This window comes from Streptococcus oralis, assembly GCF_019929345.1.
Taxonomy (GTDB): domain Bacteria; phylum Bacillota; class Bacilli; order Lactobacillales; family Streptococcaceae; genus Streptococcus.
Genome location: NZ_JAHZPJ010000014.1, coordinates 1 through 57,671, shown reverse-complemented (window position 1 = coordinate 57,671; position 57,671 = coordinate 1). Strand labels below are relative to the sequence as shown.

The following is a 57,671-nucleotide window of genomic DNA, read 5'->3' as shown; positions in this document are numbered from 1 at the left end:
CAGCAGTCGCAGAGAAAGTTGACGAGACTCCAGTCACTGAAAAAGCTACTCCTGTTTCAGAAGAAAATTCAGAACCAGTAAAAACCGACGAAGAAAAGAAAAATGAAGCCATCACTCCTGCAGTAGCCACTCCTAGCACGGAACGAGCAGCTCAGGTAAATGAAAAACTGGCAAAAAGAAAAATGATCTCAATCGACGCTGGACGCAAGTACTTCTCTCCAGACCAACTCAAAGAAATCATCGACAAGGCTAAACACTACGGTTATACTGATCTTCATTTACTAGTTGGAAATGATGGCATGCGTTTCATGCTGGACGACATGACGATCACAGCCAATGGCAAAACCTATGCAAGTGATGATGTCAAACGTGCACTCGAAAACGGAACGGATGCCTACTACAAGGATCCAAACGGCAACCATTTGACAGAAAGTCAGATGACGGACTTGATTAACTATGCTAAAAACAAAGGCATTGGTCTCATCCCAACTGTAAATAGCCCTGGCCATATGGATGCGATTTTGCATGCCATGAAAGAACTAGGTATCCAAAAACCGAACTTCAACTACTTTGGAAAAGAATCTGCTCGTACCGTTGATCTTGACAACAAAGAAGCTGTTGCATTTACCAAAGCTCTGATCGACAAGTATGCTGCTTACTTCGCTGGCAAATCTGACATCTTCAATATCGGACTCGACGAGTACGCCAATGATGCTACAGATGCTAAAGGCTGGAGCGTTCTTCAAGCTGATAAATACTATCCAAATGAAGGCTACCCTGTAGGAGGATATGAGAAATTTATCGCCTACGCCAACGACCTTGCTCGCATCGTCAAGTCTCACGGACTCAAACCAATGGCCTTTAACGATGGTATCTACTATAATGGCGACACTAGCTTTGGAACCTTTGACAAAGATATCATCGTTTCTATGTGGACTGGTGGATGGGGCGGATACGACGTCGCTTCTTCTAAACTTCTAGTTGAAAAAGGCCACCAAATCCTTAATACCAACGATGCTTGGTACTACGTCCTCGGACGAAATGCCGATGGCCAAGGCTGGTACAACCTCGACCAAGGACTCAATGGTATCAAGAACACTCCAATCACTTCTGTACCAAAATCTGATGGGGCTACTATCCCGTTCATCGGGGGTATGGTAGCTGCTTGGGCGGATACCCCATCTGCACGCTATTCACCATCTCGCCTCTTCAAACTCATGCGTAGCTTCGCAAATGCCAATGCTGAATACTTCGCTGCTGACTATGAGCCTGCTGAGCAAGCCCTGAAAGAAGTACCAACAGACCTTAAACGCTATACTACAGAAAGTGTCGCAGCTGTAAAAGAAGCTGAAAAAGCCATTCGCTCACTTGATAGCAACCTCAGCCGAGCCCAACAAGACACCATTGACCAAGCAATCGCGAAACTCCAAGAAGCTGTCAGCAATTTGACCTTCACACCAGAAGCTCAAAAAGAAGAAGACGCGAAACGCGAAGTTGAAAAACTTGCCAAGAACAAGGTAATCTCTATCGATGCTGGACGTAAGTACTTCACGCTCTACCAACTCAAACGCATCGTAGACAAGGCGAGCGAACTCGGCTACTCTGATGTGCATCTTCTCCTAGGAAATGATGGGCTTCGCTTCCTCCTTGATGACATGACCATCACAGCTAACGGAAAAACTTATGCAAGCGATGATGTCAAGAAGGCTATCATCGAAGGAACAAAAGCTTACTACGATGATCCAAACGGAACCACTCTTAGTCAAGCTGAAATCACTGAATTGATCGAGTACGCAAAATCAAAAGGTCTCGGACTCATCCCAGCGATCAACAGCCCTGGCCACATGGATGCCATGCTCGTCGCTATGGAAAAACTTGGAATCAAGAATCCTCAAGCCAACTTTGACAAGGTCTCCAAAACAACCATGGACCTTGAAAACGAAGAGGCCATGAACTTTGTCAAAGCCCTCATCGGCAAGTACATGGACTTCTTTGCAGGCAAGACAAAGATCTTCAACTACGGTACAGACGAATATGCCAATGATGCCACCAACGCGCAAGGCTGGTATTATCTAAAATACTACAATCTCTATGGTAAGTTTGCTGAGTACTCTAACACCCTTGCTGCCATGGCCAAAGAAAGAGGCCTTCAACCAATGGCCTTCAACGATGGTTTCTACTATGAAGACAAGGATGATGTTGAGTTTGACAAGGATGTCATCATCTCTTACTGGTCTAAGGGATGGTGGGGTTACAACCTTGCAACGCCTCAGTACCTAGCAAGCAAAGGCTATAAACTCCTCAATACCAACGGAGACTGGTACTATGTTTTAGGTAATCACAAACCAGACGAAGCCTATCCACTATCAAAAGCACTTGAAAACTCTGGCAAAGTACCATTTAACCAGCTTGCATCTACCAAGTATCCAGAAGTAGACCTTCCAACCGTCGGAAGCATGCTTGCTATCTGGGCAGACAAACCAAGCGCTGAGTACAAGGAAGAAGAAATCTTTGAACTCATGACTGCCTTTGCAGACCACAACAAAGACTACTTCCGCGCTAACTACAATGCCCTCCGTGAGGAACTTGCTCAAATCCCTGCAAACTTGGATGGATACAGCAAGGAAAGCTTGGATGCTCTAAATGCAGCTAAAGAAGCTCTCAACTACAACCTCAACCGTAACAAACAAGCCGAGTTAGACGCTCTCGTAGCCAGGCTCAAAGCAGCCCGCCTAGGCCTCAAACCAGCAGTGACCCACTCAGGAAGCCTCGACGAAAATGAGTCATCTGCCACTGTTGAAACTAAGCCAGAACTCCTCACCAAAACAGAAGCAATTCCTTTTGAAACCATTAAGAAAGAAAATCCTAACCTCCCAGCAGGCCAAGAGAAAATCATCACAGCTGGAGTCGTGGGAGAACGAACATCTTATGTTTCTGTCCTTACTGAAAATGGAAAACAAACAGAAACGGTTCTAGATAGCCAAGTAACCAAAGAACCTGTGACCCAAGTGGTTGAAATCGGCGCCCCTATTACTCACAAAGGAGATGAACACGGTCTTGCCCCAGCTGCAGAAGCAAAACCAAGACTGGACATCCAAGAGGAAGAAATTCCATTTCCTACCGTGACACGTGAAAATCCGCAATTACCACTCGGACAAACGCAAGTAGTTGTTGCTGGAGTAAATGGTCGCCGTACGATTTTCTACTCTGTCAGCACCACTGCTGACGGCAAGGAAGAAAGAAGCCTTGTCAATAGTGCGGTATCGCAGGAAGCGGTCGCGCAAGTTGTCGAAGTCGGAACTGCTGTTGAGAAAACTGAGCAAGCTGAACCAACTACTACCAAAGCAGAAGAAAAACAACTCCCTGCAACAGGAAGTCAAGACTCTACAGGCTTGGTCGCAGCAGGACTCATGGCCACACTAGCAGCCTACGGACTCACTAAGAGAAAAGAAGATTAAACCCCTTCGACAAGAATACAAAAAAGTGAGATTGAATCTCGCTTCAGAACGTAGACAAACGTCCAAGATGACGTTTGTCTTTTTATCTTTTCGAAGATATTTTCTTCATCATCTACTAATCTCTCCAAAAATCTAAATTAGAGAAAAATAAAAAAGGATATTCGCTAGCCACTTCATCAATTTTTTGATATTTAAACACGCCAAAGTAAGCCCAACCTTATCCTCCATTTTGGACTTCCCTTTCTCTCTAGTGTATCTTAATTTATGGTATTCCTTCACAGTCCCAAAGATTCGCTCAATGGTTGCTTTGCGTTTTCTACAGAGCTCTTTCATACCTCTTTGATGCCGAATCGCTTCACAAACTTCAAGGTCATCTTTCTATACATGCCTCGTTATTACTATTTGCTTATTTTGACTTTTTGTACAAATGGATAATAAGGAAACTCCATTTTTACTAAAAATCCTATAGGGAAAAACAACTATCGCGAAGACTTTTTTAGTCAAACAGAACCACCAAATCGTAACCATCATCAATCAGACAATCATACCAAAATTAAGCAAGAAAACTCCTCTGGTTGCCATCGATAAAAGCTTATCTATCTTCACTTCCATCGTCATTTGAAAACTGCAGAAATTCAAATTCATTCAACATGATAGTGATAAATGCTTTTATCGTTCATTCTTTAGATTGCACTTGACAAAGCAAGAGATTCTAAAAACTACTATCTTTCTCTCAGAAATTCATAGGAGATTACAAATTTTACTAACTTTTATCCATTAAACAATTCTAAATATAAGTCCTATTTTTCTAACCTTTTAGAATCTTTTAGAAAATAAATAGATTAGTAATTCTCCAGTGTTATTCTATTCTAATGTGAAACTAAAATCACTAGCAACCTCATTAAAATAAGCACCTTCATCTCTTTGAACTTCAGGAAGGTTTCTGGAACAAAAAAGATTCTAATTTCAAGAATTCCATATCAAAATGTTTTCAAATCTATAAATTAGACAAAAAAGCAAATAAAACAGAATTCTAAGTTTCAGAAAACTAGTTTTATCCGCTTTTTATATTTAAGATTAGACTCTTATCCCAGTATATCGGATACAACTTTTCCTTAGCTCACTTCATTTTAAGATTCTTTGTCTAGATAGCGAATCAAGTTCTTCTCTGTCAAGATATCTGAGTAGGTGAAGGATTCAACATAGACATTGGCTTGTTTGTCTCCCTCAACATCCCCAAATTCAACGATAAATAGAGATGGATAAACCTCAATTAGCTTACCCAATCTATTTTTTTGGCGCTTACGGCCATTCTCCAAAGTCATTTCAACGACTTGTCCCTCATGCGCCTTGATCTCTTCTTTGATTTTTTTCATCTTGGCTACATCTGTAAATGCATCTGACATCTTATGCCTCCCTCTTTGAGATACTTGAAAATTTATTGTATTCTTTTTGGAAAATTAATTCCACCGTTCCGCGAGCTCCACTACGGTTTTTCTCGATGATAACCTCAACCTTGTTATTTGGAATTCCTTCCTCTTCTTCACCCGCACGATCGTAGTAGTCGTCACGGTATAGAAAGGCTACGATATCTGCATCCTGCTCGATAGAACCCGATTCACGAATATCAGACAAGACTGGTCTCTTATCCTGACGCTGTTCCACACCACGAGATAACTGACTGAGAGCAATGACTGGAACCTTTAACTCCTTAGCTAGAATTTTCAACTGACGAGAAATTTCAGAAACTTCTTGTTGGCGGTTTTCACGACCAGTCCCTGTGATAAGCTGTAGGTAGTCGATCAAAATCAAGCCTAGATTGCCTGTTTCTTGAGCCAGTTTGCGTGAGCGCGAACGAATTTCCGTAATCCGAATCCCTGGCGTATCATCGATATAGATACTCGCGTTGGCTAGGTTCCCTTGGGCAATGGTATACTTTTGCCATTCCTCATCAGTCAATTGACCCGTTCGGATAGAATGGGACTCCACCAAGCCTTCGGCCGCCAACATACGATCTACTAGACTTTCCGCACCCATTTCCAGTGAAAAGATAGCTACCGTCTTGTCCAACTTAGTCCCAATGTTCTGAGCAATGTTCAAGGCAAAGGCTGTTTTACCGACCGCAGGACGAGCTGCGATAATAATCAGTTCCTCCTCATGGAGACCTGTCGTCATATGATCCAAATCACGGTAGCCCGTTGCAATACCAGTGATATCCGTTGTTTGTTGTGACCGAACTTCTAGGTTCCCAAAGTTGATATTTAGAATATCACGGATGTTCTTGAAACCACTACGATTGGCATTTTCGCTAACATCAATGAGTCCCTTTTCAGCTTGAGCAATGATTTCATCTACAGGCTTAGAAGCCTCATAGGCTTGGTTGACAGAGTCTGTCAACTTGGAAATCAAGCGACGTAGCATAGCCTTTTCTGCAACGATTTTAGCATAATACTCCGCGTTGGCTGAAGTTGGTACAGAGTTGACAATTTCAACAAGGTAAGACAAGCCACCAATATTTTGGAGATCCCCTTGGTTATCCAAAATCGTCCGAACCGTTGTCGCATCGATCGCTTCTCCACGATCCGACAAATCTACCATCGCTTGGAAAATCAATCGATGAGCATACTTAAAGAAGTCTCGAGAATCAATGTATTCTCGGACAAAAACGAGTTTGCTCTCATCTATAAAAATAGCCCCCAGAACAGATTGTTCGGCCAAAATATCCTGAGGTTGAACTCGCAGTTCCTCTACTTCTGCCATCCGACTTTCCTTCCTTTTACAATCTTGTCAAGAAGTTGTAAACTTAACCTTCTTTTACACGAAGATTGATGACGCTTGTAACATCTTGGTAGATTTTTACTGGTACATCAATCAAACCTACTGCTCGAATTGGTGCTTTTACTTGAATGTGACGCTTATCAATATTGATTCCAAATTGCTTTTGCAATTCTTCTGCAATTTTCTTGTTGGTGATGGATCCAAAGGTACGGCCATCTGGTCCAACTTTTTCAACAAACTCTACGACAGTCTCTTCTGCTTCAAGTTTGGCCTTGATGGCTCTTGCCTCTGCTAACATCTCTGCATGAGCCTTTTCTTCTGATTTTTGTTTTCCACGCAATTCACCGATTGCCTGAGCAGTCGCTTCCTTAGCCAAATTCTTTTTAATCAGGAAGTTTTGGGCATAGCCAGTTGGCACTTCCTTGATTTCGCCTTTTTTCCCTTTTCCTTTGACATCTGCTAAAAAGATTACTTTCATTCTTCTTTCTCCTTTTCCTTTAGTTCATCCAAAATAAGTTGAGTCAATTTTCCTCCAACTTCTGATAGACTCATATCCTTAATCTGCGCAGCAGCTAGGTTAAAGTGACCACCACCGCCCAGTTCTTCCATAATCCGTTGCACATTGATTTTACTACGGCTTCGAGCCGAGATAGAGATGAATCCTTGTGTATTTTTTGCCAGAACGAAACTAGCCTCAATGCCGGACATGGCCAACATAGCATCGGCAGCCTTACTGATAACAACTGTGTCATAAGTGGTTGTGTCCTTAGCTTGGGCGATCAAGATATCTAAACCCAACTTACGACCTTGTAAAATGAGTTCATTTACCTCACGGTACTCTTCAAAATCTGTCGCAGCAATTTCCTGGATAGCAATACTATCACTTCCACGTGTTCGGAGGTAGCTAGCCACATCAAAAGTTCGACTCGTCACTCGAGATGTAAAATTCTTGGTGTCCAGCATCATACCAGCCATCAAAACACTAGCCTGCATACGACTCAAACGATTTTTCTTAGAATTTTGGAACTGAATCAATTCTGTGACTAACTCACTCGCACTACTTGCTCCACTTTCAATATACGTGATGACAGCATTCTCAGGGAAATCTTGATCACGTCTATGATGGTCAATGACAATGGTTTGAGTGAACAAATCATAAAAATCTTTCGACAAGGTCAAAGTCGTCTTGGAATGATCCACCAAAATCAATAAAGAGCGCTTGGTAACCAATCTCATCGCATCAGCCAGAGACAAGAGCTTGGTGACACCCTCTTTTTCCAAAAAGTTGACCGCACGCTCGATATCTGGTGACATTTGATCTGCATCATAAACCGCATAACTATTTTCAGTGATATTGCTCGCAAACAGCTGCATACCGACCGCAGAGCCCAAGGCATCCATATCCAGATTTTTATGACCAACTACAAAGACCTGATCCACACTGCGGATCTTATCTGAAATGGCTGTCATCATGGCTCTCGTACGTGTTCTTGTTCTCTTAACAGAGGCTGCGGAACCACCACCGAAATAAACTGGGTTCTTGGTTTCATCATTTTCCTTGACAACCACTTGGTCCCCACCACGAACCTCAGCTAAGTTCAAATTCCTTAAAGCAACTTTCCCTATCTCATCATGATTGCCATCACCATAAGAAAATCCCATACTTAAGGTTAGGGGTAATTGCCTCTGTTTTGATTCTTCACGAAAGGCATCAATCACAGAGAATTTATCATTCATCAATTCCTCGAGTACTGTGTAATCTGTGAACACATAAAAACGATCCATCCCCACACGGCGAGAAAACATGGCATACTTACTAGCAAATTCTGAAACAAAATTAGCTACAAAACTATTGATATGACTGATATCGGAGTCGGATGTCGCATCCTCCAAATCATCGTAATTATCCACTGAGATGACCCCGATGACTGGACGACTAGTTACCAATTCAACAGTAGCTTCATACTCCCCAGAAACATCAAAGAAATACAAAACACCTGAGGCCTTATCCATATGAACAGCATATCGTGTTTCGCCCAAGGTAGCATACGCACCAGGATTCCCAACAGAAGCCTTGATGATGGTTTGAATTAACTCAACATCAATTTCCCCTTCTTCATTTGTCAAAATTAACTCAGCATAAGGATTAAACCATTCCACTTCGCCACTAGATAAGTCTAATTTCAGGACACCAACTGGCATTTGATCGAGCAGCGTGTTCAAACTATCTTCCGCTTGATGGTTTACGTATTGGATTTGTTCAATTTCGCTCTTTTCATACTGTTTTTTTTGCCAAACGAATAAAAGCAGATAAAGAAGTACAAATAAAAACAAAACACTGATTGTTACAGCAATATTATGCGAAAAAATAATCAGCAATGTTAAGATTCCGAAAGTTGCAATCCCTAGTAGAACCGCAGAAATCGGATTTAAATTATTTTTTTTCATTCTAAACCTCTTGCGCATTATTATATCACAAAAAGCCTTAAAAAGCGACCTTTAAAAAGAGGTAAGACTTTCTTTCATGATTGATTTCTCCTAATCTCAGACACAAAAGTAGGAGGGAATCATCACCCTCCTACCCACGTGTTCAGAACACTAACACCTAACGTTCTACGATAAGGGCTATTCCCATCCCTCCTCCGATACATAGAGTTGCTAACCCAGTTTTAGCATCACGTTTCATCATCTCATGTACCAGCGTTACTAGGATACGGCAACCGGAAGCCCCAATTGGATGACCAAGAGCAATGGCGCCACCACTGACATTGACAATATCTGTGTTGAAACCAAGTGTTTTACCAACCGCACAAGCCTGGGCAGCAAAGGCTTCATTTGACTCGATCAAGTCAAGCTCATCAACTGTCAAATTACCTTTTTCAAGAGCCTTGCGAGTCGCATCAATCGGTCCACATCCCATCATCCTAGGATCCAAACCTACACTTGCATACGAACGAATGCGAGCAATCACTGGGAGTCCTAATTCTTCAGCTTTTTCAGCACTCATGATTAGGACAGCCGCTGCTCCGTCATTGATACCTGAAGCATTTCCTGCCGTAACAGAACCGTCTTTTTTGAAAACAGGACCTAGCTTAGACAAGCTCTCCAAGCTAGTATCTTTTCTAGGGTATTCATCTGTATCAAAGATGATAGAATCGCCTTTGCGTTGAGGAATGACCACTGGAATAATCTCTTCTTTAAAGCGTCCAGATTCTATGGCTGCCACTGCTCGTTTTTGCGATTCCAAAGCAAGAGCATCTTGAGCATCTCGACTAATACCATATTCTTCAGCCACATTCTCAGCTGTGATCCCCATATGGTATTCGTTAAAGGCGTCAGACAAACCATCCTTGAACATGGTATCTATCACTTTCGAATCTCCCATACGTGCACCCCAGCGAAAGTTTGGCAAAACGTATGGCGCCTGACTCATGTTTTCTGCACCACCAGCTACGATAATATCTGCATCGCCACATCGAATCGCTTGAGCAGCCAACTGCACTGCCTTCAAACCAGAACCACAAACCTTATTGATGGTAAAGGCTGGTGTAAATTCGGGGAGTCCTGCGTGAATGCTCATTTGACGAGCTACGTTTTGACCTAAACCTGCGCCTAGGACATTCCCCATAATCACTTCATCTACTTGCTCTGGTTTCACACTCGCCTTCTCCAAAGCACTCTTAATAACCAAAGCTCCCAAATCAACAGCAGAAATATCCTTCAAACTCCCCCCAAATGAGCCTATAGGAGTTCGCACTGCTGAAACAATCACTACATTTTTCATAACTACCTCCATTTATACCTTGTATAATGATGCAATACAAAAGTGGTTTACAATTGTGTAAACCACTTTTACATAGTTGTCAAGATTTTATGATTCCTTAACTTCTAGTAAACCAACTTCACCATCTTCGCGGCGATACAAAACATTTGTTGTTTGATCTTCGACATCAACATAGATAAAGAAATCATGCCCCAACAAATCCATTTGAAGAAGTGCTTCTTCCAAATCCATTGGTTTCAAATCAATTTGTTTTGAACGAACCACTTTTGGTGGCACAACATTTGCATCTTCAACTAAATCATCTGTAAAGAGTTGGCTAGTTGCAACCTTATTTTTATTCTTGCGTTCGATTTTTGTTTTATTTTTACGAATCTGACGTTCGATTTTATCTGTTACGAGGTCGATAGAGCCATACATATCTTGAGAAACATCTTCTGCACGAAGAGTAATTGATCCAAGTGGAATCGTTACTTCAACCTTTGCTGTTTTTTCACGGTAAACTTTCAAGTTGACACGTGCATCCAACTCTTGTTCAGGTTGAAAATATTTTTCGATCTTTTCGAGTTTAGAAACTACATAATTGCGAATTGCTTCTGTTACTTCTAGGTTTTCACCACGGATACTATATTTAATCATATAAGTACCTTCTTTCTAAACATTTTTATTTTTCTAACTATATTATAACGCTTTCATTTTCATTTTGCAAATTTTTCCTCATCTTACAAGGGAAAAAGTTTTGACTTCCAAAACACCTGCTTCTTCCAGAAGCCTTTTCACACGATTAATAGTCGCTCCTGTTGTATAGATGTCATCAATCAGCAAAATCTTCTTAGGAAGTGAGGTCTCATCTTTAATGAAAAATGGGGTCTCAGTAGCTAATCTTTCTGAACGATTCTTAGAAGAACTAGCTTTCTCTTCTCTTTTTCCCAATAAATCATAAAAAGAGAATCCCGCTGCCTCAACCAAACCTTCAACCTGATTAAACCCTCTCTCAAGTAATCTTTCAGGACTTAAGGGAATCACCACAAATTCATAGTCTCTGTACTTTTTCAATTCCTCAGCAAGAACGGAAGCAAAAACTTTTCTAAGCAAAAAATCCCCATCAAACTTATATCGACTAAAGAAGTCTTTCATCGCTTGGTTATAGGTGAAAATCGCCTTATGATCAACTTGGATTCCTTCTTTACACCAAAATTTACAATCTTGACAATAATTTGACACTCCTTTTTTCATGCAACTCGGACAATGCATCTGTTCAATACTTTCAAAACTTAAAGAACAAGTTAAACAAAGAGGTGTTTCTTGATTCTTCAAAAGAAGGAGATGACTAAAAGTCAAATCACTCTTTGTAGTTTGGCCACACAATAAGCAACTCATAAACCTGCCTCCTTGTTCATTTGTTTGATTTCCTTGATTGCCTTTTTGATTGAAGCATTTAATCCATCATGAAAAAAGAACAATTCACCAGTTGGTCTATCCATACTACGCCCGACTCGTCCTCCAATCTGAATCAAGCTAGACTTGGTAAAGAGGCGATGATTGGCCTCCACTACAAAAACATCCACACAAGGGAAGGTAACTCCACGTTCCAAAATTGTCGTACTGATCAGTATTGTTAGTTCTCCATCTCGAAAAGCTTGCACCTGCTCTAATCGGTCTTCTGTCACAGAAGACACAAAACCAATTTTCTCATCTGGAAAATACACCTGCAAGATTTCTTTTAGTTTCTCGCCTTTCTGAATCTCTGATGCAAAAATTAGTAATGGATAGCCAGTCTTTCTCTGCTTATCAATATAGGCCTTTAACTTAGTTGATAACTGACTTTTCTCTAAACAACGATTAAAATCCGATAACCAAACTGGTTTTGGAATAATTAATGGATTTCCATGAAATCGTCTTGGCAAACTCAATCGTTTTAATTCTCCCGTACGAACCTTCTTATCTAACTCATCTGTAGATGTCGCTGTTAAAAAGATTCTCAGACCATCCTCCTTTACACTATTCTTTACAGCGTAGTAAAGCATAGAGTTGTCAACATAAGGAAAGGCATCTACTTCATCTACTATCAACAAATCAAAGGCATGATAGAATTTTAATAACTGATGCGTCGTTGCAACCACTAAGGGAGTCCGAAAATAGGGCTCTGATTCGCCATGAAGTAGTGCTATCTCACAAGCAAAGTCATTCTGCAGTCGCTTATATAACTCCAAGCAAACATCTATTCGAGGGCTGGCCAAACATACTGCACCACCTTCATCAATCACTTTAGCCACAACTTGATAAATCATCTCTGTCTTTCCAGCTCCTGTCACAGCATGAACTAAGGTCGGTTCTTTCTTTTCGACTGCTCGGATCAATTCCTCCGATACCTTCTCTTGAAAAGGAGTCAATTGGCCACGCCATTGAAGAACATCTTGTTTCGGAAAATCCTCCTGCGTAAAATAGTATAAAGCTTGATCACTCCTGACTCGCTTCATCAGCAAGCACTCCCTGCAATAGTAAGCACCAACAGGCAAATACCATTCTTCCAAAATAGGACTGTCACAACGTTGACAAAACAGCTTTCCCTTCTTTTTTCTCATTGCTGACAGTTTCACTGCTGCCTCTCGTTCTTCTTTGGTTAATTCTTTCTCAGTAAACAAGCGACCGAGATAATTTGGATTTACTTTCATACTTCTTTATTCGTAAAAATCTAGCACTTTAGGTATTTTTTTAGTACAATTAGATTATGGAATTTAGAACAATTAAAGAGGATGGGCAGGTCCAAGAAGAAATCAAAAAATCCCGCTTTATCTGTCATGCAAAGCGTGTCTATAGTGAAGAAGAGGCGCGTGATTTCATCACTACCATCAAAAAAGAACACTACAAAGCTACCCATAACTGCTCTGCTTTTATTATAGGAGAACGCAGTGAGATTAAGCGCACGAGTGATGATGGTGAGCCTAGTGGTACTGCTGGAGTCCCTATGCTTGGCGTCTTAGAAAATCATAACCTTACTAATGTCTGTGTAGTGGTTACCCGCTACTTTGGAGGAATTAAGCTAGGTGCTGGAGGTTTGATTCGTGCTTATGCAGGTAGTGTAGCCTTGGCTGTCAAAGAGATTGGCATTATTGAAATCAAAGAGCAAGCTGGTATAGCCATTCAAATGTCTTACGCTCAATACCAAGAGTACAGTAACTTCCTTAAAGAACATAATCTCATGGAGCTGGATACAAACTTTACAGATCAAGTCGATACGATGATTTATGTTGGCAAGGAAGAGAAAGAAAATATCAAAGCTGCTCTTGTGGAGTTTTTTAATGGAAAAATCACTTTAACTGATCAAGGTTTACGAGAAGTTGAAGTTCCTGTAAACTTAGTGTAAATAAAAAAATATAGATCGTACCTACTAAATTTATTCGCAGATTCACAGCTTAGATGCTTGATATAAAAAAATCCTATCACTTCGATAGGATTTCTATATTTTACAAATAGCTTAGGGCGCGTTATACTAGTATCATCTTATACAAAGAGGTATATCTATGACTATTTATAATAATATCACTGAACTTATTGGACAAACACCGATTGTTAAACTCAACAACATTGTTCCAGAGGGTGCTGCAGACGTCTATGTTAAACTAGAAGCCTTTAACCCAGGATCCTCAGTCAAAGACCGTATTGCTCTTAGCATGATTGAAAAAGCGGAACAAGATGGTATTCTAAAACCGGGTGCTACCATTATTGAAGCAACGAGTGGAAACACTGGTATCGGTCTTTCATGGGTTGGTGCCGCTAAAGGATATAAAGTTGTTATCGTCATGCCTGAGACGATGAGCGTGGAACGACGTAAGATTATCCAAGCCTATGGTGCTGAACTCGTCCTTACTCCTGGTAGCGAAGGAATGAAAGGGGCTATTGCCAAAGCTCAGGAAATCGCTGCTGAACGTGACGGCTTCCTTCCACTCCAATTTAATAATCCAGCTAATCCAGAAGTACACGAAAGAACAACAGGAGCTGAAATACTGGCTGCTTTTGGTTCTGATGGACTAGATGCTTTTGTGGGTGGTGTTGGTACTGGTGGAACGATTTCAGGTGTTTCTCATGCACTAAAAGCTGTCAATCCAAACATTCAAGTTTTTGCGGTTGAAGCTGATGAGTCTGCTATCTTATCTGGTGAAAAACCTGGACCTCACAAAATTCAAGGTATCTCAGCTGGATTTATTCCTGATACACTTAATACAAAGTCCTATGATGGTATCGTCCGCGTAACGTCAGATGATGCACTCACACTTGGCCGTGAGATTGGTGGAAAAGAAGGCTTCCTTGTTGGAATTTCCTCAGCTGCAGCAATTTATGGAGCAATTGAAGTTGCCAAAAAATTAGGTACAGGTAAGAAAGTCCTTGCTTTAGCACCAGATAACGGCGAACGTTATTTGTCTACAGCACTCTATGAATTTGAAGTGTAGTCTCCTAAATGCACTTAGCCCTTATTAAAGGGCTTTTTATTTTATCAATTTAAAGAAACCCCTAAGTCCTCGACAACAACAGAAAAAGGAAGCAAATTGCTTCCTCTTTTATCATTAGTTATTCAAGGCTGCTGCCATTGTAGCTGCAACTTCAGCTTCGAAGTCATTTGCAGCTTTCTCGATACCTTCACCAACTTCAAAGCGAGCAAACTCAACTACTGAAGCATTTACTGATTCAAGGTAAGCTTCAACTGTCTTGCTGTCATCCATGATGTATACTTGTGCAAGAAGTGTGTATGCTTGGTCAACTTTGGTGTTGTCAAGCATGAAACGGTCCATTTTACCTGGAATGATTTTGTCCCAGATTTTTTCTGGTTTGCCTTCTGCAGCCAACTCAGCTTTGATGTCTTCTTCAGCTTGAGCAATCACTTCATCAGTCAATTGAGCTTTTGATCCATATTTCAAGTGTGGAAGAGCTGGTTTACCAACCATTGCACGGCTATCATTATCTTGGTCAATCACGTGGTTCAATTGTGCCAACTCATCTTTAACGAACTGCTCATCCAATTCTTTGTAAGAAAGAACTGTTGGTTTCATCGCAGCAATGTGCATTGAGATTTGTTTAGCAAGTGCTTCGTCTCCACCTTCAATAACAGAGATGACACCGATACGACCACCATTGTGTTGGTATGCTCCAAAGTGTTGTGCATCTGTTTTTTCAAGCAAAGCAAAACGACGGAATGAGATTTTTTCACCGATTGTAGCTGTTGCAGATACATAGGCTGCTTCAAGAGTTTCACCTGAAGGCATTGTCAAAGCAAGTGCTTCTTCGTTATTAGCTGGTTTACCTTCAGCAATTACTTTAGCTGTTGCATTTACCAGCTCAACGAATTGAGCGTTTTTCGCAACGAAGTCAGTTTCAGCATTTACTTCAACTACTGCTGCAACGTTACCGTTAACAAATACACCAGTCAAACCTTCTGCGGCAACACGGTCAGCTTTCTTAGCTGCCTTCGCCATACCTTTTTCGCGAAGCAATTCGATTGCTTTTTCGATATCACCTTCAACTTCAACCAATGCTTTCTTAGCGTCCATAACACCGGCACCAGATTTTTCACGCAACTCTTTAACAAGTTTAGCTGTAATTTCTGCCATTTTGATTCTCCTATATTTTTTAAAAATAGGAGAGCCGGGCTAAGCCCTGCCCTCCTAGGTAATGATTACGTATTTGAATTAAGCATTGTCGCCTTCTACAACTTCAACGATTTCTTCGATTGAGTCAGCTTGAGCTTCTGAAGCTGCAAATTCTGCTTCAACTGCTGCTGCATCTTCACCTTGACGTCCTTCGATGATAGCGTCAGCCAATTTAGCTGTAATCAATTTAACCGCGCGGATAGCGTCATCGTTAGCTGGGATGATTACATCAATATCGTCTGGGTCAGTGTTTGTGTCAACCATCGCTACAACTGGGATACCCAATTTTTTAGCTTCTTTAACAGCGATTTGTTCTTTATGTGGGTCAACTACGTACATTACATCTGGGATACGAGGCATGTCTTCGATACCACCCAAGAATTTTTCAAGACGTGCACGTTGTTTGTTAAGAAGTGCAACTTCTTTCTTAGGAAGAACGTCAAAGATTCCTTCTTCTTCCATACGTTTGATTTCTTTCAAACGAGCAATACGTTTTTGAATAGTTCCCCAGTTAGTAAGAGTTCCACCCAACCAACGGTGGTTGATGTAGTATTGACCTGAACGTTCTGCTTCTTCTTTAACAGCATCAGCAGCTTGTTTTTTAGTACCAACGAACAATACAACTGCATCGTTAGCTGCCGCATCACGCATAAAGTCGTATGCTTGGTCAGCATATTTTACAGTTTGTTGCAAGTCGATAACGTGGATTCCGTTACGCTCAGTGAAGATGTACTTAGCCATCTTAGGGTTCCAGCGACGAGTTTGGTGACCAAAGTGTACACCAGCCTCAAGAAGTTGTTTCATTGAAATTACTGCCATGAGTATTTCTCCTTTTTGTTTTTTTCCTCTTCTTGACTTCAACTCGCAAAACGACCCACGGGCAACAGTTTCACAATTCATCAAGAATGAGTATTATCGTTTACACGACAATCCCTATTTTATCATATTTCAACAACATTTTCAAGCTATTTAGTAGGACTTTCGGCTAAAAACATTAAAAGAGACTCGATTGAGCCTCTTCGTTTCATTCATTAGTTTGGATAGATGTAAGTAACATAGCCTTCAGATGTTGTAGTTGGGTTGAACCATCCACGTTTGTTACCGATTGTACGATCTCCACCGTAGTTTGATTCTGATACTTGAATGCTAGTTGATGATGAAACTGCTGTAACAACCGCTACGTGTCCATATCCACCGTCATTCCAACATGCAATCGCACCAACTTGTGGAGTTGATCCAGTACGGAATCCTGCAGCTGCTGCACTTGTAGCCCACTGCGCTCCGTTACCCCAGTAATCTCCAGCCCAAGGAGCTAATGTCTTAGCTCCCCAAGTACATTCACCAGTTGGATAACTTGAAGCATTTGTACTGTATGTTGGACGCTGTCTAGTTGGAGTTGGTGCAGGTGCCGGAGTGTAGCTTGAATCATCATCTGATGAAGAGCTTGAAGTTGCTTGCACTTGATCTGAAAGTGTTGTATTTCCAGAAGCAACAACTGATTGTTGTTGGCTTGTTTGACGTGCTTTATAAGCCGCTTCTGCTTCAGCTGCAGCTTTCGCTTCTGCCTCTGCTGCAGCTTTTTGTTCCAACAAAGTTGCTTTATCGCTTTCTGCAGTAGCTTTCTCTGCAGCAAGGTTTAACTCAGCAACTTTCAACTCTGCTTGTTTTGTTGTCAATGCTTGTGCATCGTCAGCAAGTGTTTGTTGGTTCGCAATTACAGTGTTGATTGCTTCATTATTTGCAACTTGTTTTTCAGCGATAGATTTCTTATCAGCTTTCTGTTGCTCCAACATTTTGTTGTTAACTGATACAATCTCGCTCATAGCTGCAACACGTGAAATCGCTTCTGTAATTGATTTTGAGTTAATAATTGTATTGATGTAGCTAGTCGCAGCTCCATTTGTCTGTGCGCTACGCGCTTGTTTTTCTAAAGAAGCATTACGAGCAACAATATTCTTAGAGAGCTCTGTAATTTCTCCTTCAAGTTTTTTAGATTCAGCCTGTAGAGTTTCATTTTCAGCTTGCAAGTTTGCTTGTTGTGTTTGAATAGCTGTAACTTGTGTTTGGATTTCATCCACCTGTTTTTGAGCTTCTTTTTGTTTTGTTGTTAAATCACTAATCTTACTATCTTGTGCAGCAATTTTTTCATCAGTTGTTTCTGCATGAACAGTTGTCAATACTGCTACTTGAGAAAACAACACTGTACTTAACAAAAGTGATGCTAAGATTTTTTTCTTCATATCTACTATTACTCCTTCTATTTGAAACACTACTAGTATACCAAAAAAAGACATAATAAATATTACGCCTTTGTTACATTTATATTTCTTTCTCATAGATAACATTTTTCAAAAATATACTGGAAAATCATCATCCATAAAAAGTTTAAAATCATTGATGGGAAAAGGCTGTAGACGACGAAAATGGGCATAGATTCTACAGTCAGTCCTATGGAGAGAGCCAGAAGATAACTTCCCATATCAAATAGAAAACTGAGCACAATGACAGCCAAGATTCGAGTCCAACGATTCATCAAAATCACACTATTGAATTTGTGAAGAGCAACTCCCAAAAGAACAAATAAGAGAGTCGCAATCCCTATCAAATGGAAAAAGTAAATATCATAAACCAAGCCCACTATAAAACAATAGGCTAGGTAAAGATATTCCGAGACTTCAATGGTCTCAAACAAGAGAAATAAAAACAGGAAATGACTAGCTAAGTGAAAGTGAGGAAAGAAGGAACCCACTAGTTGACCAATATGAGCATCAACTAGCACAATAACAGGGAGTAAAAAAAATATACCAACTTGTTTTAACAGTCTCATTGCTAATTCCCCACTAACTCTACCACATGAAGATTTTTGGTGTCAGCACTTAACTTTACTGTTACCTCTCGTGTTAGATAGTCACTGCTATGCGTTGTGGCAACAACCTCTCCAACAGGAATATCTTTGACATTAAAGTTTCCGAGTCCACCTGTAGTCACCTTGTCTCCCGCACTAATATCGCTGTTACTATTTAATTGGCTAATTTTAAGAAGTTCAGACTCCTTATCATAACCAACGATAATCCCGTAAATTTCAGTAGAGCCATGCAAGATTTTAACGGAAATATTGTCAGAATTTTCAGTGTTTGTCAGCAAGTTGACAGTTGTTGAATGATCCTCTACTTTTGAAACACTACCAATCAAGCCACCGTTTGCAATGACCAACATATTTTCAGAAGCTCCTTTTAAACTTCCCGCATCAATTGTTAACTCTTGTTTCCAAGATACTGGAGCTCGCATAATCACATCTGCTGTAATGGTTTTTGTTGCCTGCAATTTTGACTTCATATCCAGCAACTGACGTAGTTGTTCATTTTCATTTTTTAAACGTTCTGATTGATTAGACTCCATCTCTAGTTGATAAAGTTGCTTTTTTAAACTCTCGTTTTCATTATAAGTCTGCGTCAAATGTCCCAAATCTGATTTGAAACCGTCAAACCACTGAAAAGGTTTTTGAACAATTCTATCTACTAAGGAAATCCCATCTCCTAGTTTCGTCACAATAGCACTTGAATAGGTTGTCACTAATAGAACAGAAACTGCCAGAACTGTGACAAAAACGATGATTAGATATTTTGATTTTTTAAAACGGTTCATATTCCTACCTTTATACTAAAAACCTGCTACTTTGAGCTTCTTATCAATCCTACAAACCTGCTAAGATTTTAAGAAAAATAAGAAACATCCCAGTATCAAAATCACAAGAATTGCCAGTGTATCCTTTTGACTCCATCTCAACTGTCTATACTGACTTCTACCCTTTCCTCCCTGATAACCACGCGCTTCCATGGCTATTGCCAATGAATCTGCACGCTTTAAGCTCGTAGCAAAAAGAGGAATTAAAATCGGAATCATAGCCTTTACTTTTTGAACGATGCTACCTTCGCCAAAGTCAACTCCACGAGCTTTCTGAGCATTCATAATTCTCGTTGTGTCATCCATCAAGGTTGGAACAAAACGCAAACTCATTGATAACATGAGACCAATTTCATGAACGGGAACTTTCACGCGTTTCAGCGGTGCTAAAAGAGCTTCAACTGCAGATGCCAGACTCAAAGGCATGGTCGTTAATGTCAGCAAGGTTGAAAAGAAAATAATCAACACAAAACGACAGAAAATGATTCCCGCTTGTTGCAACGCATAATCCGTTATTTTTATAAAAGAAAACTCAAATAGGACATTTCCACTTGAAATGAAAAAGAGCTGAAAAAGAGTCGTAAAAGCAATCAGGAAGAACATGGATTTTAATCCCTGAACGAAAAATGAGAGGGAAACGCCTGACAAAGCGATAAATATACCTGTCGCTATAAACAAAATGAGATTGGTGAGGGGATTATTAGCCCAAAATACAATCAAAATCAACAGGATCATGGCAAGCAATTTACTACGTGGATCCAAGCGATGAATAATGGAATCCCCCGGTATATAACGCCCTAAAATCATACTATCCATTTAGCGACTCCTTAAACTCCTCTATCTTGATTGGCAATTTTTTAAAAGCTACACCTCTATCTGCCAAACGTTTACAAAAGGCTGTTATTTTAGGCACACCTAACTGCACCTTTTCCATAGAGGCTACATCTTGGAAAACATCACTCGGTTTGCCACTTTTGACTAAACGTCCCTTTTCCATAACATAGACCTGATCAGCATACGTAGCTACATCATCCATCAAATGCGTTACCAGAACGATTGTCATTCCAGAAAGGTGGAGTTTTTTAAACAGGGTCATCAATTCTTTTCTGCCCAGAGGATCTAGCCCTGCTGTCGGCTCATCCAAAACCAAGACAGTTGGCTCCATGGCTAGCATACCCGCTATAGCCACACGTCTCATCTGGCCACCCGAAAGTTCAAAAGGACTGCGCTCAAAAAGTGACTCATCAATGCCTACCAAGGCTAACTTTTCACGCGCAATTTTCTTGGCCTCTTCCTCAGAAACTCCAAAATTTTGCGGTCCAAAAGCCACATCTTTCAAAACAGTCTCTTCAAAAATTTGGTTTTCAGCAAATTGAAACACTAGACCGACTTGCTTTCGAATCTGGCGAATTTCTTTATTGGTTGATATAGGAGTAATGACAGTATCGAAAACTCGAACAGAACCCTTACTTGGTACCAATAGGCCATTTAAAAGCTGTAAAATCGTTGACTTCCCACTACCTGTGTGCCCTACTAAAGCTGTATAGGAATTATCATCAATCGTCAAAGAAACATCAGTCAAGGCTGATGAAGATAGGGGTGTCCCCTCTTGATAGGTAAAGCTCACATTTTCTAGAGTAATTCCCATAACTTGTCCTCTAGCTCTCCTTCTGTCAAATATCCATCCGGCAACTGATAACCAGTCTCTCTCAAAGATTCTCTCAATTGATTAGTAAAAGGCTCATCTAACCCTATCTGGTCAAGGTCATCCCGAGAAAAAAGTTCTCTTGGACTGCTGGTTGACTCCACTTGGCCTTTTTTCATGACCAAGACACGATCACTCATCGCAACTTCTTCCAAATCGTGCGTAATGGAGACGACTGTCATCTGGTGGTATTTTCGAATCTCTTGAACTGTCTGAATCAGTTCTCTGCGCCCCTCAGGATCCAACATACTTGTAGCCTCGTCCAGAATAAAAATAGCTGGTCTCAAGGCAACAACTCCTGCAATAGCCACCCGTTGTTTTTGTCCACCAGACAAACGAGCTGGTTCTCTCTTCTTAAAGTCCAGCATACCTACCAACTCCAAAGATTCAGCCACTCTCTTTTTCATTTCTTCACGAGGAAGTCCCTGATTTTCTAGGCCAAAGGCGACATCATCTTCAACAGTTGCGCCCACAAATTGGTTATCTGGATTTTGAAAAACCATACCAATTTGTCTACGCAAGTTCCAAACATTCTCAGAGGACAGCAATTGGCCATCTATCCAGATTTCCCCAGACTCTGCTTCAAGCAAGCCATCAATCAAACGGATAGTTGTCGATTTCCCACTCCCATTATGGCCTACAATCGAAAGCCATTCTCCCCGTTTCACGTGAAACGAGACATTATTAACATCATAATAATCTTGGTCTTCCTTATAACGAAAAGACAGATCTTTTACTTCAATAATCGATTTCATTTCGAACCAAATGTCCCTTTGAATACATAAGCGCTACCCTTGAAATAATCATAGCCAGAGTAGATAGTGAAAAACAAAGCTATATAAAGCAACAGTTGCCCAATTAAATTCCAATGTAAGAGCAAAAAGATAATGGCAAACATCTGACTAAAGGTCTTGATTTTCCCTGACATCGCTGCTGCTAGAACCGTTCCTCCCGTCTCAACGAGCAACAGCCGTAGGCCGGTCACCGCAAGTTCACGACAGATGATAATAGCAACAACCCAAGCTGGAGCCATACCTAACTCAATCAACATGATAAAAGCTGACATAACCAGCAACTTATCCGCCATCGGATCTGCAAACTTTCCAAAGTTGCTGACTACATTCCATTTTCGAGCAAGATAGCCATCGAGATAATCCGTTATACTAGCAACTGCAAAGATGATTGCTGCCAGCAAGTGACTGCCTTGTGAATGGTCCAAAGTCAAAGTAAGAATAAAGAGAGGTATAAAGAGAATTCTACCAATAGTTAATACATTAGGAATTTGTTCTTTTTTCATTGGTTTTTCCTTAATCTGTAGTAAATGTAAGTGTCACAGTTCCAGTCTGAGTCGTCAACTTGGAAGTATCAACTGTTTGATTATCTACAGTCAAAGTAACTCCCTTCACTACACCTAAGGTAATAGTAACGGGATTCTTAGTTGAAACTGTTGTTTTTGCATTTTTATTGTCTGCGGATAGTGTCACACCACCCTCCAGCTCACTTCCTGAAACACTAATCCAGCTAGTTGTATCCGAAACTGCCAGTTGAACAGTAGCTGTATCCTTATTCGTTTTATAACGAGCTTCAATGCGGTTTCCTTCACCCGAAACTGTAATAGTTGATGCCGCAGAAGAAGATGAGCTAGACGTCTGACTGCTAGAAGATGAACTAGAAGAAGTTGTTGAGCTAATAACACTATAATTTGCCGAAGAAGGACGCGTTGGTTGAGTCTGGATATAATTCCAAACATAGTAAGTGACAAAAATTAAAATTGACAAAGCAAATAGGACGAAATAAAACAAGGGGAGATAAGAGGTTTTTTTCTTATTTGATCGTCTACGACCAGACAAATCTTCTTCATCAACATCTACCTCTTCATAGGTAATCATGCTTCCTGAATCATAGGCATCCAAAATAATTCGTTCATCCAATTCAACCGCCCAAGCGTATTTTCTCAAAAAAGAACGAGCGTAGAAGGTACTAGGGAGTTGATCAAAATCATCTGCCTCCATAGCCTCTAATAAATTCATCTGAATATCAGTTTTTGCCTGCAATTCTTCCAAACTCAATCCTTGGTTTATTCTAGCTAAACGCAGCACCTCACCAATTGTTTTTTTTCTCATACTTAGCATTCCTTCTTTCTAGGCTTACTTATCTTTTAGGTTGGAAAGATTGTAAAATCAACTAGATCACCATCATCAATCAAGCGATGACCAGCTTCTAAAACATCCTCCAAAGTAATTTCTTGTAAAATTTTTGGCAAATCAAAAATGGTTTCTCCGCCATCTATAGGATCGTATTGAGTTGCAATAAATTCCAAAGAATTCATACTACTAAAAAACTCTCCAAACATCTCACTCTTAACAAGATCGAGATGTTCATCAGTAATATCTGCATCACTACTAAAATGACGAATCGCCTTACGAAATTGATGTGATAGAGAAACGGGTTCCTTCGTATCCATAGTCAACATCACAAAATGAAAACGACTAGTCACCTCAACTTCTAATGACAGTGAAGCATCTAACTTTCCCGCCTCATATAGGTTTTGAAAACGATTTGAAGTCCAACCAAACATCATCGTAAACAACAATTTCAACAAAACACTATAACGGTAGCAATCTGCTTCTGCCACCTCACCTGTTCCCCTAATTCCAATAGCAAGCTTTGGAGAAGAAACCTCCATCCGGAGACTGTCTGTTTCTTTAACGGGCTGTAAAGCAAGCTTCTCCTTGTTTACTACCATGTCTTCTAAATTTCTAAATTTTTTTTGTGAAAAATACTTTCCAATCGCATCTACATCAAAATTCCCAACTAAAAGCAAAGACATATTGACAGGTTTGTAAAAGACTGTAAAGTTATCTTTTAAGTCATTCAGCTGAATGTTGTTAATTGATTTTTCACTTCCAACAATGTCTGCTGCCAGAGGAGTATTGGGATAAAGATTGGCTAATGTAGCAAAAAACAGACGCGAATCTGGATCGTCTTGGTACATCTCACGTTCCTGTTGGATGATTTCCCGCTCTCTCCCAACTGACTCTTCCGTAAAGTGAGCAACTGTTACCAACTCCTCAAGTAGATCCAAATTTTCTGATAAATGATCTATTGTCGAAAACAAATAACTCGTTTTTGTAAAGCTTGTAAAAGCATTGCTATCTGCTCCCAAGCGTGTAAAAGACTCCATAATATCTTCAGCATTTTCTCTCTCAAACAGTTTGTGTTCAAGAAAATGTGCAATTCCAGCTGGATAATACTGTAAACCTTTTTCAGATAGTGTAAAGCTTGTGTCTATTGATCCAAATCGAACTGTTACAACTCCGTAAACTTCATTAAATTGTTTCTTAGGAAGGAGAGACACTGTCAATCCATTTGATAGACGAGTCTGATAAACCGTCTCCTTTACAGCAGGATAATATTTTTCTTCAAAGGTAACTGGTGTCATTCTATTCCTTCCATAAAGTATATCGCTTGTAACCGAACACTATTTGCTACTTTGCAGATAGCTTCTTTATCAACTTTATTTAATTTTTCAATCCAATTGTCAAAATCTGATGTAGATTTCCCTAACAAACTTTTCAAGTAAACTCGCTCGATTAGTGAGCTCTGACTATCTTGCGCAAGCAATAAGGTTCTGCGAATCATCTCCTTAGTCTGTTCAATCTCCAAATCTGTAAAATTACCTTTCTTTAGTTCAAGTAATTGATGATTCATCAATTTTCTGGCTTGATTGCGCTTTTCCCGATCAATGCCAGCATACATCCTCAATTGACCACTAAATAAATCCAATTGACTGGAGATAGTGTAGGCTAGACCAGCATTTTCCCGAACATTTGTAAAAAGCTTAGAGTGAGCAAAACCACCTAACAGACCATTCATTACTACCATGGCCAAATGATGCTTGTCTCCATAGCTCGTAGAACAATGGTAAGCCAATTCCAAAACGGATTGGCCCACATTCTTACGAATCATTCCTTCCCGAAGGACATTTGAATATGGTTGTTGGTACTGAGGCTTGACATCGATTTGACGCCCTGTAAAGGAAAATGATCTCAACCAATCCTTTACTTCAACTTCATTGAAATCACCTAAGAAAAAGAAATCAATTCGATCATTTTTCAGAGCATCTTGCAAGCAAGTGTAACTACTTTTTGGAGACTCATTTGAAATGCGATTTCGTAAATCACTATATCTCAATTGAAGACGTTCATCATGAAAGAACAAGTTATCCAATTCCTTATGAGCAAAATAAAATGAATCATCCATATCAGTAGCTAAACTAGCCAATAATTGTTTTCTTTCAATTTCAAATAAGGCTGGCTCAAAAGCACCATCTTGAGATAAGGGAGCAAATAAAGTCTGTTTCACCAATTCCAATATTTGAAAAGTCAAGACATTTTTTTTACTCAAAAACTCATCCCGCACGTAGGTAAATGTTAAGTCAAGAATATGTGCTTGTCCTCTACGATAAGCACTTGTGGAAATATCTGTTCCATACAAACTTGCCAAGTATCTGCGAAATGCTTGTGATGTTGGGTAAGCTTGATTTGCCGTCTCCAACATACTTGCACTTAACATGCGTCCTGCTATTGTCTCAAGAGATAAGGGAGCAGTAAAACAAACAGTGATTTTATTTGTTTTAAACTTTTTGGATTGAATAAAATGTGCTGAAATTCCAGGCACCAACTCCATACCTTACCTCCTTACATATAGAGTTCTATTATACCACGAAAATCAAAATTTTTCTTGTTCTCTTTATAGCTTTCAAAAGTAAAATCGTTTTCATTTCGACTGACTTTCCTTCAGCTATTTCAGGGAAAATATGGTATAATACCAAAGATTGAGGTGAATTATGGAATACAAATTATTTGAAGAATTTATTACGCTCCAAGCCCTCCTAAAAGAGCTCGGAATCATACAAAGCGGTGGTGCTATCAAATCCTTTTTAATGGAGCATCAAGTTTACTTTAATGGCGAGTTAGAAAGTAGACGTGGGAAAAAAATCCGTATTGGAGATACGATTGACATTCCTGATTTAAAGATTGACATCACCTTAACACAACCAAGTTTAAAAGAGCAAGAAGAGTATCAAGCAGATAAGATTGAGAAAGAGCGAATTGCTAAACTTGTCAAAGAGATGAATAAAGGTATCAAGAAAGAAAAACAAAAAACTTCTTCATCGCCTAAAACCAAACAAGCTCCACGTTTTCCAGGAAGATAACTATGTGGCTTCAACATTTAACAATTAAAACCTTTCGAAACTACAAAGAGGCAAAAATTGATTTCAATCCAAAATTAAATGTCTTTCTAGGTCAAAATGCACAAGGAAAAACCAATATTCTAGAAGCAATCTATTTCTTGGCCTTGACACGTAGTCATCGGACTCGTACAGATAAAAATCTCATTCATTTTGATAACGAGCAACTCCATCTTTCTGGCTTGCTACAGAAAAAAACAAGCTCTATCCCTCTAGAAATTGATTTAACCCCAAAAGGGCGTGTGACTAAGGTCAATCACTTAAAACAAGCGCGCCTATCAGACTATATTGGACATATGAATGTTGTCCTCTTCGCACCTGAAGATCTCCAGCTAATTAAAGGAGCACCTTCCATTCGCCGAAAGTTTATAGATATCGAACTAGGACAAATTAAACCAATCTACTTGTCAGACTTGTCAAACTACAATCATATACTAAAGCAGAGAAATACCTACCTAAAATCCAGCCAAAAGATTGACGAAACATTTCTGTCAGTCTTAGATGATCAGTTGGTAGAGTATGGTTGTCGCGTCATAAAGCATCGGATAAAATTCATTAAAGACTTAGAGAAATTTGGTCAAATAAAACACTTAGAAATTTCAAATAAATTAGAAGAGTTGTCAATATCTTATCAATCATCTGTCAACTTTACTGGTGAAGAGCAGTTGACGAATTCTTTTAAAATGGCTTTAGAAAAAAGTAGATCAAGAGATTTGTTTAAAAAGAATACTGGTGTTGGCCCTCATCGAGATGACATTACTTTTTATATCAATGGAATGGACGCTAGTTTTGGGAGTCAAGGTCAACATCGTAGTCTTGTACTTTCTATCAAACTAGCAGAGATTGAACTAATGGAAAGTATTACTAATGAGTCTCCGATACTCTTACTTGACGATGTTATGAGTGAACTTGACAACACACGACAATTAAAATTACTAGAAACCATTTCTCACTCTATCCAAACATTTATCACAACAACCAGTTTAGACCACTTACAAAACTTGCCTGAAAATCTTAGTATTTTCAGAATCCAAAACGGTAAAATTTCTGTAAATCAAAATTGACAACTTTGTAAACAAAAAGAACTCCTGATTTTCAGGAGTTCTTTTTTACTACTTACATAGAGTAGTTTGGTGCCTCATTAGTAATTTGTACGTCATGAGGATGGCTTTCTTTTAGACCAGCCCCAGACATTTCAATAAATTGAGCATTATCATGTAGTTCTTTAAGGTTAGCTGCACCACAGTAACCCATACCAGAGCGAATACCACCAATCATTTGGAAGACGATATCAGCTACTGCACCTTTATAGGCAACACGACCTTCAATTCCTTCTGGAACGAGTTTGTTTGCTTCATTGACAGAACCTTGGAAGTAACGGTCGCTTGAACCTTTCTTCATAGCAGCAATTGATCCCATACCACGGTAAGTCTTGAACTTACGTCCTTGGAAGATTTCAGTTTCACCTGGAGCTTCATCAGTTCCAGCAAACATTGATCCAAGCATAACTGCATTTCCACCTGCAGCAAGGGCTTTTACAATATCTCCTGAGTACTTGATTCCACCATCAGCAATGATTGTTTTTCCATATTCACGCGCAACAGCTGCCGCATCATAGATTGCTGTTATTTGTGGTACACCGACACCTGCAATGACACGAGTTGTACAGATAGAACCTGGTCCGATACCGACTTTGACAACATCTACACCTGCATCATAAAGAGCACGCGCACCTTCTGCAGTTGCAATATTACCTGCAATCAAAGTGCGGTCTGGGAAGTGAGCACGAATTTCAGCAATTTTACGTAGAACCCCAGCAGAGTGACCATGAGCAGTATCAATAACAATTGCGTCAGCTCCTGCTTCAAAAAGGGCTTCGGCACGTTCAAATGTATCTGAAGTGACACCCACCGCACCAGCAACTAGAAGACGACCAAATTTATCTTTTGCTGCATTTGGAAACTCAATCACTTTTTCAATATCTTTGATAGTAATCAAACCAGAAAGACGACCTTCCTCATCAACCAAAGGAAGTTTTTCAATACGGTGTTCTTGAAGAATGCTTTCAGCTGTTGCCAGATTTGTACCAACAGGAGCAGTAACAAGATTTTCACTGGTCATATGGTTTGAGATTGGCTGATTGTAATCTGAAATAAAGCGAAGATCTCGGTTTGTTAGAATACCAACCAATTTACGATTTTCAAGTGTCTCCACAACTGGAACACCACTGATACGGTAACGTCCCATCAGTTCATCTGCTTCAGCAATCGTGTGTTCTGGAGTCAAGAAGAATGGATCAATAATAACACCATTTTCAGAACGTTTTACCTTGCGAACTTCATCTGCCTGTTGCGCAATAGACATGTTTTTATGGATTACTCCAAGACCACCCGCACGAGCAATGGCAATAGCCATTTGACTTTCTGTGACTGTATCCATGGCGGCTGTTATAATTGGGATATTTAAAGTCAAATTATCTGCCAATTTTGTTGTTAAATCTGCATCATTAGGCAACACATGACTTTCTGCTGGAATGAGCAATACATCATCAAAGGTAAAACCTTTTTTTAAAAATTTAGTATCCCAATTAGACATTGAAGTTTCCTCTTTTCTTTCTTTTTGAGCTTGACTCTTTTTGTATTGTATCTATCATACCATTCTATGAAAATTTGTCAATTATATTTATGGTAGAAATCATAAAAAAACTATCCCTGTGATCCTATGGAAGAGATAGTTTTACGATTCATATTTTATCTATTATTTAAAATAATTTAGTCCCATTGCTCCCTTAACTTCAGATAGAGTTTGCCCCGCAACCTCACGCGCTTTCTCACTACCTTTTTGAAGCATATTGTACACTTCCCCCATATCCTTAGCAAATTCGATACGGCGCTCACGAATAGGACCAAGTTCGCGTTCTAATATTTCAAGTAGATAACGTTTCGTCTTTACATCACCAAGACCACCACGTTGATAATGTTCTTTCATATCTGCAATGTCTTGAGCATCTTCTGGACGACCAAACACATCTAGATAATGGAAAACCATATTTCCTTCAATCTTACCTGGATCCTCAACTCGAATATGGTCTGGATCAGTATACATGCTCATGACTTTTTTACGCAAAGTATCTGCATCATCAGCTAGATAAATACCATTATTAAGGGATTTAGACATTTTAGCATTTCCATCTAAACCAGGCAAACGCCCTGCTCTCTCATTTTCTGGATAAATACCTTCCGGCTCCACCAAGACCTCACAATTATAAGCATGATTAAAGGAACGAACAATCTCGCGAGTCTGCTCAATCATTGGTTTCTGATCTGTCCCAACAGGAACATAATTAGCCTTGAAGGCAGTAATATCTGCTGCTTGCGCAATCGGATAAACCAAAAATCCTGTCGGAATACTTTCTCCAAACCCTTTTTGAGCAATCTCTGTTTTTACTGTCGGATTTCGTTCCAAACGAGCTAGTGAAACCAAATTCATATAGTACATAGACAGCTCAGCCAACTCTGGGATTTGGCTTTGAATAAAGATAGTTGACTTACTTGGATCTAATCCAACTGCTAGGTAATCTAAGGCAACATTCCCAATCGATTCTACAATCGTTTGAGGATCTTTGGCGTAATCTGTCAATGCTTGTTGGTCCGCCAAAAAAACAAACATTTCATACTTATCTTCTTCCTGCAGTAATACTCTATTTTTAAGACTCCCAACATAATGTCCAATATGCAGTTTTCCTGTTGGGCGATCTCCTGTTAAAATAATGGGTTTCGTCATTTTTTTCTCCTTCGAAATGGTCTCTTCAATTATAGCATTTTTTTGTTAAAATAACAGAAAATTATTTAAATCAAACAACTAACTCATTGTAAATAAACCTGTAAACTTAATTGACATAAAATTGACAAACAAAAATTTGAATATTTCTCTCTTTTCTAGTAGAATAAATGTATTACATATTATAGGAGAAAAACATTGCTTACAGTATCTGATGTTTCACTACGTTTTAGTGATCGCAAACTTTTTGATGATGTCAATATCAAATTTACAGAAGGAAATACATACGGATTAATTGGTGCTAATGGTGCTGGGAAATCTACATTCTTAAAAATCCTAGCTGGTGATATCGAGCCAACAACTGGTCACATCTCTCTTGGTCCAGATGAACGTCTCTCTGTTCTCCGTCAAAATCATTTTGACTATGAAGATGAGCGAGTTATTGATGTCGTCATTATGGGAAATGAAAAACTTTACAACATCATGAAAGAAAAAGACGCCATTTACATGAAGGAAGATTTTTCAGATGAAGATGGTGTTCGTGCAGCCGAACTTGAAGGTGAATTTGCCGAACTTGGAGGTTGGGAAGCAGAAAGTGAAGCATCTCAATTACTTCAAAACCTAAATATTCCAGAAGAATTGCACTACCAAAACATGAGCGAATTGGCCAATGGTGAAAAAGTGAAGGTTCTCCTTGCCAAAGCACTTTTTGGCAAACCAGATGTTCTTCTCTTGGACGAGCCGACCAACGGTCTTGATATTCAGTCTATTACTTGGTTAGAAGACTTCTTGATTGACTTTGATAACACCGTTATCGTTGTATCCCATGACCGCCACTTCTTAAACAAGGTATGTACTCATATGGCCGACCTTGACTTTGGAAAAATCAAACTCTATGTCGGAAACTACGACTTCTGGAAGGAATCTTCTGAGCTTGCTGCTAAATTGCTAGCAGACCGTAATGCTAAAGCGGAAGAAAAAATTAAACAATTGCAAGAATTCGTTGCTCGATTCTCTGCTAACGCTTCTAAGTCAAGACAGGCAACGTCTCGTAAAAAAATGCTTGACAAGATTGAATTAGAAGAGATTGTGCCATCTAGTCGTAAATATCCATTTATCAACTTTAAAGCAGAACGTGAGATTGGTAATGATCTCTTGACAGTAGAAAATCTAACTGTAAAGATTGATGGCGAAACTATCCTAGATAATATTAGTTTCATCTTGCGTCCAGGTGATAAGACAGCTCTTATTGGACAAAATGACATTCAAACGACTGCATTAATTCGTGCAATTATGGGTGACATCGACTATGAAGGAACTGTCAAGTGGGGAGTTACTACTAGCCGTTCTTACTTGCCAAAAGACAACTCGGCTGATTTTGCAGGAGGAGAGTCAATCCTTGACTGGTTGCGTCAATTTGCAAGTAAAGAAGAAGATGACAATACCTTCCTACGTGGTTTCCTCGGTCGTATGCTCTTTTCTGGAGATGAGGTTAACAAACCTGTAAACGTCTTGTCAGGGGGAGAAAAAGTACGTGTCATGCTTTCAAAACTCATGCTCTTGAAATCAAATGTCCTTGTACTTGATGATCCAACAAATCACTTGGACTTGGAATCTATCTCAAGCTTGAACGATGGATTGAAAAACTTTAAAGAATCAATCATCTTTGCTAGTCATGATCACGAGTTCATTCAAACTTTAGCAAACCATATTATTGTTTTGTCTAAGAATGGCGTCATTGATCGTATTGATGAAACCTACGATGAATTCCTAGAAAATGCAGAAGTACAAGCAAAAGTTAAAGAACTTTGGAAAGACTAAATAAGACTTCAAAACTCAGTTGGGTTAACCAACTGAGTTTTCTATCATTCTACGAGGTAACATGAAATCATTTTTTAAAACATATTGGACCTATTTTATTTCTTTCATCATTCCTGTAGTGATTATGTCTGGAGTATACCTATCTCAAGGTATCTACTGGAATAGCGATACATCCCCACTATTAGGAGACGGTTTTCATCAATACGTTATTTTTGATGTGGCTTTACGGAATATTCTACATGGAAATGGTAGTTTGTTTTACACCTTTACAAGTGGCCTCGGACTGAATTTCTATGCTCTATCTAGTTATTACTTGGGTAGTTTTCTCTCGCCTCTGGTTTACTTTTTTAATCTATCGAATATGCCAGATGCCGTCTATCTAACCACTCTCTTAAAATTTGGATTGATTGGTCTGTCAACCTTCTTTAGTTTGAATAGATTATTTAAAGATATCCCCAAATTTTTAAAACTTGCCTTATCTACTTCCTATGCTTTAATGAGCTTCACTGTCAGTCAGTTAGAGATTAAAACCTGGCTAGATGTTTTTATCTTGATTCCTTTAATTATTACTGGTTTACACCTACTTATAACACAAAAGAAGCGCCTACTATACTTTACAAGTCTGTCAATCTTGTTTATCCAAAATTATTATTTTGGATATATGACAGCATTATTTCTTATTTTTTGGTATATCTGCCAAATTTCTTGGGACTTTAAAAATCGAAAATCATCTTTTCTTGATTTTGTTGTTACCTCCTTTTTAGCAGGAATGGCTAGTTTGATTATGACTCTTCCTACACTGTTTGATTTACAAACTCATGGTGAGAAGTTAACTGCCATCACAAAATTAAAGACAGATAGTAGCTGGTATCTGGATATTTTCGCAAAACAATTCATTGGATCTTTTGATACAACTAAATATGGATCCATACCAATGATTTTTGTTGGATTGCTTCCCTTTATTTTGACCATTCTATTTTTCACAATAAAATCCATAAAGTTTCACGTGAAACTTACCTATGCAATTTTCTTTACTTTTTTAATAACAAGCTTTTACATAGAAGCACTTGATTTATTTTGGCAAGGGATGCACACCCCAAATATGTTTTTGCATCGCTATGCTTGGATTTTTTCCACTCTGCTAATTTATACTGCAGCAGAAGTCTTAAATCGTCTGAAAGAACTGAAGCTATGGAATATATTTGTCTCACTTTTTCTTGTACTAACAGGATTTTTGGCTACTGTCTATTTTAAATCACACTATTCTTTTTTAACTGATTTAAATATCCTACTCACTCTTGAATTTCTACTAGTTTATGCTCTTTTACTTCTTGCAGTCATTAGAAAATTTATCTCTGTAAATCTATTTGCAATTCTTTTGTCTTTATTTATAACAGCTGAGATAAGCTTAAATGCATCATCTCAAATGGAAGGAATAGCTAAAGAATGGGCCTTTGCTTCTCGTAGCGCCTATAATAGAGATATCACTGCTATGGAATCCATTCTAAACCAAATTGACAATCCATTTACACGTACTGAAAAACTGCAAATTCAGACAGGAAATGACAGTATGAAATTTAACTATAATGGAATCTCTCAATTTTCATCTGTACGAAATCGTTCAGCTAGCACTAGTTTGGATAAACTGGGATTCAAATCCTCTGGAACCAATCTAAATCTTCGTTATGCAAATAACAGTCTTTTAGCAGACAGTTTATTTGGAATCCAGTACAATATTTCTGAAACTTCACTTGATAAGTATGGCTTTCAAGAGATTTATCAAAAGGATCATTTAACCTTATATAAAAATCAACTCTCTTTACCCATTGCCTTTGCCACTCAATCTATTTACACAGATGTAAACTTTAACAATCACACTCTAGATAATCAGGCTTTATTTATAAACCAGCTTGCTAATCTCAACTTAGATTACTTCTCCCAAATAACATATGATAAAACAGATAATTCTGAAGGTTTAACGAGCATCACAGGTTCTGCGAATGAAGATGCAAAGATTGATTATCAAATTGAGGTTCCTCAAAATAGTCAAGTATATCTATCTTTTTCAAATCTTCATTTCACTAATGATAAACAAAAGAAGGTTGACATCCTTGTCAATGGAGAAAAGAAGACTTTTACAACTGACAATGCTTTTAATTTCTTTAATTTGGGTTATACTGAAGAACAAAAAACTTTCAATATCAGTGTTAGTTTTCCTGGAAATTCTCAGGTGTCATTTGAATCACCGACCTTCTATCGTTTAGATACTCAGGCTCTTACTGAGGCAATCCAAAAGATTAAAGAACAACCTGTAGAACTATCCACCTCTAAAAATAAAGTCTTTGCTACATATGAAGTAAAACAAGATACCTCTATTTTCTTCACTATTCCTTATGACAAAGGTTGGTCTGCATACCAAGATGGGAAAAAACTTGAAATCAAGCAGGCTCAAACTGGTTTTATGAGGGTTGATGTTCCAAAGGGAAAAGGAACCATTACACTTTCCTTCATTCCCAATGGTTTTATTATTGGAGCAGCCTGCTCAGTAACTGCCCTTCTACTTTTTGGAATCTATAATCACAGACGAAATTCATCTATGACATAAAAAATCGACCACTTACTTGGTCGATTTTTTTAATCTTCTTGCATCTTCTTAGGTTGATAAGCTAGCATGCCTAGAGCAGTAAATAAAGCTAGAGTTATAATAAGGAAAATCACTTGATGATGAATATTTCCTGTCATAGAGATTGTTTGTCGTAAACCTGATACAGAGTAACTCATTGGTAACCAAGGATTGATACCTTTGAAGAAATCATTTGTCAAAGCAAGGGGATAGGTTCCTGCACTTGATGCTAACTGTAATAATAGTAAAATAAGAGAGAAGAAGGCTCCTAAACGACTATTCCAAGTTGTTAAAGCTGTCACCATAGACATGAAAGCTAAACTTGTGATTATAATTAGAATCAAGGTTCTCATCTCATGGTTCGCAGTCAATCCAATAAGATGGACACCTCCATAGACTAAAATACCTGCTAAGACAGCTATAATCCCATTTATTTCAGAACGAGACTTCAACCAACCCCAACGACTCTCTGGATGACGTCCAGAAGGCAACTTAGCAAAAATCATATTGGTAGATATAGCAGCAACAAAAAGAGCAACTGATATCATATAAGGAGCCATGGCAATCCCATTTACAGGAACTTGGTCATTATCTGTTTTTGAGAGAACTAGAGGGTCAGATAATGTTTCTGCATTTTCAGATTCTGTTGAAGCTGATTTGAGTTGATTATTCGCATTACCTAATCCTTGTCCTAAGGAATCAACTCCTGTCTGTAAATCTTCAAGACCAGAGGCTAAGGTTGTTCCACCATCTGCTAGTTTTCCAGCACCATCTGCAATCTTCATAGCGCCACTTCCTAGTTGAGATGCTGCAGAAAGTAACTGTGTTGATTTATCTGTTAATTGACCAGAGCCAAATTGTAATGTAGTAAGACCTGCTATTAGCTCTGGACTCTTATTATTCAATTGAGTAGAACCAGATGACAAACTTTCTATACCTGATACTAATTCTGGAGTTTTTCCAGCTAGCGCATCTACTCCAGCTGTCAAGGTTGATGTGTTTTCTGTCAACTTACTTGATCCAGAAACTAATTGATCCAGACTAGTTGTTAAACTTGCATTCTTTTCACTTAGTTGATTAGCACCTATAGAAATAGTATCCAATCCTTTAGTGTAGTTTACAACTCCTTTTTCAATTGACTGACTTCCAGGAACTAACTGATTATTTACAGTAGTTTGCAATTTTGTAAATCCATTTGACAATATTGTCAAGGAGCTAGATGCTACAGGTAAGAGTTGATTTGCTTTCGTCTGCACATCAGATAGATTAGATACTTGTTGTTCTGAATTCTCTATACTTTCTTTTAATCCTCCTACTGTTGTTAAAATTGTTTTTGCTGACTCAATAGTAGAACTAGAATTTTTAGAAATAGCTCCTGTCAGTTCTTTCTTTTGTTCCTCTGTAAGAGATTGATAAGTAGCTGTTGATTGAAGGTTCGCAAGAGTTTTTTCTTGTTCTGTCTGACTTTTGGTCACAATATCCTGTGCAAGAGTTGTTAGATTTGGCAAAGCTTCTGACAATGTACTTTTCAGTTGAGTATTATCTGATATTGTAAGAGCTTGTAGTGTTTTATTTAGTTCTCCTAAGCTTGTTGCCAATTGCGCTATTTCTTCATTTTGTTGAGATGAGGACTCTAATTGGCTTGAAATTTCTTTAATACCAGTATTTAATTGCTCCATTCCATCTCTTAGTGTATCTGATTGATTGGATAATTGACTTGTTCCGTTAGAAAGTTCTTGCACACTACTTGTATAAGCATTTACACCAACTGAAAATTGATTGAGACCTGTATCCAGTTGTGAAACGCCACCTGTATAGGACTTTATACCTGTATTTAGCTGATTTACACCTGTCACCAACTCAGGAGTTTTTGAAGCTAATTGACCAAGTCCAGTGTCAACTTGTGAGACAGCATTTGTATAACTTTGTAAACCACTATTAAAAGTTCCTAAACCAATATGTAATTGCTCTATAGCAGACACATAGCTAGATAAGCCTTTTGTAAATTGATCTGCTCCATTTGAAAAAGTTACGCTTGAGTTAGCTAGAGTATTAAGATTTGTCGTCAACGTTTGACTTCCCGTCACCAACTGATCAGCTCCATTAACCAATTGTTCACTTCCATCAGATGCCTTATTTATCCCAGACTTCAAGTCATTCATTTTTTGAAATAAAGCCTTGGTATACGTTTCGGTAACATTAGTGGAGACGATTTGTTTTAATTGTGTCATTGCAGAATCACTCATCTTACTTGCAATAAAGCTATGCCCACTTGACGTCTGATAATCAATCTTCATCTGTTCAGGATGATTCGTTAGGATTGAGGTAGCTTTTTCAGATAAGTCACTTGGTAAAGTCACTACCATGTAGTAGTCACCATCTTCTAGTCCTTTTTCCCCTTCCTCTTCATTAACAAAATGAAAATCCAAAGCCTTATTTTCTTTTAAATTAGACACCATGTCTTCCCCTATTGTCATTGTCTGTCCATTATAAGAAGTTTCCTTATCTTTATTGACAACTGCCACAGGTAACTCAGACAACTGACCATAAGGATCCCACATGGATGATAAAAATATAATGTTGTATAGAGCTGGAATGAGAGAAATCCCTATCATTACAACAATAAAGGTCGGTTTTCTAAATATTGCTTTCCATTCTTTAAACATGTTTCCTCCTTTTTTACACATATTGTCTAAAATTTTGATATAATAGATTATACATCAAAAAATCTAAATTACAAGGTGAAAAAATATTTTTTAGACACATGGTCTATTTTTGTGTACAAGGAGGAATTATGAAAGAAAGTAACAAACGTTTAAAAACAAAACGAATTATCGAAAATGCCATGGTTCAATTATTGATGGACCAACCCTTCGATCAAATTTCTACTGTCAAGCTAGCAGAAAAAGCCGGAATCAGTCGTTCCAGCTTTTACACTCACTACAAGGATAAGTATGATATGATTGAGCATTACCAAAGTAAGCTGTTTCATACCTTTGAGTATATTTTCCAAAAACATGCTCATCATAAAAGAGATGCCATTTTAGAAGTATTTGAATATTTAGAGTCTGAGCCACTCTTAGCTGCACTCTTATCTGAAAATGGTACAAAAGAGATCCAAAATTTCTTGAGAAATAAGCTTCACATTATGCTTAGCACAGACCTTCAGAAGCGCTTTATGAAACTACAACTCAATCCAATTGAACTCGAATACAGCAGCATTTATCTAACAAATGCCCTATTTGGTGTTTGCCAGACTTGGATTGCTCATGGAAAAAAAGAAAGCCCGCAAGAAATGACAGACTTCCTTATGAAAATGTTAGGTGATGCTAACTAAAAGAAAAAGAACACCGAGTGGTGTTCTTTTTATCTGACTCCGCCAGTAGGACTCGAACCTACGACATCATGATTAACAGTCATGCGCTACTACCAACTGAGCTATGGCGGATAAAATAGTCCGTACGGGATTCGAACCCGTGTTACCGCCGTGAAAAGGCGGTGTCTTAACCCCTTGACCAACGGACCATCTATCTGTAGCAGATATAACCATTATATCAATTTCTTACTAATTGTCAATTACTTTTTAGTTTTTTTCTCTAGAATATCTTTCAGTTTACGAACTTTCAAACGAGTGATGGGGCAGCGATGATCTTCATAAAAGACAACTTCTAGATTCTTTCGATCAATTTCTCTAACATTTCCAATATTGATTAGGAAAGATTTATGAGGAGAATAAAAGCGCTGGGTATGTTTGTCCTTTTCCTGAATATCTGTCATGGTTCCATAGAACTCTTTGGCAAAATTCTTACCAATAATCCGCAGTTTATGAGAAACACCTGTTGTTTCGATATACAAAATATCATGGTAAGGGATTTTCAAATCATTTCCCTTATAGTTGTAATCAAAATAGTCTACAACATCTTCGTTTTCAAGCAACATGCTCTTAGTGTAAAAAATACTCTGCTCGATACGTTTTTTGAACAATTCATCATTGATGTCTTTATCAATAAAATCTAGGGCTGATACCTGGTATTTGTAAGTTAAGGTAGCAAATTCAGATCGACTGGTAATAAAGACAATAATAGCATAAGGATTGTGATGACGGATAAACTGTGCCACTTCAAAACCCTTTTTCTCAATTCCGTGAATATCGATATCTAGGAAATAAAGCTGGTTTACTTCATCGTTTTCGATATATTCCTTAAACTCACGAACTTTTCCTGTTGTCTTGTAAGAAATAGGAATATTTGATTCCTCAGAGATTTCATTCAATATTCTCTCTAGTCTCACTTGATGCTCAATAACATCTTCTAAAATTAATACTTTCATTCGAATTCCCTCTTAAATCTAATAATTTGTCTAAATGTGCTGTCTTCCATCTCTGTTTCTAAAATAATGTTGTCATACTTATCTAAAATCTCCTTGACATTATTAAGCCCTAGACCTCTATTTCTTCCCTTTGTAGAGAAACCTAAGGCAAATAGGTCCTCTGAAGGCGTCATAGTGATTTTACATGAATTCTGGATAACTATAACTGTTTCAAAATCCATTTTAATGACTGCAACTTCCATTTGTTTCAAATAACTATCCGCAGCACCTTCAACAGCATTATTTAATAGAATACTCATGATGCGAACAAGATCAAGTAAATCCATTGACAATCTAGTAATAACATCTTTTACTTCCAATGTAAACTCTACATCATTATTTCGTGCATATACAATTGATTGAGCAATCACACTTCGTAAAGCTGAGTCCTCTATACTGTTTAAATCAAAGTAAGTATACTTTTCTGACCTCAATTTTTGATTTGCTTTTACTAAGACTTCCTTGTAAATTCTGTCAATTTCTTGTAAATCCCCACTGTCAATTGCCATTTGCATGCTGACAAGCATCCCAGCATAGTCATGACGAAAACCTCGAATTTCATTATACAAACCCACAATTTCATCTGTATAAGTCTGTAAATGTTTCTGTTCAAATTTCTTTTGTTTTAGAGCAATCTCTTTTTCAACTTGAACCTTATGAGAATTCATTGCAAAGAAAATCAAGAGTAGGCAAATAAATATAATCGATGATAAAATACTTCCGAAACTATTTAAATGGCGAACTGTACTCACTATATCTGAAATAAAGGATACACTATGTAACAAAATTAAGGCAAAAAATACTTTTTTAAAAAAAGGATAAAGATAGTCTTTGTCAAAATAAGTGAGCTCTAAATGAAAATAACGAATTGTTTTTAAAATAACAAAATAAGTCAACAATAATACTACTAGAAAGAATGTACTTTCATAGTGTAATGCAAGCTCATCACCTGTTATCGAGGATAGGGTTACAGCTATAAAAGTATGAGTACTGTGATATAAGAGAGAAAGCAGGAAACTCAGGAATACTCCCCTATACTTATCAAACTTTTTAAACCATATAAAATAAGCGTATAAAATAAATGGATATAAAAATTTCTCAATCCCTAGTCCATTTAAATATATAGAATAAAAGAAAAATTCAACTACAAATTCTATTATTACTGTATAAAAAATGAAGAGGTATTGTTCTTTTCTAGTTGTGTTACATATCAAATTATAACTTCTACTAGTAATAAAAATATGTAATATAACGCCTATTATTGCGAAAAAATCCATTCTTTTCACCCTTTACTTTCTTTTAAAAAAATAAAATAAAAAATTATTTTCCTTTCTAATTTCCCCACCTTGAATCTCCTGCAATTCTTTCTCCGTAAGCTTTTTAAACTGTTCCAATTTAACTATGTTTTTCAAAATAAAATCTCCTGTATTGTTTTTCTTGTAAATTAACTTACAAATTTATTATACAAAATGAAGATTATTTAAGAAAAATTTCTTCTCAACTGTACCTTTTTGCACCTGAAATGCACTTTTTTAAGAAAAAAGCTGGGAGTTTTCCCAGCTTTGCATCTAAAATTGATCCCAGCAGGATTCGAACCTGCGACCGTTCGCTTAGAAGGCGAATGCTCTATCCAGCTGAGCTATGGAACCTAACATGACCATTCTATCAAAAAACAAGAGCTAAGTCAATCTTCTATTTGTGATAAGGAGAACCCTGCTGAATCGTAAAAGCACGATAAATTTGTTCAACAAGGACTAATCTCATTAACTGATGTGGTAAAGTTAAACGCCCAAAGCTAACAGAGAGATTAGCACGATGCTTCACAGCAGGAAATAGTCCCAGACTCCCACCAATAATAAATGTAAGGGTAGAAAATCCCTTTATGGGAGCTTGTTCTAACTGCTTACTGAATTCCTCTGAAGAGAGAGTTTTTCCTTCAATTGCTAACACAACGACAAAATCTCTTTCTCCAATTTTGGAAAGAATTCGATTCCCCTCTATTTCTAATATTTTATGATTTTCTGACTCACTTGCCTTATCTGGAGTTTTTTCATCAGCTAATTCAATAATTTCTACAGTAGCAAAACGAGAAATTCGTTTGGTATATTCAGCAATTCCATCTTTAAGGTATTTTTCTTTTAATTTTCCTACTGTTACAATTTTTATTTTCATTCTTCTATTCTATCATATCCACACTTCATTTCACATCTTATACACAAAAAAATCATTCAAAATTACTAGTGAATTCACAAAATAAAGCGAGTTATCCACAACTTGTGAAAAACTTTAATCTTTTAAGCTTAAATTAAGTTAATAGGTTTATAATTTGAGCAAATAAATAACAAACGGAGGCGTTTATGAAACACTTACAAAAATTTTATAAAAAAGGAGTTAAATTTCTTGTAGTCATTCTAATAGGATTTTTAAGCGGTGTCTTAGGAAGTTTCGTAACATTGCAACTTTATCAAAAACAAGGAAATCAAACAACAAATAGTACTGTTACTCAAACATCATATAGTAATGAAACTGCAACAACTCAAGCCGTCAATAAAATCAAAGATGCTGTTGTGTCAATCATTACTTATTCTTCCTCTAGCAGACAAAGCAGTGTATTTAATTCTGATGAAACTAATTCTGATTCAGATAAACAGATAGCAAGCGAAGGGTCTGGCGTTATATACAAGAAAAATGACAAAGATGCCTATCTTGTGACTAACACACACGTTATTAGTGGAGCTTCAAAAGTTGATATTCGTTTGGCGGATGGTACCAAAGTTCCTGGTGAAATTGTTGGGTCTGATACATTCTCTGATATCGCTGTCGTAAAAATTTCTTCAGAAAAAGTCACAACTGTAGCGGAATTTGGAGACTCTAGTAAGCTAAATGTCGGAGAAACTGCAATTGCAATTGGTAGCCCTCTAGGTTCAGAATATGCCAATACAGTTACACAGGGAATCATCTCAAGTCTCAATCGAAATGTTTCTCTAAAATCTGAAGATGGTCAAGCTATTTCTACAAAAGCTATTCAAACAGATACTGCCATTAACCCTGGTAACTCTGGTGGTCCACTGGTAAATATTCAAGGACAGGTCATCGGTATTACATCAAGTAAAATTGCAAGTAATGGTGGAACTTCTGTAGAAGGTCTTGGATTTGCTATTCCGTCAAATGATGCACAAAATATTATCAAACAACTTGAAAATAATGGTAAAGTAACTCGCCCTGCTCTTGGAATCCAAATGATTAATCTAGATAATATCGGAGCTAATGATCTTAGAAAACTAAATATCCCAAGTAGCGTAACTTCTGGTGTTGTGGTAAAATCTGTTCAAAGTAATATGCCTGCACATGGACATCTTGAGAAATACGATGTCATTACTAAAGTTGACGATAACAACATTTCATCTCCAACAGATTTACAGAGTGCTCTTTACAATCATTCTATCGGAGACACCATAAAAATAACCTATTACCGTAATGGAAAAGAGGAAACTACAACTATTAAACTAGATAAGAGTTCAGGTGATTTAGAGTCTTAATTGACATCAGTGTAAAGGAAACTTTACAGAAAGTAAAATATATGTTAGTGTAGAATCATGGAAAAATTTGAAATGATTTCTATCTCGGAAATACAAAAAAATCCCTATCAACCTCGAAAAGAATTTAATGCAGATAAACTAAGGGAATTAGCTGAGTCAATCAAAGAAAATGGGCTTATCCAACCTATCATTGTTCGTCAATCTCCTGTAATCGGTTATGAAATCCTTGCAGGAGAGAGACGATATCGAGCTTCTCTTTTGGCTGGTCTGACCTCTATTCCAGCCGTTGTGAAGCACCTCTCAGATCAGGAAATGATGATCCAGTCTATCATTGAAAATTTGCAGAGAGAAAATTTGAATCCAGTTGAGGAAGCACGCGCCTACGAATCTTTAGTAGAAAAAGGATTTACTCATACTGAGATAGCCGAAAAAATGGGGAAATCTCGACCTTATATCACTAATTTTATTCGTTTACTTTCCTTACCAGAATATATCTTATCTGAAGTAGAAAATGGTAGACTTTCTCAAGCTCATGCACGCTCACTAGTTGGTTTGGATAAAGAGCAGCAAGAATATTTCTTTCAACTAATCAAAAATGAAGACATCTCTGTGAGAAAGCTAGAAGCACTACTGACAGAGAAAAAACAAAAGAAGCAGAAAAAAAGTGATTCTTTCATCAAAGATGAGGAAGATAAATTAAAAAAACAACTTGGATTGAATGTAGAAATTAAACTTTCTAAAAAAGATACTGGAAAAATCATTATTTCTTTTTCAAATCAAGAAGAATATGACAGAATTATCAACAGCCTAAAATAAGGCTGTTCTTTTATTTTCTTAACCCACAAGTTTATCCACTAATTTTTTTAGCAAAAATCCTAATAAAATAAGGAATTTTTTATTTATCCCCAACCTGTGGATAAGAATCATTAACATTGTGGATTCTTTTCCACAACTTGTGGAAAATTCTCACTATCTATGGTAAAATAAGTTTAGCACTAAACTACTAAAATCAGAGTAAAGGAGGAAAAATAGTTGAAAGAAAAGCAATTTTGGAATCGTATTTTAGAATTTGCTCAAGAAAGATTGACACGATCCATGTATGATTTCTATGCTACACCTGCAGAGCTTGTCAAAGTAGAAGATAGTACCGCAACTATATTTTTACCAAGACCAGAGATGGAAATGGTGTGGGAAAAGCAATTAAAAGATATCATTGTTGCAGCTGGTTTTGAAATTTATGATTCTGAAATCAGACCCCATTATATTTTCACTAAACCTCAAAGTACTGAAACTGCTCAAGTAAGTGATACTGGTACTATCTCCGCTTATGATTACACACCTGTATTGCCAACTATTCCCTATTCTGAGACAGGATTGAAGGAAAAATATACCTTTGATAACTTTATTCAAGGTGATGGGAATGTTTGGGCAGTGTCAGCTGCTCTAGCTGTATCAGAAGATTTAGCTTTGACCTATAATCCTCTTTTTATCTATGGAGGACCTGGTCTCGGAAAGACTCACTTGCTCAATGCGATTGGAAATGAGATTCTGAAAAATATTCCTGATGCGCGTGTTAAATACATTCCTGCTGAAAGTTTTATCAATGATTTTCTTGAACACCTGAGACTTGGAGAAATGGAGAAATTCAAAAAGACTTACCGTAGCCTTGATCTCTTACTGATTGATGATATCCAATCTCTCAGCGGTAAAAAAGTTGCAACTCAAGAAGAATTTTTCAATACCTTCAATGCTCTTCATAGCAATCAAAAACAAATCGTTCTGACTAGTGACCGAAGTCCTAAACATTTAGAAGGCCTTGAGGAAAGGCTTGTCACGCGCTTTAGCTGGGGCTTGACTCAAAATATCACACCACCTGACTTTGAAACACGAATTGCCATTCTTCAGAGTAAAACGGAACATTTGGACTATAATTTTCAAAGCGATACACTAGAATACCTAGCAGGTCAATTCGATTCAAATGTTCGAGAACTTGAAGGAGCGATCAACGATATCACTTTAATTGCCAGAGTGAAGAAGATTAAGGATATCAGTATTGATATTGCGGCAGAAGCTATTAGAGCGCGCAAGCAAGATGTTAGCCAAATGCTAGTCATTCCAATTGACAAAATACAAACTGAGGTGGGGAATTTTTATGGAGTGAGTGTCAAAGAAATGAAGGGTACAAGACGAGTTCAAAACATCGTTTTAGCCCGCCAAGTAGCTATGTATCTAGCTAGAGAGCTGACAGATAATAGCCTTCCAAAAATCGGAAAAGAATTTGGAGGAAAAGATCACACCACCGTTATTCATGCCCATGCTAAAATTAAATCCTTGATTGACGAAGACGATAATTTACGTTTAGAAATCGAAGCAATCAAAAAGAAAATTAAGTAGCTTGTGGATAACTTTTCCTTTTCTATCTTTTTTATCCACATTTTTTAAACAAGCTAAAAAGCTTGAGCTCACTAAATAGAAATCAGTTTTCCACAGAATTCACACACTCTATTATTTCTATTATCCTTCTAATACTAAAAATAAATAAAGGAGAATCCATGATCCATTTTTCAATTAACAAAAATTTATTTCTACAAGCCTTAAATACCACAAAACGAGCAATTAGTTCAAAAAATGCCATTCCAATTTTATCAACCATTAAAATTGATGTTACCAATGAAGGAATTACTTTAATTGGATCAAACGGGCAAATTTCTATTGAGAATTTCATTTCTCAAAAGAATGAAGATGCAGGTCTTTTGATTACTTCCTTAGGTTCTATTCTTCTTGAAGCTTCTTTCTTTATCAATGTTGTATCTAGTCTTCCAGATGTAACGCTAGATTTCAAAGAGATTGAACAAAAACAAATTGTCTTAACAAGTGGAAAATCAGAAATCACCCTAAAAGGAAAAGATAGCGAACAATATCCACGAATCCAAGAAATTTCAGCAAGTACTCCTTTGGTTCTTGAAACAAAACTACTCAAGAAAATTATCAATGAGACAGCTTTTGCTGCAAGTACGCAAGAAAGTCGTCCCATCTTAACAGGTGTTCATTTTGTATTGAGCCAACACAAGGAACTAAAAACAGTTGCGACAGACTCACACCGCCTTAGCCAGAAGAAATTGACTCTTGAAAAAAATGGCGATGATTTCGATGTGGTAATTCCTAGTCGTTCTCTCCGCGAATTTTCAGCTGTATTTACAGATGATATTGAAACTGTAGAGATTTTCTTTGCCAATAATCAAATCCTTTTTAGAAGCGAAAATATTAGCTTCTATACTCGTCTCCTAGAAGGAAACTATCCTGATACAGATCGTTTGATTCCAACAGACTTTAATACTACAATTACTTTTGATGTGGTTAATTTGCGTCAATCTATGGAACGTGCACGTCTCTTATCAAGTGCGACTCAAAATGGTACTGTGAAGCTTGAAATTAAAGGTGGAGTTGTTAGCGCCCATGTTCACTCTCCAGAAGTTGGTAAAGTAAACGAAGAAATCGATACGGAGCAGGTGACTGGGGATGATTTGACTATTAGTTTCAACCCAACTTACTTGATTGATTCTCTCAAGGCTTTAAATAGCGAAAAGGTTACTATTAGCTTTATCTCAGCAGTTCGTCCATTTACTCTTGTACCAGCAGATACTGACGAAGACTTCATGCAGCTCATTACACCAGTTCGAACAAATTAAGTGAAAGAGGTTGAGCCTGGCTCGCCTCTTTTATGATATAATCAAAAAAGAAAAGGAGAGTAATATGTATCAAGTTGGAAATTTTGTTGAGATGAAAAAACCACATGCTTGTACAATTAAATCAACAGGTAAAAAGGCCAATCGTTGGGAAATTACACGCATAGGGGCAGATATCAAAATAAAGTGTAGCAATTGTGATCACGTTGTTATGATGAGTCGCTATGATTTTGAACGAAAAATGAATAAGATTATTGACTAAGAACCCTTAGTTAGAGGGTTAGCAAGTTTTCCCTTTTTGTGTTATAATGTTAGGGATTGAAATGAGAACGGAGAATGAGAAACTATGGCTTTAACAGCAGGCATCGTTGGTTTGCCAAACGTTGGTAAATCAACCCTTTTTAATGCAATTACAAAAGCAGGAGCAGAGGCGGCAAACTACCCATTTGCGACTATTGATCCAAACGTTGGGATGGTGGAAGTTCCAGATGAACGCCTAAAAAAACTAACGGAAATGATTACACCTAAAAAGACAGTCCCAACAACATTTGAATTTACAGATATTGCAGGGATTGTAAAAGGAGCATCAAAAGGAGAAGGGCTAGGAAATAAATTCTTGGCTAACATCCGTGAAGTAGATGCGATTGTTCATGTTGTGCGTGCATTTGATGATGAAAATGTTATGCGTGAGCAAGGACGTGAAGACGCCTTTGTGGATCCACTTGCAGATATTGATACCATTAACCTGGAGTTGATTCTTGCTGACTTAGAATCGGTTAATAAACGCTATGCGCGTGTAGAAAAGATGGCACGTACGCAAAAAGATAAAGAATCAGTAGCAGAGTTTAACGTTCTTCAAAAGATTAAACCTGTTCTTGAAGATGGAAAATCAGCACGTACCATTGAATTTACAGATGAAGAACAAAAGGTTGTCAAAGGTCTCTTCCTTTTGACCACTAAACCAGTTCTTTATGTTGCCAATGTGGATGAGGATGTAGTTTCAGATCCAGATTCTATCGACTATGTTAAACAAATTCGTGAATTTGCAGCGACAGAAAATGCTGAAGTAGTAGTTATTTCTGCGCGTGCTGAAGAAGAAATTTCTGAGTTAGATGATGAAGATAAGCAAGAGTTTCTTGAAGCACTTGGATTGACAGAATCAGGCGTTGACAAGTTGACTCGTGCAGCTTACCACTTGCTTGGACTCGGAACATACTTCACAGCTGGTGAAAAAGAAGTCCGTGCTTGGACCTTTAAGCGTGGTATGAAAGCTCCTCAAGCAGCTGGTATCATCCACTCTGATTTCGAAAAAGGTTTTATTCGTGCAGTAACCATGTCATATGAGGATCTAGTGAAATACGGATCTGAAAAGGCTGTAAAAGAAGCTGGGCGCTTGCGTGAAGAAGGAAAAGAATATATCGTTCAAGATGGCGATATCATGGAATTCCGCTTTAATGTCTAATAACATTTAACAAATAGTGTCAAATAGGTTGGAAAAATATTCCAACCCTTTTGGCTTTTGAAAGGAAAATAAATGACTAAATTACTTGTAGGATTGGGAAATCCAGGAGATAAATATTTTGAAACCAAGCACAACGTTGGATTTATGTTGATTGACCAAATCGCCAAAAAACAAAATGTCACCTTTACACATGACAAGATATTTCAAGCTGATCTAGCATCTTTTTTTCTTAATGGTGAAAAAATTTATCTTGTCAAACCAACGACGTTTATGAATGAAAGCGGGAAAGCTGTTCATGCTTTATTGACTTACTATGGTTTGGATATTGAAGATTTACTCGTTATTTACGACGATCTTGACATGGAAGTTGGGAAAATTCGTTTAAGAGCAAAAGGATCAGCAGGTGGTCATAATGGAATCAAGTCTATTATTCAACATATTGGAACTCAGACCTTTAATCGTGTTAAGATTGGAATCGGAAGACCAAAAAAAGGCATGTCAGTTGTTCACCATGTTTTAAGTAAGTTTGATCAAGATGACTATGTAGGTATTTTACAGTCAATTGACAAGGTTGACGATGCTGTAAATTACTATTTACAAGAGAAAAACTTTGAGAAAACGATGCAGAGGTATAATGGCTAGATGGTGACTTTATTAGATTTATTCTCAGAAAATGATCAGATAAAAAAATGGCGTCAAAATCTGACAGATAAGAAAAGACAACTAATACTAGGCTTATCAACGTCTACTAAGGCTCTTGCAATTGCAAGCAGTCTAGAAAAAGAAAATAAGATTGTGTTATTGACATCAACTTATGGAGAAGCAGAACGAATTATCAGTGACCTTCTTTCTATCTTAGGAGAGGAATTTATCTATCCATTTTTGGTAGATGACTCTCCTATGGTAGAGTTTTTGATGTCTTCACAAGAAAAAATCATTTCACGAGTTGAGGCCTTGCGTTTTTTGACTGATCCATCTAAGAAAGGGATTTTAGTTTGTAATATCGCAGCGAGTCGATTGATTCTACCCTCTCCGACTAGATTTAAAGAAAGTATTATAAAAATTGCAGTTGGTGAAGAATATGACCAACACGAGCTACTTCATCAGTTAAAGGAAATCGGTTATCGAAAAGTTACTCAAGTACAGACACAAGGAGAGTTTAGTATTCGAGGAGATATTTTAGATATTTTTGAGATATCTCAGTTAGAACCTTTCCGAATCGAGTTTTTTGGTGATGAAGTAGATGGAATCCGAACTTTTGAAGTAGAAACACAATTATCAAAAGAAAATCAAACAGAACTCACTATTTTTCCAGCTAGTGATCTGCTTTTGAGAGAAAAGGATTATCAACGAGGACAGTCAGCTTTAGAAAAGCAAATTTCGAAGACTCTATCGCCGATTTTGAAATCCTATCTAGAAGAAATTTTGTCAAGTTTTCATCAAAGACAAACACATTCAGATAGTCGAAAGTTTTTGTCCTTATGTTATGATAAAACATGGACTGTCTTTGATTATATTGAAAAAGATACGCCAGTATTCTTTGATGACTATCAAAAATTAATGAATCAGTATGAAGCCTTTGAAAGAGAATTAGCGCAATACTTTACAGAAGAGTTACAGAATAGTAAAGCATTTTCTGAGATGAAGTATTTTGCAGATACAGAGCAAATCTATAAAAAACAAAGTCCAGTGACCTTTTTCTCTAATCTTCAAAAGGGTTTAGGAAATCTCAAGTTTGATCACATTTATCAATTTAATCAATATCCTATGCAGGAATTTTTCAATCAATTTTCTTTTCTTAAAGAAGAAATTGAGCGATATAAAAAAATGGATTACACCATTGTTCTGCAGTCTAGCAATTCAATGGGAAGTAAAACACTGGAGGATGTTTTAGAGGAATATCAGATTAAATTGGATTCCAGAGATAAGTCAAGTATCTGTAAAGAATCTGTAAACTTGATTGAGGGTAATCTAAGACATGGTTTTCATTTTGTAGATGAAAAAATTCTGTTGATTACTGAACATGAGATTTTTCAAAAGAAATTAAAACGTCGTTTTAGAAGACAACATGCTTCAAACGCAGAGCGATTAAAAGATTATAATGAACTTGAAAAAGGGGACTACGTTGTTCACCATATCCATGGAATTGGTCAATATCTAGGAATTGAAACAATTGAAATCAAAGGGATTCACCGTGATTATGTCAGTGTTCAATATCAAAATGGGGATCAAATTTCCATCCCAGTAGAGCAGATTCAGTTACTGTCCAAATATGTTTCAAGTGATGGTAAAGCGCCAAAACTTAATAAATTAAATGACGGGCATTTTAAGAAGGCTAAGCAAAAAGTTAAGAATCAGGTAGAGGATATAGCTGACGATTTAATCAAACTCTATTCTGAGCGTAGTCAGTTGAAGGGTTTTGCTTTCTCAGCTGATGATGAAGATCAACATGCTTTTGATGATGCCTTCCCTTATGTTGAGACAGATGATCAACTTCGTAGTATTGAGGAAATCAAGAGAGATATGCAGGATTCTCACCCCATGGATCGACTTTTGGTTGGAGATGTTGGTTTTGGTAAGACTGAGGTTGCAATGCGTGCTGCCTTTAAGGCGGTCAATGATCACAAACAGGTGGTCGTTCTAGTTCCGACGACGGTTTTAGCGCAACAGCACTATACGAATTTTAAGGAACGATTCCAAAATTTTGCTGTTAATATTGATGTGTTGAGTCGCTTTAGAAGTAAAAAAGAGCAGGCAGAGACACTTGAAAAATTAAAGAATGGTCAAGTCGATATTTTGATTGGAACGCATCGTGTTTTGTCTAAAGATGTTGTATTTTCTGATTTGGGCTTGATGATTATTGATGAGGAACAACGATTTGGTGTCAAGCATAAGGAAACTTTGAAAGAACTGAAAAAACAAGTAGATGTTCTAACCTTGACAGCAACACCAATCCCTCGTACCCTTCATATGTCTATGTTGGGAATCCGAGATTTGTCTGTTATTGAAACTCCTCCAACCAATCGCTATCCTGTTCAAACCTATGTTTTAGAAAAGAATGACAGTGTGATTCGTGATGCTGTTTTGCGTGAAATGGAGCGTGGAGGTCAAGTTTACTATCTTTACAACAAAGTTGACACGATTGACCAGAAGGTTTCAGAATTACAGGAATTGATTCCAGAGGCTTCGATTGGGTATGTTCATGGACAAATGAGTGAAATTCAGTTGGAAAATACTTTATTGGACTTTATTGAAGGACAATATGATATTTTGGTGACAACTACCATAATTGAAACAGGAGTTGACATTCCAAACGCAAATACCTTATTTATCGAAAATGCAGACCATATGGGCTTGTCAACCTTGTATCAATTAAGAGGAAGAGTTGGTCGTAGTAATCGCATTGCCTATGCCTATCTCATGTATCGTCCAGAAAAATCAATCAGTGAAGTCTCTGAGAAGAGATTAGAAGCAATCAAAGGATTTACAGAATTGGGCTCTGGATTTAAGATTGCGATGCGAGACCTTTCGATTCGTGGAGCAGGAAATCTCCTAGGAAAGTCCCAGTCTGGTTTCATTGATTCTGTTGGTTTTGAATTGTATTCGCAGTTACTAGAGGAAGCTATCGCTAAACGTAATGGTAATGGGAACACAAGAACCAAAGGAAATGCTGAGTTGATTTTACAAATTGATGCCTATCTTCCTGATACTTATATTTCTGACCAACGACATAAGATTGAAATTTACAAGAAAATTCGTCAAATTGACAACCGTGTCAACTATGAAGAATTACAAGAAGAGTTGATGGACCGCTTTGGAGAATATCCAGACGTAGTGGCCTATCTTTTAGAGATTGGTTTGGTCAAATCTTACTTGGACAAGGTATTTGTAGAACGTGTGGAGAGAAAAGAAAATAAGATTACAGTTCAATTTGAAACAATTACTCAGCGACTGTTCTTGGCTCAAGATTATTTTAAAGCCTTATCCGCAACGAACTTAAAGGCAGCTATAGCTGAGAATAAGGGATTAATGGAAGTCGTATTTGATGTCCGAAACAAGAAGGATTATGAAATTTTAGAAGGTCTGCTGATTTTTGGAGAAAATTTATTAGAGATAAAAGAATCAAAGGAAGCTAATTCTCTTTGACGTTTTTCTTCTATAAAAGGGATAAAAATGGTACAATAGTAATTTGAGGTAATAAAAATGAGATTAGACAAGTATTTAAAAGTATCACGAATTATTAAGCGTCGCACGGTCGCAAAAGAAGTAGCAGATAAAGGTAGAATCAAGGTGAACGGAATCTTGGCCAAAAGTTCAACGGATTTAAAAGTTGATGACCAAGTTGAAATTCGCTTTGGAAATAAGTTGTTGCTTGTTAAAGTACTAGAGATGAAAGATAGTACAAAAAAAGAAGATGCAGCAGGCATGTATGAAATTATCAGTGAAACACGGGTAGAAGAAAATGTCTAAGAATATTGTACAGATGAATAATTCTTTTATTCAAAATGAACATCAACGTCGTCGTTACCTGATGAAGGAAAGACAAAAACGAAATCGTTTTATGGGTTGGGTCCTTATTTTGATGATCTTGTTGTTTATTTTACCAACTTATAACTTGGCTCAAAGCTATGATCAGTTACTGCAACGCCGCCAGCAATTGACAGAGTTGAAAGAGCAGTACCAAACTCTTAGTGACGAAAAGGATAAGGAATCTGCTTTTGCTGCAAAGTTAAAAGATGAAGACTATGTAGCAAAATATGCACGCGCCAAGTACTATTACTCAAAGAAACGAGAAGCGATTTATACAATTCCTGATTTGCTTCCGAGGTAATGTCATGGAAAATTTATTAGAAGTTGTTGAGCAGTTTTTAAGTTTATCAGATGAAAAATTAGAAGAATTAGCAGCCAAAAATCATTTATTACGATTACAAGAAGAAAGGGAAGAGAAGAATGCGTAAGTTCTTAGTAGTTTTATTGCTACCTGCTTTTATCATAACCTCAAGAGTAGTTAGCACAGAAAAACAGCTTCCTTACTCTTCACAAGAAATTTATTATCTAACCGAGTCTGATTATGGATTCTACTATAAAGAAACTCTGGAATCCCCAATGGTTTATGGAGAAACAGCCGTCTATGCTAATGAGGATCTTGTCAAGGAGTCTGGTAAATTGACTCCTGGAAATGCCTTTAAAATCGTAGAATGGCGTTTGAATAGACAAGGTGTTCCTGTTTTTAAATTAGATAATCACCAGTTTATTCTTGCAGATAAGCGTTTGGTCTATGATCAAAGTCAAGTTCAAACTCAAAATAGACAAGTATGGTTGGAGCCAGGGTTTGTTATCTATAACAGCCCTTATGACACTAAAGAAATTTCTTCATCTCTCTCTCCCTATCAACTTGTAACGGTGGATAGAACTCTCTTTGCTGAGGGACAAGAATTTCTTCATATAAATCAAGTTGGGTGGGTATCAAAAGAGTTCGTCTCAGAAGAAGACAATCGCATCCAAAAGGTTCAAGAAGTCTTATCAAGCAACTATCAGAACGAAAATTATTCTATTTATGTTAAACAACTGAGTACAGGTAAAGAGGCTGGGGTGAATGAAGACAGCAAACTCTATGCAGCTAGCATCTTGAAACTAGCCTATCTTTATTACGCTCAAGATAAGATAAATCAAGGGGAATACACGCTAGACAGTAGCTTCAAGTATATCCCAGAAGTAAATAGTTTCCCTGGGTCCTATAAACCAGAAGGTAGTGGTAGCTTACCTAAAAAAGAAGATAACAAAGAATACAGTCTTCAACAGTTAATTACTAAGGTAACAAAAGAATCTGACAATGTTGCTCATAATATTTTAGGTTACTATGTGACCAATCAATCTGACGGGGCTTTTAAAGAAAAAATGTCCACTATTATGGGTGAAGATTGGGATGTGAATGATAAATTAACTTCTTCGAAAATGGCTGGAAAAGTCATGGAAGCTATTTATAATCAGAATGGTTTTGTTTTAGAGTCTCTAGGCAAAACGAATTTTGATAACCAACGAATCGCAAAAGGTGTTTCGGTTAAGGTAGCTCATAAAATCGGAGATGCTGACGAGTTTAAACACGACACTGCGATTGTTTATACTGATTCTCCTTTCATTCTCTCTATTTTCACCAAAAATTCTGATTATGACACCATTGCTAAGATAGCCAAGGATGTCTATGAGGTTCTAAAATGAGGGAGCAGGATTTTTTAAATCATTTTCTCCAAAAAGAGTATTTCAAAAAACATTCTAAAGTTGTGCTGGCTCTGTCTGGTGGACTGGATTCAATGTTTTTATTTCATCTATTATCTACTTATCAAAATGAGTTGGAAATTGAGCTGATTTTAGCACATGTTAACCATAAGCAGAGAAGGGAGTCTGACTGGGAGGAAAATGAACTAAGGAAGTTAGCTGATGCAACTGGACTTCCTATTTATATCACAAGCTTTTCAGGAGACTTTTCAGAATCTCGTGCTCGAGAGTTTCGCTATGATTTTTTTAGAAAAATCATGAAAGAGGTTGGAGCGACTGCCTTGGTCACTGCCCACCATGCAGATGATCAGATTGAAACGATTTTGATGCGCTTGATTCGAGGAAGTAGACTACGTCATTTAACAGGAATAAAAGAAAGTCAAGTAGTTGATGGAATTGAAATCATCCGTCCCTTGTTGTATTTTCATAAAAAAGATTTTCCACCAATTGTTTATTTCGAAGATCAAACAAATCAGGAAAATACTTATTTTCGCAATCGCATTCGGAATAGGTATTTACCAGAGCTTGAAAAAGAAAATCCTCGTCTTAAATCCGCCCTTTTAGATTTAGGAAGGGAAATTTCAGATTACCAAGCAGCAATAACGGAGCTTTCTCAACAAATTGATGTGGAAGATTTGAATGAGCTCTTTTCATACTCTCAACAAACTCAAGGGGTTTTACTCCAGAACTATCTCAATCAATTTCCAGACTTAAATCTGACAAAGGCTCAGTTTGCTGAAGTTCGACAGATTTTAGCAACTAAAAGTCAGTATCGTCACTCACTGAAAAATGGTTATGAATTGATAAAAGAGTATCAATATTTTCGAGTTTGCAAAATCAGTCCTCAGGCTGATGAAAAGGAAGATGAACTTGTGTTACACTATCAAAATCAAGTTCGATATATGGGCTATTTATTTTCCTTTGGCATTCCTATTGAAGGGAATTCTGTTCAAAAAGTAATGGTTTCACGGGAAACATCTGTACATATTAGATGTCGAAAACCTGGCGATATTCTTATCATGAATGGTCACCGAAAGAAACTGAGACGTTTATTTATAGATTTGAAAATTCCTATTGAAAAACGAAAAACAACTCCTATTATTGAGCAATTTGGAGAAATTGTCTCAATTTTAGGAATTGCGACCAGTGATTTGAGTAAAAACACGAAAAATGATATAATGAACACTGTACTTTATATAGAAAAAATAGATAGGTAAAAAGATGTTAGAACACGATATTGAAAAAATCCTCGTTTCACATGATGAAATTACAGAAGTAGCTAAAAAGCTAGGTGAGCAGCTAACCAAAGACTATGAGGGGAAAAATCCAATACTCATTGGCATTTTGAAAGGATCGATTCCTTTTATGGCTGAATTGGTCAAACATATTGATACGCATATTGAGATGGACTTCATGATGGTATCTAGTTACCATGGTGGAACAGCAAGTAGTGGTGTAATCAATATCAAGCAAGACGTGACTCAAGATATCAAAGGAAGACATGTTTTATTTGTAGAGGATATCATCGATACAGGTCAAACTTTGAAGAATTTGCGAGATATGTTTATCGAAAGAGAAGCAGATTCTGTTAAAATCGTGACTTTGTTAGACAAACCAGATGGACGCGTTGTTGAAATTGAAGCAGATTATACTTGTTTTACAATTCCAAATGAGTTTGTAGTAGGTTATGGTCTAGACTATAAAGAAAATTATCGCAATCTTCCTTATGTTGGAGTGTTGAAAGAGGAAGTTTATTCAAATTAGAAAGAGTATTCTTTAATGAAAAAACAAAATAATGGTTTAGTTAGAAATCCATTTCTATATTTGTTAATTATCTTCTTCCTTGTGACAGGGTTCCAGTATTTTTACTCTGGAAATGCTGCTGGGCGAAGCGAAAAAATTAACTATACAGAATTGGTAAAAGAAATTACAGCAGACAATGTAAAAGAATTAACCTATCAGCCAAATGGCAGTATCATTGAAGTGTCTGGTGTTTATAAAAATCCTAAGACTAGTAAAGAAGAAACAGGAATTCAATTTTTCACTCCTACAGCTACAACAGTAGAAAGATTCTCAAGTACTATTCTTCCGTCTGATTCAACAGTTTCAGAATTGCAAAAACTTGCTTCTGAACATCAGGCAGAAGTAACAGTCAAACATGAGAGTTCAAGCGGTATGTGGATCAATATCCTTGTCTCTGTTGTGCCATTTGCTATTCTTTTCTTCTTCCTATTCTCTATGATGGGAAATATGGGAGGAAATAGTGGCCGAAATCCAATGAGTTTTGGACGTAGCAAGGCTAAAGCTGCAAACAAAGAAGATATCAAGGTACGTTTCTCGGATGTTGCTGGTGCCGAGGAAGAAAAACAAGAATTAGTAGAAGTTGTTGAATTTCTAAAAGATCCAAAACGATTTACAAAACTTGGTGCGCGTATTCCTGCAGGTGTTCTTTTAGAGGGACCTCCGGGAACAGGTAAGACCTTACTTGCTAAGGCAGTTGCTGGGGAAGCAGGTGTTCCATTCTTTAGTATCTCAGGTTCTGACTTTGTAGAAATGTTTGTCGGAGTTGGTGCAAGCCGTGTTCGTTCTCTTTTTGAGGATGCAAAAAAAGCAGCGCCAGCCATCATCTTTATCGATGAAATTGATGCCGTTGGTCGCCAACGTGGTGTCGGTCTTGGTGGAGGTAATGATGAACGTGAACAAACCTTGAACCAACTCTTGATTGAGATGGATGGTTTTGAGGGAAATGAAGGGATCATTGTTATCGCTGCGACGAACCGTTCAGATGTTCTAGATCCAGCTCTTCTCCGTCCAGGACGTTTTGATAGAAAAGTCTTAGTTGGTCGCCCTGATGTTAAAGGTCGTGAAGCAATCTTGAAAGTTCACGCTAAAAATAAACCTCTGGCAGACGATGTTGATTTGAAACTAGTTGCCCAACAAACCCCAGGTTTTGTGGGAGCTGACTTAGAAAATGTTCTAAACGAGGCAGCCTTGGTTGCAGCCCGTCGCAATAAATCAGTCATTGATGCTTCAGATATTGATGAGGCAGAGGACAGAGTGATTGCTGGTCCATCTAAGAAAGATAAAACAGTATCACAAAGAGAACGTGAATTGGTTGCCTACCATGAGGCTGGACATACCATTGTTGGTTTAGTCTTGTCAAATGCTCGTGTTGTTCATAAAGTTACCATTGTACCACGTGGCCGTGCAGGCGGATACATGATTGCGCTTCCGAAAGAGGATCAAATGCTTCTTTCTAAAGAAGATATGAAAGAGCAATTGGCAGGTTTGATGGGTGGTCGTGTAGCTGAAGAGATTATCTTTAATGTCCAAACGACAGGAGCTTCAAATGACTTTGAACAAGCTACACAGATGGCGCGTGCAATGGTCACTGAATACGGTATGAGTGAAAAACTTGGCCCAGTTCAATACGAAGGTAATCATGCTATGTTTGGTGCACAAAGTCCTCAAAAATCAATTTCAGAACAAACAGCCTATGATATTGATGAGGAAGTTCGTTCATTATTGAATGAAGCACGAAATAAAGCAGCTGAGATTATTCAATCAAATCGTGAAACCCACAAACTGATTGCAGAAGCATTATTGAAATACGAAACATTGGATAGTACACAGATTAAATCTCTTTACGAAACAGGAAAAATGCCTGAGACAGTAGAAGAGGAATCTCATGCCCTATCTTATGATGAAGTAAAATCAAAAATGAGTGAGGAAAAATAACCGCAGAGAGGCAGTGCCTCTCTTTTTGTGTGCAGTTGAGAGTGGAAAGGGAACAGAAGAGGAGAAGAAGATC

The 57,671-nt window shown here is 37.7% G+C and carries 50 protein-coding genes, 3 tRNA genes and 1 pseudogene (1 of these 54 running past the window's edge); 23 read left to right on the top strand and 31 right to left on the bottom strand.

From position 1 onward, the window contains the following. On the top strand, positions 1-3,458 hold the 3' portion of the coding sequence (gene strH / locus K1I97_RS08960) for an LPXTG-anchored beta-N-acetylhexosaminidase StrH (RefSeq protein WP_223332187.1). Its footprint begins 262 nt before the window's first position; 3,458 of the gene's 3,720 nt are visible here — the last part of the coding sequence; its start codon lies off the left edge, out of view; the stop codon is at positions 3,456-3,458. Between the two features lie 132 nt (positions 3,459-3,590). Here the strand turns inward: strH and K1I97_RS10300 are convergent. The 9 genes and pseudogenes from K1I97_RS10300 to K1I97_RS08915 form a co-directional block, all read right to left on the bottom strand. Beyond that, positions 3,591-3,896: pseudogene (locus tag K1I97_RS10300) on the bottom strand (transposase); the annotation flags it as partial. A 692-nt stretch (positions 3,897-4,588) separates the two neighbouring features. Further along, positions 4,589-4,864: a Veg family protein gene (locus tag K1I97_RS08950; RefSeq protein ID WP_223332188.1), complete on the bottom strand. Its 276-nt coding sequence runs from the start codon at positions 4,862-4,864 to the stop codon at positions 4,589-4,591. 1 nt (position 4,865) lies between these two features. Then, entirely contained in the window at positions 4,866-6,218 is a 1,353-nt protein-coding gene (dnaB, locus tag K1I97_RS08945; protein WP_084974687.1) for a replicative DNA helicase, read from the bottom strand. Positions 6,219-6,261: 43 nt separating this feature from the next. Next, positions 6,262-6,714, bottom strand: coding sequence for a 50S ribosomal protein L9 (gene rplI, locus K1I97_RS08940; RefSeq protein WP_000864206.1), 453 nt, complete (start codon positions 6,712-6,714; stop codon positions 6,262-6,264). Beyond that, positions 6,711-8,684 (bottom strand): DHH family phosphoesterase, encoded by a 1,974-nt coding sequence (locus K1I97_RS08935; RefSeq protein WP_223332189.1) that lies wholly within the window; start codon positions 8,682-8,684, stop codon positions 6,711-6,713. Before K1I97_RS08935 ends, rplI begins: the two co-directional genes overlap by 4 nt. A gap of 157 nt (positions 8,685-8,841) precedes the next feature. Then, positions 8,842-10,020 (bottom strand): acetyl-CoA C-acetyltransferase, encoded by a 1,179-nt coding sequence (locus K1I97_RS08930; protein WP_223332190.1) that lies wholly within the window; start codon positions 10,018-10,020, stop codon positions 8,842-8,844. 87 nt (positions 10,021-10,107) lie between these two features. Then, the gene (gene hpf, locus K1I97_RS08925) at positions 10,108-10,656 is read right to left on the bottom strand and encodes a ribosome hibernation-promoting factor, HPF/YfiA family (protein WP_125416134.1); all 549 of its coding nucleotides are present in this window, start codon (positions 10,654-10,656) and stop codon (positions 10,108-10,110) included. Between the two features lie 78 nt (positions 10,657-10,734). Continuing rightward, positions 10,735-11,397 carry a ComF family protein gene (locus K1I97_RS08920; protein ID WP_223332191.1) on the bottom strand — a complete coding sequence of 221 codons (663 nt, stop codon included), beginning with the start codon at positions 11,395-11,397 and terminating at the stop codon, positions 10,735-10,737. After that, positions 11,394-12,692, bottom strand: a complete 1,299-nt coding sequence (locus K1I97_RS08915; protein ID WP_223332192.1) for a DEAD/DEAH box helicase — start codon at positions 12,690-12,692, stop codon at positions 11,394-11,396. The genes K1I97_RS08920 and K1I97_RS08915 overlap by 4 nt, the downstream gene beginning before the upstream one ends. Positions 12,693-12,748: 56 nt before the next feature. Between K1I97_RS08915 and K1I97_RS08910 the strand changes: the two genes are divergently transcribed. Next, positions 12,749-13,384, top strand: a complete 636-nt coding sequence (locus tag K1I97_RS08910; RefSeq protein ID WP_223332193.1) for a YigZ family protein — start codon at positions 12,749-12,751, stop codon at positions 13,382-13,384. A gap of 157 nt (positions 13,385-13,541) precedes the next feature. Next, complete coding sequence (gene cysK, locus K1I97_RS08905) at positions 13,542-14,468, top strand: cysteine synthase A (protein ID WP_223332194.1); 927 nt, start codon at positions 13,542-13,544, stop codon at positions 14,466-14,468. Positions 14,469-14,582: 114 nt separating this feature from the next. Here the strand turns inward: cysK and tsf are convergent, their stop codons facing one another. From tsf to yfmF, 12 genes are all read right to left on the bottom strand, one after another. Next, complete coding sequence (gene tsf / locus K1I97_RS08900) at positions 14,583-15,623, bottom strand: translation elongation factor Ts (protein WP_223332195.1); 1,041 nt, start codon at positions 15,621-15,623, stop codon at positions 14,583-14,585. 78 nt (positions 15,624-15,701) lie between these two features. Then, positions 15,702-16,481 carry a 30S ribosomal protein S2 gene (rpsB, locus tag K1I97_RS08895; RefSeq protein WP_000268475.1) on the bottom strand — a complete coding sequence of 260 codons (780 nt, stop codon included), beginning with the start codon at positions 16,479-16,481 and terminating at the stop codon, positions 15,702-15,704. A 212-nt stretch (positions 16,482-16,693) separates the two neighbouring features. Next, complete coding sequence (gene pcsB, locus K1I97_RS08890) at positions 16,694-17,902, bottom strand: peptidoglycan hydrolase PcsB (protein ID WP_223332196.1); 1,209 nt, start codon at positions 17,900-17,902, stop codon at positions 16,694-16,696. Between the two features lie 92 nt (positions 17,903-17,994). Then, the gene (gene mreD, locus K1I97_RS08885; protein WP_223332197.1) at positions 17,995-18,489 is read right to left on the bottom strand and encodes a rod shape-determining protein MreD; all 495 of its coding nucleotides are present in this window, start codon (positions 18,487-18,489) and stop codon (positions 17,995-17,997) included. 2 nt (positions 18,490-18,491) lie between these two features. Next, on the bottom strand, positions 18,492-19,307 hold the full coding sequence (gene mreC, locus K1I97_RS08880) for a rod shape-determining protein MreC (RefSeq protein WP_223332198.1): 816 nt from the start codon (positions 19,305-19,307) through the stop codon (positions 18,492-18,494). Between the two features lie 60 nt (positions 19,308-19,367). Next, on the bottom strand, positions 19,368-20,162 hold the full coding sequence (locus K1I97_RS08875; RefSeq protein ID WP_223332199.1) for an energy-coupling factor transporter transmembrane component T family protein: 795 nt from the start codon (positions 20,160-20,162) through the stop codon (positions 19,368-19,370). Beyond that, a complete protein-coding gene (locus K1I97_RS08870; protein WP_223332200.1) occupies positions 20,155-20,994 on the bottom strand; it encodes an energy-coupling factor transporter ATPase in 840 nt (279 codons plus the stop codon). Before K1I97_RS08870 ends, K1I97_RS08875 begins: the two co-directional genes overlap by 8 nt. Next, on the bottom strand, positions 20,979-21,806 hold the full coding sequence (locus K1I97_RS08865) for an energy-coupling factor ABC transporter ATP-binding protein (protein WP_223332201.1): 828 nt from the start codon (positions 21,804-21,806) through the stop codon (positions 20,979-20,981). The genes K1I97_RS08870 and K1I97_RS08865 overlap by 16 nt, the downstream gene beginning before the upstream one ends. After that, entirely contained in the window at positions 21,803-22,348 is a 546-nt protein-coding gene (gene pgsA / locus K1I97_RS08860; protein WP_223332202.1) for a CDP-diacylglycerol--glycerol-3-phosphate 3-phosphatidyltransferase, read from the bottom strand. Before pgsA ends, K1I97_RS08865 begins: the two co-directional genes overlap by 4 nt. A 10-nt stretch (positions 22,349-22,358) precedes the next feature. Further along, positions 22,359-23,174 (bottom strand): cytoskeleton protein RodZ, encoded by an 816-nt coding sequence (gene rodZ, locus K1I97_RS08855; RefSeq protein ID WP_223332203.1) that lies wholly within the window; start codon positions 23,172-23,174, stop codon positions 22,359-22,361. A 35-nt stretch (positions 23,175-23,209) separates the two neighbouring features. Then, positions 23,210-24,493, bottom strand: a complete 1,284-nt coding sequence (gene yfmH / locus K1I97_RS08850) for an EF-P 5-aminopentanol modification-associated protein YfmH (protein ID WP_223332204.1) — start codon at positions 24,491-24,493, stop codon at positions 23,210-23,212. Then, positions 24,490-25,740, bottom strand: a complete 1,251-nt coding sequence (yfmF, locus tag K1I97_RS08845; protein ID WP_223332205.1) for an EF-P 5-aminopentanol modification-associated protein YfmF — start codon at positions 25,738-25,740, stop codon at positions 24,490-24,492. The genes yfmH and yfmF overlap by 4 nt, the downstream gene beginning before the upstream one ends. Before the next feature lie 160 nt (positions 25,741-25,900). Between yfmF and yaaA the strand changes: the two genes are divergently transcribed. Both yaaA and recF read left to right on the top strand, forming a co-directional pair. Then, on the top strand, positions 25,901-26,269 hold the full coding sequence (gene yaaA / locus K1I97_RS08840; protein WP_223332206.1) for a S4 domain-containing protein YaaA: 369 nt from the start codon (positions 25,901-25,903) through the stop codon (positions 26,267-26,269). Between the two features lie 2 nt (positions 26,270-26,271). Further along, positions 26,272-27,369 carry a DNA replication/repair protein RecF gene (gene recF, locus K1I97_RS08835; RefSeq protein WP_223332207.1) on the top strand — a complete coding sequence of 366 codons (1,098 nt, stop codon included), beginning with the start codon at positions 26,272-26,274 and terminating at the stop codon, positions 27,367-27,369. Between the two features lie 52 nt (positions 27,370-27,421). Here the strand turns inward: recF and guaB are convergent, their stop codons facing one another. After that, complete coding sequence (gene guaB / locus K1I97_RS08830; protein WP_223332208.1) at positions 27,422-28,900, bottom strand: IMP dehydrogenase; 1,479 nt, start codon at positions 28,898-28,900, stop codon at positions 27,422-27,424. Between the two features lie 162 nt (positions 28,901-29,062). Then, complete coding sequence (gene trpS, locus K1I97_RS08825) at positions 29,063-30,088, bottom strand: tryptophan--tRNA ligase (RefSeq protein WP_223332209.1); 1,026 nt, start codon at positions 30,086-30,088, stop codon at positions 29,063-29,065. A 195-nt stretch (positions 30,089-30,283) separates the two neighbouring features. On the opposite strand from trpS, the gene K1I97_RS08820 reads away from it, so the two are divergent. Together K1I97_RS08820 and K1I97_RS08815 are read left to right on the top strand one after the other, a co-directional pair. Beyond that, complete coding sequence (locus K1I97_RS08820) at positions 30,284-31,906, top strand: ATP-binding cassette domain-containing protein (RefSeq protein WP_000958793.1); 1,623 nt, start codon at positions 30,284-30,286, stop codon at positions 31,904-31,906. Positions 31,907-31,967: 61 nt separating this feature from the next. After that, positions 31,968-34,511 (top strand): YfhO family protein, encoded by a 2,544-nt coding sequence (locus tag K1I97_RS08815; protein ID WP_223332210.1) that lies wholly within the window; start codon positions 31,968-31,970, stop codon positions 34,509-34,511. 29 nt (positions 34,512-34,540) lie between these two features. Here the strand turns inward: K1I97_RS08815 and K1I97_RS08810 are convergent, their stop codons facing one another. Then, a complete protein-coding gene (locus K1I97_RS08810; protein WP_223332211.1) occupies positions 34,541-37,195 on the bottom strand; it encodes a YhgE/Pip domain-containing protein in 2,655 nt (884 codons plus the stop codon). A 128-nt stretch (positions 37,196-37,323) separates the two neighbouring features. On the opposite strand from K1I97_RS08810, the gene K1I97_RS08805 reads away from it, so the two are divergent. Next, positions 37,324-37,866, top strand: coding sequence for a TetR/AcrR family transcriptional regulator (locus K1I97_RS08805; RefSeq protein ID WP_061453872.1), 543 nt, complete (start codon positions 37,324-37,326; stop codon positions 37,864-37,866). 37 nt (positions 37,867-37,903) lie between these two features. Here K1I97_RS08805 and K1I97_RS08800 read toward each other — a convergent pair. The 7 genes from K1I97_RS08800 to rlmH all read right to left on the bottom strand — a co-directional run bounded on the left by K1I97_RS08800 (position 37,904) and on the right by rlmH (position 41,069). Next, a tRNA-Asn gene (locus K1I97_RS08800) sits at positions 37,904-37,977 on the bottom strand. Positions 37,978-37,982: 5 nt separating this feature from the next. Next, positions 37,983-38,054, bottom strand: a tRNA-Glu gene (locus tag K1I97_RS08795). 51 nt (positions 38,055-38,105) lie between these two features. Next, complete coding sequence (comE, locus tag K1I97_RS08790; protein WP_223332212.1) at positions 38,106-38,858, bottom strand: competence system response regulator transcription factor ComE; 753 nt, start codon at positions 38,856-38,858, stop codon at positions 38,106-38,108. Then, positions 38,855-40,174 (bottom strand): competence system sensor histidine kinase ComD, encoded by a 1,320-nt coding sequence (comD, locus tag K1I97_RS08785; RefSeq protein ID WP_223332225.1) that lies wholly within the window; start codon positions 40,172-40,174, stop codon positions 38,855-38,857. The genes comE and comD overlap by 4 nt, the downstream gene beginning before the upstream one ends. Positions 40,175-40,186: 12 nt before the next feature. Further along, on the bottom strand, positions 40,187-40,309 hold the full coding sequence (gene comC / locus K1I97_RS08780) for a competence-stimulating peptide ComC (protein ID WP_223332213.1): 123 nt from the start codon (positions 40,307-40,309) through the stop codon (positions 40,187-40,189). Between the two features lie 163 nt (positions 40,310-40,472). Continuing rightward, a tRNA-Arg gene (locus tag K1I97_RS08775) sits at positions 40,473-40,546 on the bottom strand. A gap of 43 nt (positions 40,547-40,589) precedes the next feature. Further along, positions 40,590-41,069 carry a 23S rRNA (pseudouridine(1915)-N(3))-methyltransferase RlmH gene (rlmH, locus tag K1I97_RS08770; protein WP_125449713.1) on the bottom strand — a complete coding sequence of 160 codons (480 nt, stop codon included), beginning with the start codon at positions 41,067-41,069 and terminating at the stop codon, positions 40,590-40,592. A 185-nt stretch (positions 41,070-41,254) separates the two neighbouring features. Between rlmH and K1I97_RS08765 the strand changes: the two genes are divergently transcribed. From K1I97_RS08765 to ftsH, 15 genes are all read left to right on the top strand, one after another. Continuing rightward, entirely contained in the window at positions 41,255-42,436 is a 1,182-nt protein-coding gene (locus tag K1I97_RS08765) for a S1C family serine protease (protein WP_223332214.1), read from the top strand. A gap of 57 nt (positions 42,437-42,493) precedes the next feature. Continuing rightward, positions 42,494-43,252 (top strand): ParB/RepB/Spo0J family partition protein, encoded by a 759-nt coding sequence (locus tag K1I97_RS08760; RefSeq protein WP_223332215.1) that lies wholly within the window; start codon positions 42,494-42,496, stop codon positions 43,250-43,252. Positions 43,253-43,468: 216 nt separating this feature from the next. Continuing rightward, the gene (gene dnaA / locus K1I97_RS08755) at positions 43,469-44,830 is read left to right on the top strand and encodes a chromosomal replication initiator protein DnaA (protein WP_223332216.1); all 1,362 of its coding nucleotides are present in this window, start codon (positions 43,469-43,471) and stop codon (positions 44,828-44,830) included. A gap of 158 nt (positions 44,831-44,988) precedes the next feature. Continuing rightward, positions 44,989-46,125, top strand: a complete 1,137-nt coding sequence (gene dnaN, locus K1I97_RS08750; RefSeq protein WP_000581146.1) for a DNA polymerase III subunit beta — start codon at positions 44,989-44,991, stop codon at positions 46,123-46,125. A gap of 64 nt (positions 46,126-46,189) precedes the next feature. Further along, positions 46,190-46,384 carry a DUF951 domain-containing protein gene (locus tag K1I97_RS08745; RefSeq protein WP_223332217.1) on the top strand — a complete coding sequence of 65 codons (195 nt, stop codon included), beginning with the start codon at positions 46,190-46,192 and terminating at the stop codon, positions 46,382-46,384. Positions 46,385-46,468: 84 nt separating this feature from the next. Continuing rightward, positions 46,469-47,584, top strand: coding sequence for a redox-regulated ATPase YchF (ychF, locus tag K1I97_RS08740; protein ID WP_223332218.1), 1,116 nt, complete (start codon positions 46,469-46,471; stop codon positions 47,582-47,584). A 72-nt stretch (positions 47,585-47,656) separates the two neighbouring features. Then, on the top strand, positions 47,657-48,226 hold the full coding sequence (gene pth, locus K1I97_RS08735; protein ID WP_223332219.1) for an aminoacyl-tRNA hydrolase: 570 nt from the start codon (positions 47,657-47,659) through the stop codon (positions 48,224-48,226). Further along, positions 48,227-51,730, top strand: coding sequence for a transcription-repair coupling factor (gene mfd, locus K1I97_RS08730; protein ID WP_223332220.1), 3,504 nt, complete (start codon positions 48,227-48,229; stop codon positions 51,728-51,730). A 57-nt stretch (positions 51,731-51,787) separates the two neighbouring features. After that, positions 51,788-52,054, top strand: a complete 267-nt coding sequence (locus K1I97_RS08725) for an RNA-binding S4 domain-containing protein (protein ID WP_001234973.1) — start codon at positions 51,788-51,790, stop codon at positions 52,052-52,054. Continuing rightward, positions 52,047-52,415 (top strand): septum formation initiator family protein, encoded by a 369-nt coding sequence (locus K1I97_RS08720; RefSeq protein ID WP_000041922.1) that lies wholly within the window; start codon positions 52,047-52,049, stop codon positions 52,413-52,415. The genes K1I97_RS08725 and K1I97_RS08720 overlap by 8 nt, the downstream gene beginning before the upstream one ends. Positions 52,416-52,419: 4 nt before the next feature. Then, complete coding sequence (locus K1I97_RS10205; RefSeq protein ID WP_000429343.1) at positions 52,420-52,542, top strand: SP_0009 family protein; 123 nt, start codon at positions 52,420-52,422, stop codon at positions 52,540-52,542. Then, entirely contained in the window at positions 52,535-53,803 is a 1,269-nt protein-coding gene (locus K1I97_RS08715) for a serine hydrolase (protein WP_223332221.1), read from the top strand. The genes K1I97_RS10205 and K1I97_RS08715 overlap by 8 nt, the downstream gene beginning before the upstream one ends. After that, positions 53,800-55,077, top strand: a complete 1,278-nt coding sequence (tilS, locus tag K1I97_RS08710) for a tRNA lysidine(34) synthetase TilS (RefSeq protein WP_223332222.1) — start codon at positions 53,800-53,802, stop codon at positions 55,075-55,077. The genes K1I97_RS08715 and tilS overlap by 4 nt, the downstream gene beginning before the upstream one ends. Before the next feature lie 4 nt (positions 55,078-55,081). Next, positions 55,082-55,624 (top strand): hypoxanthine phosphoribosyltransferase, encoded by a 543-nt coding sequence (hpt, locus tag K1I97_RS08705; protein ID WP_223332223.1) that lies wholly within the window; start codon positions 55,082-55,084, stop codon positions 55,622-55,624. A 15-nt stretch (positions 55,625-55,639) separates the two neighbouring features. Next, entirely contained in the window at positions 55,640-57,598 is a 1,959-nt protein-coding gene (gene ftsH / locus K1I97_RS08700) for an ATP-dependent zinc metalloprotease FtsH (RefSeq protein WP_223332224.1), read from the top strand. Positions 57,599-57,671: the final 73 nt, after the last annotated feature.

Excerpts from the sequence above, each read along its gene's own strand:
- K1I97_RS08920 (WP_223332191.1), bottom strand. The coding sequence starts at position 11,397 with ATGAGTTGCTTATTGTGTGGCCAAACTACAAAGAGTGATTTGACTTTT.
- yaaA (WP_223332206.1), top strand. The coding sequence starts at position 25,901 with ATGGAATACAAATTATTTGAAGAATTTATTACGCTCCAAGCCCTCCTA.
- K1I97_RS08745 (WP_223332217.1), top strand. The coding sequence starts at position 46,190 with ATGTATCAAGTTGGAAATTTTGTTGAGATGAAAAAACCACATGCTTGT.
- K1I97_RS08930 (WP_223332190.1), bottom strand. The coding sequence starts at position 10,020 with ATGAAAAATGTAGTGATTGTTTCAGCAGTGCGAACTCCTATAGGCTCA.
- K1I97_RS08870 (WP_223332200.1), bottom strand. The coding sequence starts at position 20,994 with ATGGGAATTACTCTAGAAAATGTGAGCTTTACCTATCAAGAGGGGACA.
- pcsB (WP_223332196.1), bottom strand. The coding sequence starts at position 17,902 with ATGAAGAAAAAAATCTTAGCATCACTTTTGTTAAGTACAGTGTTGTTT.
- mfd (WP_223332220.1), top strand. The coding sequence starts at position 48,227 with ATGGTGACTTTATTAGATTTATTCTCAGAAAATGATCAGATAAAAAAA.
- pth (WP_223332219.1), top strand. The coding sequence starts at position 47,657 with ATGACTAAATTACTTGTAGGATTGGGAAATCCAGGAGATAAATATTTT.
- mreC (WP_223332198.1), bottom strand. The coding sequence starts at position 19,307 with ATGAACCGTTTTAAAAAATCAAAATATCTAATCATCGTTTTTGTCACA.
- K1I97_RS08915 (WP_223332192.1), bottom strand. The coding sequence starts at position 12,692 with ATGAAAGTAAATCCAAATTATCTCGGTCGCTTGTTTACTGAGAAAGAA.
- K1I97_RS08720 (WP_000041922.1), top strand. The coding sequence starts at position 52,047 with ATGTCTAAGAATATTGTACAGATGAATAATTCTTTTATTCAAAATGAA.
- rodZ (WP_223332203.1), bottom strand. The coding sequence starts at position 23,174 with ATGAGAAAAAAAACAATTGGTGAGGTGCTGCGTTTAGCTAGAATAAAC.
- K1I97_RS08950 (WP_223332188.1), bottom strand. The coding sequence starts at position 4,864 with ATGTCAGATGCATTTACAGATGTAGCCAAGATGAAAAAAATCAAAGAA.
- K1I97_RS08715 (WP_223332221.1), top strand. The coding sequence starts at position 52,535 with ATGCGTAAGTTCTTAGTAGTTTTATTGCTACCTGCTTTTATCATAACC.
- ychF (WP_223332218.1), top strand. The coding sequence starts at position 46,469 with ATGGCTTTAACAGCAGGCATCGTTGGTTTGCCAAACGTTGGTAAATCA.
- comD (WP_223332225.1), bottom strand. The coding sequence starts at position 40,174 with ATGGATTTTTTCGCAATAATAGGCGTTATATTACATATTTTTATTACT.
- yfmH (WP_223332204.1), bottom strand. The coding sequence starts at position 24,493 with ATGACACCAGTTACCTTTGAAGAAAAATATTATCCTGCTGTAAAGGAG.
- yfmF (WP_223332205.1), bottom strand. The coding sequence starts at position 25,740 with ATGGAGTTGGTGCCTGGAATTTCAGCACATTTTATTCAATCCAAAAAG.
- comE (WP_223332212.1), bottom strand. The coding sequence starts at position 38,858 with ATGAAAGTATTAATTTTAGAAGATGTTATTGAGCATCAAGTGAGACTA.
- recF (WP_223332207.1), top strand. The coding sequence starts at position 26,272 with ATGTGGCTTCAACATTTAACAATTAAAACCTTTCGAAACTACAAAGAG.
- pgsA (WP_223332202.1), bottom strand. The coding sequence starts at position 22,348 with ATGAAAAAAGAACAAATTCCTAATGTATTAACTATTGGTAGAATTCTC.
- K1I97_RS08725 (WP_001234973.1), top strand. The coding sequence starts at position 51,788 with ATGAGATTAGACAAGTATTTAAAAGTATCACGAATTATTAAGCGTCGC.
- K1I97_RS08935 (WP_223332189.1), bottom strand. The coding sequence starts at position 8,684 with ATGAAAAAAAATAATTTAAATCCGATTTCTGCGGTTCTACTAGGGATT.
- rpsB (WP_000268475.1), bottom strand. The coding sequence starts at position 16,481 with ATGGCAGTAATTTCAATGAAACAACTTCTTGAGGCTGGTGTACACTTT.
- K1I97_RS08815 (WP_223332210.1), top strand. The coding sequence starts at position 31,968 with ATGAAATCATTTTTTAAAACATATTGGACCTATTTTATTTCTTTCATC.
- K1I97_RS08910 (WP_223332193.1), top strand. The coding sequence starts at position 12,749 with ATGGAATTTAGAACAATTAAAGAGGATGGGCAGGTCCAAGAAGAAATC.
- K1I97_RS08875 (WP_223332199.1), bottom strand. The coding sequence starts at position 20,162 with ATGGATAGTATGATTTTAGGGCGTTATATACCGGGGGATTCCATTATT.
- K1I97_RS08805 (WP_061453872.1), top strand. The coding sequence starts at position 37,324 with ATGAAAGAAAGTAACAAACGTTTAAAAACAAAACGAATTATCGAAAAT.
- cysK (WP_223332194.1), top strand. The coding sequence starts at position 13,542 with ATGACTATTTATAATAATATCACTGAACTTATTGGACAAACACCGATT.
- trpS (WP_223332209.1), bottom strand. The coding sequence starts at position 30,088 with ATGACGAAACCCATTATTTTAACAGGAGATCGCCCAACAGGAAAACTG.
- rlmH (WP_125449713.1), bottom strand. The coding sequence starts at position 41,069 with ATGAAAATAAAAATTGTAACAGTAGGAAAATTAAAAGAAAAATACCTT.
- hpf (WP_125416134.1), bottom strand. The coding sequence starts at position 10,656 with ATGATTAAATATAGTATCCGTGGTGAAAACCTAGAAGTAACAGAAGCA.
- K1I97_RS08810 (WP_223332211.1), bottom strand. The coding sequence starts at position 37,195 with ATGTTTAAAGAATGGAAAGCAATATTTAGAAAACCGACCTTTATTGTT.
- K1I97_RS08765 (WP_223332214.1), top strand. The coding sequence starts at position 41,255 with ATGAAACACTTACAAAAATTTTATAAAAAAGGAGTTAAATTTCTTGTA.
- dnaB (WP_084974687.1), bottom strand. The coding sequence starts at position 6,218 with ATGGCAGAAGTAGAGGAACTGCGAGTTCAACCTCAGGATATTTTGGCC.
- hpt (WP_223332223.1), top strand. The coding sequence starts at position 55,082 with ATGTTAGAACACGATATTGAAAAAATCCTCGTTTCACATGATGAAATT.
- ftsH (WP_223332224.1), top strand. The coding sequence starts at position 55,640 with ATGAAAAAACAAAATAATGGTTTAGTTAGAAATCCATTTCTATATTTG.
- tsf (WP_223332195.1), bottom strand. The coding sequence starts at position 15,623 with ATGGCAGAAATTACAGCTAAACTTGTTAAAGAGTTGCGTGAAAAATCT.
- dnaN (WP_000581146.1), top strand. The coding sequence starts at position 44,989 with ATGATCCATTTTTCAATTAACAAAAATTTATTTCTACAAGCCTTAAAT.
- K1I97_RS08865 (WP_223332201.1), bottom strand. The coding sequence starts at position 21,806 with ATGAAATCGATTATTGAAGTAAAAGATCTGTCTTTTCGTTATAAGGAA.
- guaB (WP_223332208.1), bottom strand. The coding sequence starts at position 28,900 with ATGTCTAATTGGGATACTAAATTTTTAAAAAAAGGTTTTACCTTTGAT.
- mreD (WP_223332197.1), bottom strand. The coding sequence starts at position 18,489 with ATGAGACTGTTAAAACAAGTTGGTATATTTTTTTTACTCCCTGTTATT.
- K1I97_RS08760 (WP_223332215.1), top strand. The coding sequence starts at position 42,494 with ATGGAAAAATTTGAAATGATTTCTATCTCGGAAATACAAAAAAATCCC.
- rplI (WP_000864206.1), bottom strand. The coding sequence starts at position 6,714 with ATGAAAGTAATCTTTTTAGCAGATGTCAAAGGAAAAGGGAAAAAAGGC.
- K1I97_RS10205 (WP_000429343.1), top strand. The coding sequence starts at position 52,420 with ATGGAAAATTTATTAGAAGTTGTTGAGCAGTTTTTAAGTTTATCAGAT.
- tilS (WP_223332222.1), top strand. The coding sequence starts at position 53,800 with ATGAGGGAGCAGGATTTTTTAAATCATTTTCTCCAAAAAGAGTATTTC.